The sequence below is a fragment of the Pseudomonas fluorescens group sp. genome (assembly GCF_020093335.1).
Classification (GTDB): Bacteria; Pseudomonadota; Gammaproteobacteria; order Pseudomonadales; family Pseudomonadaceae; genus Aquipseudomonas; species Aquipseudomonas petroselini.
Window position 1 is genome coordinate 1 of sequence record NZ_JAIOKW010000003.1, and the last position, 57,671, is coordinate 57,671.

Below are 57,671 nucleotides of genomic sequence, written 5' to 3' on the forward strand. Positions count from 1 at the left end.
CACTTGCGCTTCCGATCTCTCGTTAGCGGGAGGCGAATTCTACAGCGTTACACGCTGCTGTCAACACCTCTTTTTCTCCGCTTTCGACCGAGAGGATCGAAACGTTAATAGAGCCAAACAACACTGCTCTACCAACTCCTTCTGGGCTTCGATGAACTGAAGCAACTCGCTGTCGAACTCTGCGTAACTCTTTGTTTACCAAGGAGTTTTCCGTTTCGACTGCGCCGGAAGTGGGGCGAATTATAGACAGATATAATTCGCCGTCAACACTTAATTTCAGGTTTATTCGGATTTGAGCGTAATACGCGCAAATGCCTTCTTCCCCGCCTGGCATACGTGGGTGCTACCCAGCTCGCATATAAAGGTACGATCTACGACCTCACCATCTACACGCACACCACCCGAACCCAACAGGTCACGCGCAACCGCCGAGTTCTTCACCAAACCTGCTTTATTAAGGACGGCAGCGATTGGCATCGCTTCGGCAGCAGACAGCTCGATCTCCGGCAGATCATCCGGCAGCTCGCCGTCCTTCATGCGATTGCCCGCAGCACGATGAGCATTAGCCGCTGCTTCGTCACCATGGAAGCGCGCAACAATCTCTTCCGCCAGCTTGATCTTCACGTCACGCGGATTGGCGCCTGCCTCTACATCAGCACGCAGCGCATTGATCTCATCCATCGAGCGGAAACTCAGCAACTCGAAGTAACGCCACATCAACGCATCAGGAATCGAAACCAGCTTGCCGTACATGACGCCCGGGGCTTCCTGGATACCAACATAGTTACCCAGAGACTTGGACATCTTCTTGACGCCATCCAACCCCTCCAGCAACGGCATAGTCAGAATGCACTGGGCCTCCTGTCCATACGCACGCTGCAGCTCACGCCCCATCAGCAGGTTGAACTTCTGATCGGTGCCGCCGAGCTCAACATCCGCACGCAACGCCACCGAGTCGTAGCCCTGAACCAGCGGATAGAGGAACTCATGAATGGCGATCGGCTGATTGGTAGAGTAGCGCTTGTCGAAGTCATCACGCTCAAGCATGCGTGCGACGGTGTACTGGGAGGTCAGGCGAATAAAATCCGCCGGCCCCATCTGATCCATCCAAGTGGAGTTGAACGCCACCTCGGTCTTGGCCGGATCAAGGATCTTGAATACCTGCGTCTTGTAGGTCTCGGCGTTATCGAGAACCTGCTCGCGAGTCAGCGGAGGGCGCGTGGCACTCTTGCCGCTCGGATCGCCGATCATCCCGGTGAAATCACCTATAAGGAAGATGACCTGATGCCCCAGCTCCTGGAACTGGCGCAGCTTATTAATAAGCACGGTATGGCCCAGGTGCAAATCCGGCGCAGTCGGATCAAAGCCAGCCTTAATACGCAGGGGTTGGCCACGCTTGAGCTTTTCGATCAGCTCGGCCTCGACCAACAGTTCTTCCGCACCACGTTTTATCAGCGCTAGCTGCTCTTCAACCGACTTCATAACAGACCCGCAAGGCTCAGATTCAAAAGGGAACCAACCATACAAGATCAGGGACTAATTACAAGTTTTGCCCTGCGAACGGACACCGTTCAGCAAGCCCAGCGTTCGCGAGCTTGCGCCACAGATGATTTGGTTATATTTTATACAGTTATTTCATCTTCATCATGTCATTCATCTTTTCCATTTCATCTTCAAAGTCAAATTACCTATGACCACTGAACCGTCTAAAGCGCCGCCGCTTTACCCGAAGACCCACCTGCTCGCCGCAAGTGGTATCGCCGCCCTTCTCAGCCTGGCACTCCTGGTATTCCCTTCCAGTGAAGTAGAAGCCAAACGAACATCCCTGAGCCTTGACTTGGAAAGTCCGGTTGAACAACTGACACAAGATCAAGACGCTTCCGACGCACAACAAGCCACAAATGCTCAAGTGGACTCACCGTTCGCCCAGATAGAAAATAGCCCGGAAGACACACAGCAAGCCGCTCAGACTAAGGCCGCGCTGACTGTAGACACAGCCAAGAATCCCCAGCACCGCGAAGTCATCGTTGGCAAGGGCGATACGCTCTCGACGCTATTCGAGAAAGTCGGCCTCCCCGCAGCCACCGTCAACGAAGTACTCGCCAGCGACAAACAAGCCAAGCAGTTCACCCAGCTCAAACGCGGTCAAAAGCTGGAATTCGAACTGACACCCGACGGACAGCTCAACAACCTGCACAGCAATGTCAGCGACCTCGAAAGCATCACTCTGACTAAAGGCGCCAAAGGCTTTGCCTTCAACCGCGTCACCACCAAGCCGGTGATGCGCTCCGCCTATGTACACGGCGTAATCAACAGCTCGCTGTCGCAATCCGCGGCCCGCGCCGGCCTGTCCCACAGTATGACCATGGACATGGCCAGCGTGTTCGGCTACGACATCGACTTCGCCCAGGACATCCGCCAAGGCGACGAATTCGATGTGATCTATGAGCAGAAAGTCGCGAATGGCAAAGTGGTCGGCACCGGTAATATTCTCTCCGCACGCTTTACCAACCGTGGCAAGACCTACACCGCCGTGCGCTACACCAACAAACAAGGCAACAGCAGCTACTACACCGCCGACGGCAATAGCATGCGCAAAGCCTTCATCCGCACGCCGGTAGACTTCGCTCGCATTAGCTCGCGTTTCTCCATGGGTCGCAAGCATCCAATTCTGAACAAAATCCGCGCCCACAAAGGCGTCGACTACGCTGCCCCGCGCGGCACGCCAATCAAGGCGGCCGGCGACGGTAAAGTGCTATTGGCCGGACGCCGTGGTGGTTACGGTAATACCGTGATCATCCAGCACGGGAACACCTACCGCACCCTGTATGGCCACATGCAAGGCTTCGCCAAGGGCGTGCAAACCGGCGGCACCGTCAAGCAAGGCCAGGTGATCGGCTACATCGGCACTACCGGCCTGTCCACCGGCCCGCACTTGCACTACGAATTCCAGGTTAATGGGGTGCACGTCGACCCGCTGGGCCAAAAACTGCCAATGGCCGATCCGATCGCCAAGGCCGAGCGCGCTCGATTCATGCAACAGAGCCAGCCGTTGATGGCGCGCATGGACCAAGAGCGCTCCACCCTGCTGGCTTCGGCGAAGCGTTAAGGTATGTCGCTCTATATAGGCGTGATGTCCGGGACCAGTCTCGATGGCCTGGACATCGCTTTGATCGAACAGGCCCCGGCGATCAAACTGATCGCCACGCACTACCTCCCCATGCCGGATACCCTGCGCACCGAGCTGCTCGCCCTGTGCGCCAGCGGCCCGGATGAGATCGCCCGCTCAGCAATCGCCCAACAGAAATGGGTGAACCTGGCAGCACAGGGCATTCACGCATTACTCGTTCAGCAACACCTCAAGCCCCAGGACATCCGCGCGATCGGCAGCCATGGCCAGACCATCCGCCATGAACCCGCCCGGGGCTTTACCGTGCAGATCGGCAATCCGGCCTTGCTCACCGAGCTGACCAACATCACCGTGGTCAGCGACTTCCGCAGCCGCGATGTCGCCGCCGGCGGCCAGGGCGCCCCGCTGGTCCCGGCATTCCATGAAGCACTGTTTGGTGAACGCACCGGCAACCGTGCCGTATTGAATGTGGGCGGTTTCAGCAATCTCAGCCTGATCGAGACCGGTAAACCTGTAGCCGGATTCGATTGCGGCCCAGGCAATGTGCTGTTGGATGCCTGGATTCACCAACAACGCAGCGAGCACTTTGATCGCGATGGTCAGTGGGCTGCCAGCGGCAAGGTTGAGCCCCAACTGCTCAATGCCCTGCTCAGCGATCCATTCTTCGTGGCCAAGGGCCCCAAGAGCACTGGGCGCGAAGTGTTCAACCTGGAATGGCTGCATCAACACCTTGGCCGTCTCCCCGCATTCGAACCTCAAGATGTGCAGGCCACGCTGCTGGAGCTGACCGCGCTCACCATCGTCGAGTCGTTGCAGTCCGCCCAACCCCAGACAGAAACACTGCTGGTGTGTGGCGGTGGCGCTCACAACGCCACGCTGATGAATCGCCTGGCAGCCCTGCTACCGTCAACCCACGTCAGCAGCACCGCCACCTATGGCGTAGACCCCGACTGGGTCGAGGCAATGGCCTTCGCGTGGCTGGCCCATTGCTGCCTCGAAGGCATCGCGGCCAACCGCCCGAGCGTCACCGGCTCACGCGGGCTTCGGGTGCTGGGCGCGATATATCCCGCCTGACCGCCCCCATAATCCGTAGACAGCAAAACGCCGCTTGGCCTATCAAAGCCAAGCGGCGTTTCTGTACTGCTATAGATCAGATCGAGAACGAAGACCCACAACCACAGGTGGTCGTAGCATTAGGGTTCTTGATCACGAAACGTGAACCCTCCAGACCTTCCTGGTAATCCACCTCGGCACCTGCCAAGTACTGGAAACTCATTGGGTCCACGACCAGGCTTACGCCCTCGCGCTCAACGATGGTGTCATCATCGGCCACATCTTCATCGAAGGTAAAACCGTACTGAAACCCTGAACAACCGCCGCCCGTAACGAATACGCGCAGCTTCAAGCGATCATTACCCTCTTCATCGACCAGGCTCTTCACCTTGTGCGCAGCACCGTGGGTGAATTGCAAAGCCGTGGGGGTGAAGGATTCAACGCTCATGCTGATAATCTCCCGGCGTAGCGCCGCCATATGCGTAATGACGGGCATTATCCGCTTCTCCTAGAAAAGCGGTCAACTATTGTTACGGTATATCAATCTGCCTAGCCGCCATCAAAAACACAAAAGGCCCGATCATCGGGCCTTTTGCGCAACCACCTGAAAACCTTAAGGCAGCATGCCCGCGTGGGACAGGCCCAGCTTCTCGTCCAGGCCAAACAGGATGTTCATGTTCTGCACCGCCTGGCCCGACGCGCCCTTGACCAAGTTATCAATCACCGACAACACCACGACCAAGTCGCCATCCTGTGGACGGTGCACCGCAATCCGGCACACGTTGGCGCCGCGCACGCTGCGGGTTTCCGGATGGCTGCCGGCAGGCATTACGTCGACGAACGGTTCGTTGGCATAACGCTTTTCGAACAGCGCCTGCAGGTCTACCGAGCGATCAACCACTGTGGCGTACAACGTGGAATGAATGCCACGGATCATCGGCGTCAGGTGCGGCACGAACGTCAGGCCCACGTCCTGACCGGCGGCACGCCGCAGCCCCTGGCGGATTTCCGGCAAGTGGCGATGCCCTTTTACCGCATAGGCTTTCATGCTTTCCGACGTCTCGGAGTACAGCGAACCCACCGCTGCACCACGACCGGCGCCGCTCACACCGGACTTGCAGTCCGCGATCAAGCGCGAGACATCTGCCAACCCGGCTTCGAGCAACGGCAGGAAGCCCAGCTGTGTGGCCGTTGGATAGCAACCCGGCACCGCGATCAGGCGCGCCTGCTTGATCTGCTCACGATTGACCTCCGGCAGGCCATACACCGCTTCTTCCAACAGCTCTGGCGCACCGTGAGGCTGGCCATACCACTTGGCCCACTCATCAGCATCCTGCAAACGGAAATCCGCCGACAGGTCGATCACCTTGGTACCAGCAGCCAGCAGTTCACCTGCCAATGCATGAGCCACACCATGAGGCGTGGCAAAGAACACCACGTCGCATGCACCCAGGGTGCTGATGTCAGGGACACTGAACGCCAGGCCGTCGTAATGGCCTCGCAGGTTCGGGTACATGTCGGCCACGGCCAGGCCGGCCTCGGATCGGGAGGTGATGACCACCACCTCAGCTTGCGGATGCTGAGCCAACAGACGCAGGAATTCGACACCGGTGTAACCCGTGCCGCCGACGATACCGACCTTGACCATAAACCTGCCCTCAACGAACCCACTGGAAAGCCGTCGATAATAGGGGCCGCATCGTCCTGCGACAACCGTCAACGTGACGTACGGGCGCATGAGCCACTACTATCTTCAGTTACCGTGAACCTGGGAATAACTAAAAATGCTTTATCTATGGGTCAAAGCCTTCCACATCGTCAGCATCGTCTGCTGGTTTGCCGGGCTGTTCTACCTGCCGCGCCTGTTCGTTTACCACGCCCAGAGCGAGGACGCCGTCAGCAAGGAGCGTTTCAGTGTCATGGAGCGTAAGCTGTACCGCGGCATCATGGGCCCGGCGATGCTGGCTTCGCTGGTATTCGGTATCTGGCTGATCGCACTCAACCCCGGCATCTTTCAATCGGGCGCCTGGATCCACGCCAAGTTGACCCTGGTGGTGTTCCTGATCGGCTACCACCATATGTGCGGCGCACAGGTAAAACGTTTTGCCCGTGGCGAAAACACCCGCAGCCATGTCTTTTATCGCTGGTTCAATGAAGTGCCCGTTCTGATATTGCTGGCTATCGTAATTTTGGTCGTGGTCAAACCGTTCTAACTTCAATGACTCGGGGTACCTCCAATGTCGCTGCCCGCTCTGCTTGAACACCGTCTGCGCCTGCCCGTCGTGGCTGCGCCGATGTTCCTTATCTCCAACCCGCAATTGGTCCTGGCGTGCTGCCGCAACGGGGTGGTAGGGAGTTTCCCGGCGCTTAACCAACGCGAAAGCAGCGGGTTCAAGGCCTGGCTGGAAGAAATCGAAGCGGGCCTGGCACAACTGGATAATCCCGCGCCCTACGCCGTCAACCTGATCGTGCACAACAGCAACCCGCGCCTGGAGGCGGACCTGGCGATTTGCGTCGAACACAAAGTGCCGATCGTCATTACCAGTCTGGGCGCCGTGAAGGAGTTGGTGGACGCCGTGCACAGTTACGGTGGCCTGGTGTTCCACGACGTCACCACCCGCCGCCACGCCGAGAAGGCCGCCGAAGCCGGCGTGGATGGCCTGATCGCCGTTGCGGCCGGCGCCGGTGGCCACGCCGGCACCTGGAGCCCTTTCTCGCTGATTGCCGAGATCCGCCAATTCTTCGACAAAACCCTGCTGCTGGCCGGCTGCCTCAACCATGGGCACGAGATTCTCGCCGCCCAGTTGCTCGGCGCAGACTTGGCCTATTTCGGCACGCGGTTCATCGGCACCACCGAAAGCCACGCCCCGGATGCGTATAAAGAGATGCTGCTCACATCGCGCGCCGCCGACATCGTGCACACTCCTGCTGTCTCCGGCGTGCCCGCGAGCTTTATGCGCCAGAGCCTGGAAAACGCCGGTTTCGATCTCGCCGCCCTGCAAGGCAAGGGCGAGGTCAACTTTGGCTCCAAGCTCAAGCCGTTGAGCGACGAGGCCAAGGCGTGGAAGACTGTATGGTCTGCCGGCCAAGGTGTCGGTGAGATTGATGATTTACCCAGCGTCGATGAACTGGTTGCTCGCCTGGATGCCGAATACCGCAAGGCACGCGAACAAGCCGCTCAACTGCGCTGGCCACGCTGACCCAACCGCAAGGCCTGCCAATTACACAGGCCTGCCCTCCTCCCTGAATAAGTGACAAGGAAGCCCGCATGAGCGACAACCGTTTCAAGATTGTGTTTGATGGAGCCTTGCTCCCGGGTGTCGAAAGCACCACGGCCAAACTGAACCTGGCCGAGCTGTTCAAGAGCGAAGTCGAAGCCATCGAGAAGCTCTTCACCGGCCGCACGGTCGCGCTCAAACGCGACCTGTCCCGACCGGACGCCGAAACCTACCTCACTGCGCTGAAAAACGCTGGGGTCGATGCACGTATCGAAGCCGAACAGCCCGTGGCCTTCAGCCTCGCCGAAACCCATGAAACGGATTCCGGCGCTTCCGACTTCTCCCGCCCGGCCGCCTCCCCCTACGCACCGCCGCGTGCCGCGGTAGGTGAGCACCTGCCGGAATACGCCACCCTCAAGGTTTTCACTATCCACGGGCGTATTGGCCGTCTGCGCTACCTGGCCTGGACCCTGGTGTTGACCCTGGCGATGCTGGTTGCGGGTGGCATCATCAGTACCGTGAGCTTTGCCGTGGCCACCGCATCGCCGACGGCAGGCACTATCCTCGGGGTACTGCTGGGTCTCGCGCTGTTTGTGGCGCTTGTCTGGGTCAGCGTACAGATCGGTGTGCAGCGCCTGCACGACCTGGGTTGGTCCGGCTGGCTGTACTTCCTCAACCTCGTCCCACTGGTGAACAGCGTTTTCCCGATCCTGTTGCTGGTATTGCCGGGGAACGCGGGCGCCAACCAATATGGCGCACCACCACCCCGCAACTCCACGGCGGTAAAAGTCCTGGCCACGCTGTGGCTGGCGTTTATTCCGATCATGCTGGCCATCGTGGTCACCCTGGGCATGAACGGTTACCTGAACCAACTCGAAGCCAACATGGACAGCGGCTACGAAAGCAGTTCCATCACCTCCGATGAAGACGCTGACCAAAGCGCGACCGTAGAAGAAGACGAAGCGCAGAGTGCTGACGAAGCGGGCGAACCTGTAGACTCTCCAGAACAGTAAAGAAACACCACCGGCCTGCGATGCCTCTGTCGCAGGCTCGGCGGTGTTGCGATGGAGAAAGGCATGACCCGTTACGCTCTGATCACCGGTGCCTCCAGCGGCATCGGCCTGGCCTTGGCCGAAGCACTGGCCCGGCGCGGCCGCAGCTTGATTCTGGTGGCCCGCCAGCGTGATCAGTTGGAAAGCATTGCTATCGAATTGACCCAACGGTTTGGCGTCGAGGTGCTGTTCCGGGCCTGCGACCTGGGCGAGCCACTGCGCTTGTCCGGGTTCCTGCTGGAGCTTGAAGAAGGTGAGCGGCAGATCGACCTGCTGGTCAACTGTGCCGGCATTGGTACCAGCGGGCCGTTCCTGGCCCAGGACTGGATGACCGAACAAGACCTCATGGAGGTCAACATCCTCGCTCTGACCCGCATGTGCCACGCACTTGGCAACACCATGGCGCTGCACGGTGGCGGGCAGATTCTCAATGTGGCGTCCATCGCGGCGTTTCAGCCGGGCCCGTGGATGAGCACCTACTACGCCAGCAAGGCCTACGTACTGCACTTTTCCGAAGGCCTGCGCGAAGAGTTGAAAACCTGCGGCATCAAGGTCTCGGTCCTTTGCCCCGGCCCGACCCGCACCGCGTTCTTCGGCACCGCGCAAATGGACACCGCCAAGCTCGACCGCAGCCAACAACTGATGAGCCCCGAAGAAGTGGCGCTCTACACCGTGCGCGCCCTGGAAAAGAACAAAGCCATCATCATTCCCGGCCGACGCAACCGCTGGATAGCCTTCAGCCCGCGCTTCAGCCCTCGCTGGCTGACCCGCAAGATCGCCGGCGCCATCAACAAGGCCTATTGCCCGCGCTGACCGGCTGGGTACACTCACCCTGCATACTCATAATGGAGAAACAGCTGTGGATACTCTGTTCACCAAGATCATCAACAGAGAAATACCCGCGAAGATTATCTACGAAGACGACCAGGTTCTGGCCTTCCACGATATCGCGCCGCAGGCCCCCGTGCATTTCCTGGTCATTCCGAAGAAACCGATCCGGACCTTGAATGACCTGACGGAAGACGATAAAGCCCTTGCCGGCCATATCCTGTTCACCGCCCAGCGCCTGGCCGTTGAACAAGGCTGTGAAAAAGGGTTTCGTGTGGTGATGAACTGCAATGAAGACGGCGGGCAAACCGTTTATCACATCCATATGCATGTGCTGGGTCAGCGCCAGATGAACTGGCCGCCGGGCTGATTCCCCTCGGAACAAGGGTCACGGCCTCAGGCTGCGACCCCATGCCCCTGACTCAGCGCAAACGCTTCCCCCTCTCTTGCGGTAAACTGGCCGCCGAGATTCTTCCCGGAGGTCAGCATGACTACCCAACGTCACTACTCGCCGATTGACCGTCTGTTGCTGCAAGCCGACATGGCCATGCGCACGCTGCTGCCCTTCAGCGGCCAACCGTATCGCCCGTCGCCCGCCATCGTGCAGCCCGACGCACAGATGAGCGAGACCGAGACCCGCCACGTCGCCGGCCTGATGCGCATCAACCATACCGGCGAAGTCTGTGCCCAGGCGCTGTATCAAGGCCAGGCCCTGACCGCCAAGCTGCCGCAGGTTCGCGCAGCCATGGAGCATGCCGCCGAGGAAGAAATCGATCACCTAGCCTGGTGCGAGCAACGCATTCGCCAACTCGGCAGCCACCCGAGCGTGCTGAACCCGCTGTTTTATGGCCTGTCGTTTGGGATCGGTGCCGCTGCCGGCCTGATCAGTGACAAAGTCAGCCTCGGTTTTGTCGCAGCCACCGAACATCAAGTGTGCAAGCACTTGGATGAGCATCTGGAACAACTGCCCGCCGAAGACGAAAAGTCCCGGGCGATTCTTGAGCAGATGCGCATCGATGAAGAACATCACGCCGAAAGCGCGCTGGATGCAGGCGGTTTCCGCTTCCCCGCGCCGGTCAGGTTTGGCATGAGCTTATTGGCCAAGGTCATGACCAAGAGCACCTACCGCATCTAAACGCATCAAATCCGAGCCACAAAAAAAGGGCGCCTCCAAAGCGCCCTTTCTTTTTGCCCGCCGATTGAGCGATCAACCGACCTCGATGATTTCGTAATCATGGGTGATGGCCACACCGGCCGCGCCGAGCATGATGGACGCCGAGCAGTACTTCTCAGCGGACAACTCGATGGCACGCTTGACCTGGGCTTCTTTCAGCGCCCGGCCCTTCACCACGAAATGCATGTGGATCTTGGTAAACACCTTGGGATCTTCAGTGGCACGCTCGGCTTCCAGGAAGGCTTCGCAGCTTTCCACGGCCTGACGGGATTTTTTCAGGATGCTGACCACGTCGAAATTGCTGCAACCGCCCACGCCAAGCAGGAGCATTTCCATCGGGCGTACGCCCAGGTTACGGCCACCGGCTTCCGGCGGGCCATCCATGACCACCACATGGCCACTGCCCGACTCACCGAGGAACATGGCTTCGCCCGCCCATTGGATGCGTGCCTTCATCGCCCAGACTCCACTGCTAAAAAAGGGTCGCCAGCTTAGCACAGCGCTCGCTGGCGTCAGCGTTTGCGACAAAAGTGATCAATTGCAGGGGCTACGCGGAAAAATTGCCTAATCGAGACAGAATGTGTCTGTTAAGCTGGCGCCAAATCGATGGCGTATTGCCACCCTTTATACAGCGTGTATCAATGCCGATACCGATGAATACAACAACTCCAACTACCTCGCGCAGTCTTTTCGGGATACAACCATGGTTGCTCTTACTCCCATACCCAAGATCAAGAATCTCGACAAACTGCTGATGCATTGCCAGCGCCGTCGCCACCCGGCCAAGCATAACATCATCTGCGCCGGCGAACGTTCCGATACGCTGTACTTCATTATCAAAGGCTCGGTCACCATCCTGATTGAGGATGAAGACGGCCGTGAAATGATCATCGCCTACCTGAACACCGGGGACTTCTTTGGGGAACTGGGGCTGTTCGAACAAGCCGGCAAGGAACAGGAACGCAGCGCCTGGGTGCGGGCCAAGGTCGAGTGCGAAGTGGCCGAGATCAGCTATGCCAAATTCCGCGAGCTGGCCCAGCAGGATCCCGACATCCTCTACGCCCTCAGCGGCCAGATTGCCCAGCGGCTGCGCGACACCACGCGCAAGGTCGGCGACCTGGCATTCTTTGACGTCACCGGCCGCGTCGCCCGCTGCCTCTTGGACTTGTGCAAGCAACCTGACGCCATGACCCACCCCGATGGCATGCAGATCAAGGTCACACGCCAGGAAATCGGGCGCATTGTCGGCTGTTCACGGGAGATGGTCGGCCGCGTGCTCAAAGACTTGGAAGAACGCAACCTGGTGCACGTCAAAGGCAAGACGATGGTGGTGTTCGGTACCCGTTAAACCGGCAGGAAGCTGGCCAACATTTGACGGTACAAGGTATCCAGCCGGCTGATCGCATCCGGCGCCGGGAAGGCTTCGTGCAGGGCGATATGGCTGTCGGCACGCACCCGCTGGTCGAGACCGCAGGCCTCATTGAAGCGGTTGACCGCCGCAATCAGCGCTTCGCGATCGTTATCCAACAACAAAGCCCCGTGCACCAGCCCCACCGGGCGGCCACCACTTTGTCGCCAACGTTGAGCCGTACCGACCATTTTGCGGCCATCGAGGTTGACGTTGTAGCGACCGTCGCAAAACGCGCCATCGATCTCGCCGACGGAGGCATCGCCCCCCAGCTCAATCAAAAAATCGCAGATGGGCTGACACAGCCGCTGGTAACCGGTTTCGATGCGCCCCTGATCGCCTTCGCTGCGCGGCGGGGCGTAGACCAGGGCGATGTTGACCGTGGCACTCGATTGCGGCACTGGCTCACCGCCGGTTTCACGCAGCAATACCGGCCAGCCGGCGTCGGATGATACCTGGCTGGCGGTTTCGAACGCCGGCAGCCGACTCAGACGACGCGGCATCACCAACGCTTGATCACTGGGTTGCCAGAACAGCAGGCCGAATTCCTGCTCGCCGGCGCACACAGCCGCCAGCAGCGCCTGCTCGGCAGCCAGGCCCGCTTCAACCGTCATCGACACCGGCTTAACCATCAAACACTTACCTATCTGAATAAACACAAAACCCAATGTGAAGGGGGCTTGCCCCCGATAGCTTTAGATCAGTCAGTACAGGTATTGACTGACACCCCGCTATCGGGAGCAAGCCCCCTCTCACATGCTCGATTGCATTTCAAATCTTGACCGTGTTCAAGTCAGTCTAATGTCGAACCACTGACCGCCACGCCACGCTCCGGGAAGAACAAGCGCTGCAGCTCCGCCCCCGGGTTTTCAGCGCGCATGAAGGTCTCGCCCACCAGGAACGAATACACGCCGCTGATTTCCATCAGTTCCACATCGGCACGGTTGACGATGCCACTCTCGGTAATCACCAGACGGTCACGCGGAATACGCGGCAGCAGGTCGAGGGTGTTTTCCAGGCTGACTTCGAAGGTGTGCAGGTTACGGTTGTTGACCCCCACCAGCGGTGTGTCGAGGGTTTTCAGGGCGCGTTCCAGCTCATCGCCATCGTGCACCTCCACCAGTACGTCCAGGCCGACGCTTTTGGCGACGGCAGCCAGTTCGGCCATCTTCACGTCATCCAACGCGGAAACGATCAACAGCACGCAGTCGGCGCCCAGGGCACGGGCTTCGACGATCTGGTAGGGGTCAACCATGAAATCCTTGCGGATCACCGGCAACTTGCACGCAGCGCGGGCTTGCTGCAGGAACAGGTCGGAACCCTGGAAGTAGTCGATATCGGTCAGCACCGAGAGGCAGGTCGCCCCGCCCTTCTCATAGCTCTTGGCAATGTCTTCAGGAATGAAGATCTCGCGAATCACACCTTTGCTCGGAGAAGCTTTCTTGACCTCGGCAATGACCGCAGGCTGCTTGAGCTTGGCCTGGGCGATCAAGGCATTGGCAAAGCCACGCGGTGCATCAGCGACCTTCGCCTGGGCTTCAAGCTCGGCCAGGCTGACACGGGCGCGACGCTCGGCGACTTCTTCAGCTTTGCGGGCCAGGATTTTTTCCAGAACGGTCGGCACACTCATCCTTCATTCTCCATCTTGAATACTGCGGTGAATGCCCCGAGTTCTTCGAGCTTCTCGCGAGCCAGACCGGTGTGCAGTGCATCGTGGGCCAAGGCGACACCTTCCTTAAGACTATAGGCATGGTCCGCCGCATAAAGTGCCGCGCCAGCATTCAGAACAATCATCTCAGCAGCTTTTTGGCCGTTCTCGGTCTTGCGACGCCCCAACGCATCGCGAATCAACTCCAGGGACGCCGCCGGGCTTTCCACCGCCAAGCCATGCAGGCTCTGGCTCTTCATACCCAAATCTTCCGGCTCGACCCAGTATTCGGTGATTTGGTCGTTCTTCAGTTCCGCCACGAACGTCGGTGCCGCCAGGCTGAACTCGTCCAAGCCGTCTTTGGAATGCACCACCAGCACATGCTTGCTGCCCATGCGCTGCAGCACTTCGGCCAAAGGCCGGCACAGCGCCTGGCTGAACACGCCCACCACCTGGTGCTTCACACCGGCCGGATTCGTAAGCGGGCCGAGCATGTTGAACAGGGTGCGCAGGCCGAGGTCTTTGCGCGGGCCGGCAGCATGCTTCATTGCACCATGATGGGATTGGGCAAACATGAAGCCGATGCCGACGTTATCAATACAACGCGCCACTTGAACCGGGGTCAGGTTCAGGTAGATGCCCGCCGCTTCGAGCAAATCGGCACTGCCGCTCTTGCCAGACACCGCACGGTTACCGTGCTTGGCCACGGTGCAACCCGCCGCCGCAACAACAAAAGACGACGCCGTCGAGACGTTGAAGATGTTCGCACCGTCACCGCCGGTGCCGACCACGTCGACCACGCCGTCGAGGGTCTTGAGCTCAACCTTGTCCGCCAGCTCGCGCATGACCGATACCGCGCCGACGATCTCGTCGATGCTCTCGCTCTTCATGCGCATCGCCATCATGAACGCGCCGATCTGCGCATCGGTGCACTGACCGGTCATGATTTCGCGCATCACATCGCTCATTTCAGCGGTGCTCAGGTCCAGATGGCCGACGATACGGCTCAGGGCAGTCTTGATATCCATGGAAAGTCCTTAGCGCGTGCCGCCGCTCTGCTTGAGAAAGTTGGCGAACAGCTCGTAGCCCTGCTCGGTCAGGATCGACTCAGGGTGAAATTGCACCCCTTCGATATTCAGTGTCTTGTGGCGCAGGCCCATGATCTCATCGACCGAGCCGTCTTCCAGCTGTGTCCAAGCGGTAAGTTCCAGGCACTCCGGCAAGGTTTCGCGCTTGACCACCAGCGAGTGGTAGCGGGTCACCGTCACCGGCAAGTTGAGGCCATGAAACACGCCTAGATCATGATGGAACACCGGGCTGGTCTTGCCGTGCATCACCTGGCGCGCCCGCACCACGTCACCGCCAAAGGCCTGGCCGATGGACTGGTGGCCCAGGCATACGCCCAGGATCGGCAGCTTGCCGGCGAAATACTTGATCGCCTCCAGCGAGACACCCGCCTCGGTCGGCGTGCACGGGCCTGGCGAAACCACGATGCGCTCCGGGTTCAGGGCAGCGATCTCGGCCACGGTCAGTTCATCGTTGCGCACCACCTTGACCTCGGCACCCAACTCGCCCAGGTACTGCACAACGTTGTAAGTAAAGGAATCGTAGTTATCAATCATCAGCAACATGGGGGAAACCTCAAGAATTGGGGGTCTGTTCAGCCAGCGCAACGGCGCGGAACATCGCGCGGCGCTTGTTCAGGGTTTCTTCCCATTCGAGGGCCGGCACCGAGTCGGCGACAATCCCGCCACCGGCCTGCACATGCAGCTCCCCGTCCTTGATCACGGCCGTGCGGATCGCAATGGCCGTGTCCATGTTGCCGTTCCAGGCGAAATAGCCCACGGCACCGCCGTAGACACCGCGCTTGACCGGCTCCAGCTCGTCGATGATTTCCATCGCACGGATCTTCGGCGCACCCGACAAGGTGCCCGCCGGCAGAATCGCGCGCAGCGCGTCCATCGCCGTCAAGCCGGCTTTCAGCTCGCCGGTGACGTTGGACACAATGTGCATCACGTTGGAATACCGCTCGATCACCATCTTTTCGGTGAGTTTCACCGAACCGATTTCCGAGACACGCCCGGTATCGTTACGACCCAGGTCGATGAGCATCAGGTGCTCGGCGATTTCCTTGTCGTCGCTCAACAGGTCCTTTTCCAGCGCCAGGTCGGCCTCTTCGGTCGCACCCCGTGGGCGAGTACCGGCGATCGGGCGCACGGTGATCAGGTTGTCTTCGACGCGCACCAGCACTTCCGGCGAACTGCCCACCACGTGGAAGTCACCAAAGTTGAAGAAGTACATGTACGGCGTCGGGTTGAAGCAGCGCAATGCGCGATACAGATCGATCGGCGCGGCCTTGAAGTCGATGGACATGCGTTGCGACGGCACCACCTGCATGCAGTCACCGGCGAGGATGTATTCCTTGATGGTGTCGACCGCACGCTCGTAGTCATCCTGGGTAAAGCTGGAGCGGAACACCGGGTCGGCCGCCGGCGGACGGCTGAGGTCCAGGCCGCGACGCGGGGTGATCGGCTGGCGCAGTTTTTCCATGAGGGCTTCGAGGCTGGCCAGGCCTTGCTCGAACGCGTCGACCTGGGACGGGTCAGCGAGCACAATCGCGTGCATCTTCCCGGCGAGGTTGTCGAACACCACCACCGCATCGGAGACCATCAACAGAATGTCCGGCACCCCCAGCGGATCCGGGTTCGGGCATTTGCCCAGGCGTTTTTCCACGTAGCGCACGCAGTCGTAGCCGAAGTAACCCACCAGGCCGCCGTTGAAGCGTGGCAGCCCAGCAATGGTCGGCACGTTGTAGCGCGCCTTGAACGCCTCGACGAACGCCAACGGGTCTTCGACATCGTGGCTTTCGATCTCGACGCCATCATGGCTAATGCTCACATGATGGTCATGTACCCGCAGCACCGTGCGGCACGGCAGGCCGATGATCGAGTAACGGCCCCACTTCTCGCCGCCCTGGACCGACTCGAGCAGGTAGGAGTTGGGCTCGTCGGCCAGTTTCAGGTAGATCGACAACGGGGTGTCGAAGTCGGCCAGGGTTTCACAGGCCAGGGGGATACGGTTATAGCCGGCAGCGGCCAAACGCAGGAATTCTTCGCGGGTCATGATATGCCTCGTGGCTTGAGGATCTAACAGTCAGGTATGCAAACGTGCCGCAGAGCGCGGCCAGGATCAGTCAGGCGCGCCAACGCCAGCGGGCCAAGGCCTTGATAACTTTCATCCAGAGTTTGCGAGTGACCACCACGATGGAATTTCCAGAAGGGGACGGATCGGTGTCGGGCAACGTTATCTCAGCGCCAGCTCCCAAGCAACCGGGGATTAGCAGGCGCAGGTCATCAATGACCATTGCCGGCGACTCTTCGGCAATCGGCCGGCCATGGTTATAGCCGTAACTGAGGGCTACACACTGCACACCCGCGGCCTTTGCCGCCTGCACATCACTGCGCGAATCGCCGACAAACAACGACTGCGAGGCCGGAATATTGGCCATTTTCATCACGAAAAAAAGCGCCGCCGGGTCCGGCTTTTTCTGCGGCAGGGTATCGCCACCGATGATCCAGCGGAAATAACGGCCGATTTTCATCTGATCCAACAGCGGTGCGACGAAGCGTTCCGGCTTGTTGGTGATCAGGGCCATTTCCACTCCTTGCTTGCTCAGCCACTTGAGGGTGTCGCGCACGCCCGGGTAGACCACGGTCAGTTCGTGGCCGTCTTCGTAGGCGGCGTTGAACAGTTCCAGGGCGTGCTCAGCCTCCACCTCATCCACGCCTTCGGCATCGATGTGGTCGGCCAAGGCCCGGCGCACCAGCATCTGCACGCCGTTGCCAACCCATTCGCGCACCGAGTCGACCCCGGCCGGCTTGCGCCCCAGCTTGAGCAGCATCTCGTCCACCGCCGCCGCCAGGTCGGGCACCGAGTCGATCAAGGTACCGTCAAGATCGAACATCACCAGCCGTGGCAATTTGCCGGGGAACAGCTGCTCAAAGCCGCTCATGGACGCGCCAGCGCCAGTTCGGCGCGCATCTTATCGATGACCTCCTGGTAGTCCGGCGCGTTGAAGATCGCCGAGCCGGCCACGAAGGTGTCGGCGCCCGCCGCAGCGATTTCGCGGATGTTTTTAACGTTGACCCCGCCGTCGATTTCCAGGCGGATGTCACGACCCGAGGCGTCGATCAGCGCGCGGGCTTCGCGCAGCTTGTTCAGCGTACCGGGGATGAACTTCTGCCCGCCGAAGCCCGGGTTGACGCTCATCAGCAGGATCATGTCGACCTTGTCCATCACGTACTCAAGCACGCTCAGTGGAGTGGCCGGGTTGAACACCAGGCCCGCCTTGCAGCCGCCTTCGCGGATCAGTTGCAGGGTGCGGTCGACGTGCAGCGAGGCTTCCGGGTGGAAGGTGATGTAGGTCGCGCCGGCGTCAACGAAGTCGCCGATGATGCGATCCACCGGGCTGACCATCAGGTGCGCATCGATCGGCGCAGTGATGCCGTACTTGCGCAACGCGGCGCAAACCATCGGGCCGATGGTCAGGTTGGGTACGTAGTGGTTGTCCATGACATCGAAGTGCACGAAGTCGGCACCGGCGGCCAACACCTTGTCCACTTCCTCACCCAGGCGGGCGAAGTCGGCGGAGAGAATCGATGGAGCAATGACGAAGGGCTGCATGACGCACCTTTTTTGAGCTAAATCACGATGGCGCGCATTGTATACCTCATGCTTTGCCGCGCGCACCGTGACCTGGCTCAATGGCTAGTACGCAGCCCGATAGATTTTCTCGATATCCGCCGCGCTGAGCTTGCGCGGATTGTTGCGCATCAACCGTTCAATGCCCGCCGCCTCCACGGCCATGGCGGGGATCGCGTCCTCGGGCACCCCGAAACTGCGCAGGCCCGCCGGGATATCTACTGCGGCACACAGTCGCGTCATGGCCTCGACAGCTTGGTCGGCGGCATCATTGACGCTCAAGCCGGCGACATTCACGCCCATGGCCTGCGCAACGTCCTGCATACGCTCCACACAGGCCAGCTTGTTCCAGTGCATCACATAGGGCAGCAACAGCGCGTTGCTCACACCATGGGCAATATTGAAACGCCCACCCAGCGGGTACGCCAACGCATGCACCGCGCCCACCCCGGCATTCCCGAACGCCATACCGGCCATCAGGCTGGCGGTGGCCATATCGTCTCGCGCCTGCAGGTTCGCGGGGTTCGCGTAGGCCTTGGGCAACGCCTTGGCGATCAGCTTGATGGCGCCGATGGCCAGCGCGTCGGTGATCGGCGAAGCATTCAGCGACAGGTAGGATTCGATGGCATGCACCAGCGCATCCACGCCGCTGGCGGCGGTGACGCTGCGCGGGCAGGTCAGGGTCATTTGCGGGCTGATCAGCGCGACGTCCGGCAGCAGGTAGTCGCTGACAATGCCTTTTTTCAGCTGCGCGGCCTTGTCGGAGAGGATCGCCACATTGGTCACTTCCGAGCCGGTGCCCGCCGTGGTCGGGATGGCAATCAGCGGCGGGCCCTTGCGCGGCACTTGGTCGACGCCAAACAAGTCCGCCAGCGCGCCGTGGTATCCGGCATAGGCGGCAACGCTTTTGGCGATATCGATGGCGCTGCCGCCGCCCAGGCCGATCAAGCCGTCATGACCACCCTCGCGGTAGACACGCATGCAGTCCTCGACGATGGCGATTTCCGGGTCGGGCAGGACGCGGTCGAAAATCTCGTAGCTGCGTTCGCCCAGGTGCTCGAGTGCCAGCGCCACGGTGCCGGACTTGACCAGCGCGGCGTCGGTGACGATCAGCGGGTTGTCCACATCCAGGCGGGTGAGCTCAAAGGCCAGTTGTTCGATGGCGCCAGCGCCGGTGAGCAGTTTGTGGGCGATCTTGAATGAGGAGGTACTCATGTGCGCGGCCTCTTATCAGGGATGGGCTGGCACAAGAGTAGCTCGGAAAATGGGGTTGCCCAGCATTCAGGGCCTGAATGGTTATTTCCAAGACAACACGAAACCAATGTGGGAGGGGGCTTGCTCCCGATGGCTGAGTGTCAAGCTACACCAATGCTGGCTGACCCACCGCTATCGGGGGCAAGCCCCCTCCCACACTTGAATATCCAGCAGGCCGTTAGACCGCCGCGGTTCGCAGCTTCTCACTGCGGCCACGCAACCATTCCAGGGTCAGCAACAGCAACACCGAGAAGGCAATCAACAGCGTTGCCGCCGCCGCAATCGTCGGGCTGAGGTTTTCGCGGATGCCGCTGAACATCTGGCGCGGCAGGGTCGCTTGCTCCGGGCCGGCGAGGAACAGCGTCACCACCACTTCATCGAACGACGTGGCGAAGGCAAACAACGCCCCGGAAATCACGCCTGGCGCAATCAACGGCAAGGTCACCCGGCGAAACGCAGTCAACGGCGATGCGCCAAGACTGGCCGCCGCCCGCACCAGATTGTGGTTGAAGCCCTGCAAGGTCGCCGACACGGTGATGATCACAAACGGCACGCCCAGCACCGCATGCACCACGATCAAGGAGAAAAAGCTGTTGCCCAGGCCCAGCGGTGCAAAGAACAGGTAACTGGCCACGCCAATGATCACCACCGGCACCACCATCGGCGAAATCACCAGCGCCATGACCAACGCCTTACCGGGGAAATTACCGCGCGTCAGGCCGATCGCCGCCAGGGTGCCGAACACCATGGCCAGCACCGTGGCCGCCGGGGCGACGATGATGCTGTTCTTCAGCGCACGCATCCATTCGGCGGAGGCGAAGAAGTCCTGGTACCAGTGCAGCGAAAAACCTTGCAGCGGGTACACCAGGAAACTGCCGCTGTTGAACGACAGCGGAATGATCACCAGCACGGGCAATATCAGGAACAACAGGATCAAGCCGCAGAGGATCCGCAAGCTGTAGAACCACACCCGCTCAACGGGCGACATATAAGGGCTCAGCATCGCAGGGTCTCCTTAGCTCAGGCGCAGGCGGCTGGCGCCCACCAGACGGTTGTAGATCAGGTACAGCACCACGGTCGCCAGCAGCAGCAAGCCGCCCAACGCCGTCGCCATGCCCCAGTTGATACTGGTGTTGGTGTAGAACGCCACGAAGTAGCTGACCATCTGGTCGTTCGGGCTGCCCAGCAGGGCCGGGGTGATGTAGTAACCAATTGCCAGGATGAACACCAGCAGGCAACCGGCGCCCACTCCGGCGTAGGTCTGCGGAAAATACACGCGCCAGAAGCTGGCGAACGGGTGACAACCCAGGGAAATCGCGGCGCGCATGTAGGTCGGCGAGATGCCTTTCATCACGCTGTAGATCGGCAGAATCATGAACGGCAGCAGGATGTGCACCATGGAGATGTAGACACCGGTACGGTTGAACACCAGTTCCACCGGTTTGTCGATCAGTCCCAAGCTCATCATTGCGCTGTTGATCAGGCCGCCGGACTGCAGCAACACAATCCATGCGGCTACCCGCACCAGGATCGAGGTCCAGAACGGCAGCAACACTAGAATCATCAACAGATTGCTTTTGCGCGCCGGCAGGTTGGCCAGCAGGTACGCCAGGGGATAGGCCAGCAGCAGGCAGATAGCCGTGATCACCAAGCCCATCCAGAAAGTGCGGGCAAAAATGTCCAGGTAGATCGCCTGGTCTGGCGTGGCCGGCGCTACTTCGCCGAGGTCGTCGATGCGGTGATCGACAGCCGCCAGCAGGTAGAACGGTGTCAGGCTGCTGGTATTGCGCCGGATCGCCTGCCAGTAGGCCGGGTCGCCCCAGCGTTCGTCGAGGTTTTCCAACGCTTCCTTATAAGAGGCAGGCGCTTCACTGAACGGCAGCGCCCGCGCGGTTTTGGTCAGCAGGCTGCGGTAGCCGGCCAGTTCCATGTTCAGGCGCTTGGACAGATCGCCCAGGGTCTGGTTTTTGCGCGCTTCGCCCAGGTCTTCACTGAGGGCCTGGTACACCGGCTCGCCCGGCAAGCCACGACCGTCCCAGGCCGTCACCGCCACCACGGTGCGCGGCAGACCGCCCACCACTTCCGGGTTGCCCACGCTTTTGTAGAGCAGCGCAACGATCGGCACCAGGAACACCAGCAGCAAAAACAGCACCAGCGGCGCAATCAAGGCCTGGGCCTTCCAGCGATTAAGCCGCTCGGCGCGCGCCAGGCGCTGCTTGAGGGTGGGGCTGTTGACCTCGTTCGAGGGAACGGCGATGGCCATGGCTGACTCCGGATCTTGAAAATGACGACACATCTATGGCTGGGCTCTAACCCGTAGTGAGCGGGCTTGCCCCGCGCTGGGTGGCGAAGCCGCCCTGAAACCAGGCACCTGGATTCTGTCTGGAAGAATGCGGCGCCTAGCTTGGGGCGGCTTCGCCACCCAGCGCGGGGCAAGCCCGCTCACTACAAAGTCCGATCCAGAAGGGTTACTTGGCAGCCCAGGAATTGAAGCGCTGCTCCAGCTGCTCACCGTTGTCCGCCCAGAAGCTCACATCGATCTGCACCTGGTTGGCGATGTTTTCCGGGGTGGTCGGCATGTCCTTGAGGATGTCCTTGGCCAGCAACGGGACGGCTTGGGTATTGGCTGGGCCGTAGGCGATGTTTTCCGAGTAGGTCTTCTGCTGCTGCGGCTGCACTGAGAAGGCGATGAATTTCTTCGCCGCTTCCGCACGATCCTTGGCCAGGCCTTTAGGAATGGCCCACGCGTCGAAGTCGTAGATACCGCCGTTCCATACCACTTTCAGGTTGCTTTCTTTCTGCACGGCGGCAATGCGGCCGTTGTAGGCCGAGCTCATCACCACGTCACCCGAGGCCAGGTACTGCGGCGGTTGTGCGCCGGCTTCCCACCACTGGATCGACGGCTTGAGTTCATCGAGTTTCTTGAATGCGCGGTCCTGGCCATCTTTGCCGGCCAGCACTTTGTATACGTCCTTCGGCGCTACGCCGTCGGCCATCAAGGCGAATTCCAGGGTGTACTTGGCGCCTTTGCGCAAACCGCGCTTGCCCGGGAATTTCTTGGTGTCCCAGAAATCCGCCCAGCTGGTCGGCGCGGACGCCAACTTATCGGCGTTGTAGGCCAGCACCGTCGACCATACGAAGAAGCCCACGCCGCACGGCTGGATCGCCCCCTTCACGTAATCGGCAGCGTTGCCGAACAGTTTCGGGTCCAGCGGCTCGAACATGTCTTCGTCGCAGCCACGGGACAGTTCCGGCGACTCCACCTCCACCAGGTCCCAGGACACGCTCTTGGTGTCGACCATGGCTTTCACCTTGGCCATTTCGCCGTTGTACTCGCCGGCGACGATCTTGCCGTTGCCCGCACTTTCCCACGGTGCGTAGAAGGCTTTGACCTGAGCCGCCTTGTTCGCGCCACCAAAGGACACGACGGTCAGGTCCGGGCCGGCCATGGCCTGTGTCGCGCCCATCAAACTCAATGCCAGGACGGAATACTTCAAGGAACTCAACATTGTTGTTCTCTCCACGTGCAGGGTTGGTGAAGCCATGGGGCGATCAATTCGCCTCTAGAAGTGGGTCGAGTGCGCGAACGTGCTCGACTTGCCAGCCAATCGGTACCACGTCGCCGACCGCCAGGGCTGGGTCCAGCTCGGCAATCGGTTGTTTCACAAAAAAATCGGCCTTGCCGCAGACTTCCAGGCGCACGCGCACGTGGTCGCCCAGGTAGATGAATTCCGCCACCCGCCCAGAGAAGCGGTTGACGCAGCTTTCGCTGGAGCCATTGAGGCTCACACGTTCCGGACGCACCGAAAGCGTTACCGGGCCACCGACCTGGCCGACGTTCACGGCCAGCGCCTCGACTTTCTCGCCGCGCGCCAGCTCGACGACACAGCGGTCGCCAGTGTGGCTGTGCAGGCGGCCATTGAGACGGTTGTTTTCACCGATGAAGTTGGCGACGAAGGTGTTCTTGGGTTCTTCGTACAACGTGCGCGGTGCGGCGATCTGTTGGATCTCGCCCTGGTGGAACACTGCCACCCGGTCGGACATGGTCAACGCTTCGCCCTGGTCGTGGGTCACGTACACCACGGTCACGCCGAGGCGCTGATGCAGGTGCTTGATCTCCATCTGCATGTGTTCGCGCAGTTGCTTGTCGAGGGCGCCGAGGGGTTCGTCCATCAGCACCAGTTGCGGTTCGAACACCAACGCTCGGGCCAGCGCCACACGCTGTTGCTGGCCGCCGGACAGTTGCGCCGGGTAGCGTTGGGCGAACGCGTCGAGCTGGACCATGCTCAGCACGCGTTTGACCCGCTCGCTGATATCGGTCTTGCTCAGGCCACGCACAGAGAGGGGAAACCCCAGGTTTTCGGCCACGGTCATGTGCGGGAACAGCGCGTAGTTCTGGAACACCATGCCGATGTCGCGCTTGTGCGGCGGTACGTTGTTGATGGAGCGCCCGGCCAGCTGGATTTCACCGGCGGTCGGCGTTTCAAAGCCGGCGAGCATCATCAGGCTGGTGGTCTTGCCCGAACCGGAAGGGCCGAGCAGGGTAAGGAACTCGCCCTTGCGAATCTCCAGGTTGAGGTCTTTGACGATCAGGTTCTCGCCGTCGTAGCTCTTCTGCACGCCACGAAAGCTGACCAGCACATCATTTGTATCCACCTCGCTCATACCCGCACCTTTGTATTTTGGACTGCTGTGGAACAAGCGTAGTCCAGGCACGAGCCCCCGGAAATCGGGGGCCAGGAGAGAATGGCATCAGCCGGATGGAAGGTTCGGGGTAGGGATCGCCCTACACGCATGGCGGGGATAGAACAGTGCCGCAGCGCCCTGCGCCAGCCATCAGCTCAGCGCCGCTCAAAGGGCGTCGTAAACAGGCATGTGGTTAAAGCAGCTTGTGCTCCATCGCGTACTTCACCAGTTCAGCCAGGGAGGTGATATTGAGCTTTTGCATCAACCGCGCCTTGTGCGTGCTGATGGTCTTGCTGCTCAGCGCCAGTTGCTGGGCGATATCGTTGACGTTGGCGCCCTGGGCCAGACGCTCGAACACCGAGAACTCGCGCTCCGAGAGCAATGAATGCAGCGGCCGGGTATCGGTAAGGCCGACTTCGAAGACCATGCGGTCGGCCAGGTCCGGGTCGATGTAACGCCCGCCGGCCGCGACCTTGCGGATCGCCGTGAGCAACAGCGCCGGGTCGCTGTCCTTGGTCGCATAACCCGCCGCCCCCACTTTCAAGGCTCGGGCGGCCATTTGCGCTTCATCGTGCATCGACAGCACCAGGATCGCCGGCGGATTGTTCAACGCACGAATGCGCGCAATCGCTTCCAGGCCATTGACGCCGGGCATCGAGATGTCCAGCAACACCACCTCGCACGGCACATGGCGCAAGGTCTCGAGCAGTTGCTCGCCATTGCTCGCTTCCCCAACCACCAGCAGGTCTTTGGCCAGGCCGATCAATTGCTTGATACCTTCACGAACAATGGTGTGGTCTTCGGCTACCAGTACGCGGATCACAAGGACTTCCTCTTGGTGTTATGCATCCAACGGCACCGTCACACTCAGGGTGGTGCCCTCCCCCCGTTCGCTGTCCAGGCGCAGTTGCCCGCCCATGATCAGCACCCGCTCACGCATGCCCACCAGGCCGAATGATACCGGTCGGCCCTGGGCCTGGATGAAACCGACGCCATCGTCGCTGATGGTCAGCCGTAAATCCGTCCCTTCCACCGCCAGGGTCAGCTCGACAGTATGCGCCTGGGCGTGGCGCATCACATTGGTCAGCGCTTCCTGCAGGATGCGAAACAGGCCGATCGCCTTGGCATCGCTCAGCGCCGGCAGGTTATCCGGCACCTGCACCAGGCAAGGAATGTGTGTGCGCGCTTCAAAGCGTCGCGCCTGCCATTCGATGGCCGAGGCAATGCCGGCATCCAGAATCGGCGGGCGCAGTGCCGTCGCCACATCCCGCACCAGCTGGAACAGCTGGGCGATCAGGCGTTTCATGCTGTTCAAACGCTCGTGCAAACCGGGGTCGAGTTGCGCATAGGCCAGCTCGCACATGGAAGTTTCGAGCTTGAGCACGGTGAGCATTTGCCCGAGTTCGTCGTGCACCTCACGGGCGATACGGGCTTTTTCTTCTTCGCGCACGGTTTCCAGGTGGGCGGACAGCTCGCGCAGTTGCGCTTCACTTTGCAGCAAGGCCGCCAGCGTTCGGCGCAACTCGGTGACGTCGTTGAGGTAGACCACCAAGTATTCGGCCTCGGCAAAGCGCAGAAAGCTCAAGGACACGTTGGTCGGCAGGATGCTGCCATCTGCACGCCGGCAATCGGTGGCAAAGTTCTGTGGGCCCTCTTCGCTGGCCCGCGCGCGCTTCCACAGGTTGAGCCAGCGGTCCATATCCAAGGTGGGGTCGAGGTCAATCAGCGGCCGCTCGATCAACGCACCGGGGCCGTAGCCAAGCATGTTTTCGGCCGCACGGTTGGCGTAGCGCACATGGCTGTCCCAGTTGACCCAAAGGATACCGACCGTGCTTTGATCGATGGAGAATTGCGTCAGCCGTAGTGCTTCGGCGCCGGCTGCACGGGCCTCGCTCTCTTCGCGGGCAGCCAGTAAGCCGTGCTCCAACACGCGCTGCTGGCGACGCTGCCAGAACACCACCGCCAGGCTGGCAAGCAGGAGCAGGCCCAGCAACAGGCTGACGTTTTGCCACAGGCCCGGTGATTCCGTCAGCCGTGGGTACTTGGGCTGCAGCCAGCGGCTGTGCAGTTGGTCCAGGTCGCGGGCGGGGATGGCGCGCAAGGCGCTTTCCATGATGCCGGCCAGCTCCGGCCATTCCCGACGTGTAGCCACCCGCAGCAATTGCGGCAGGCCGATATCGCCCACGACCGCCAGCCCGGCGAACTCCGCCTCGCCGGACAAACGGCTAAGTTGCGCCTCATCCACCACGGCGTAGCGCGCTTGCTGGCTGACCAGCAATTGCAGGGCCTGGCGCTCCATGGGCACGCCTTGCAGGTTCAGGCTCGGATAGGTACTGCGCAGGTAATCGGCCACGGCGCTGGGCATGCGCACGGCGACGCGGGATTGGTCATCGAGTTTTTCCAACTCCACCGCGCCGCCGCCCTCCCGGATGCCGACGATGTGCTGCGGCACGCGCATGTAGGGATCGGAGAACAACCACAGGCGCAAACCGGCCGGGGTTTGCTGCAGGCCAGGGGCGATGTCCACTTCGCCCTCGCGTACGGCCGCTTCCAGTTGCTCCTGGCTGGGGAAGTTGCGCCAGGTCAGCTCGATGCCCAGCGCCTTGGCCAGCCACTGCATCAACTCGACATTCGCCCCGGACAACCGCTGCAAACGCCGATCGTATTGCGCGTAAGGCGCCTGCAACACCAGGCCCACCCGCAGCTCCGGGTGCTGGGCCAGCCATTCGCGTTGTTGCACAGTGAGCTGCGCCTGGGGTGCGGCGGGCGCAGGGGCGGCATTTGCCATCAAGGCAAGGCACAAACAGCCGATAACCAGCAGACAGCGAAAACCCATGATCCACGTCTCACATCACTGACAAATACTGACCAACCCATTAGGCTGCTGGAATCACTTCTGGCCGGGAATTAACGATGCCCTTTCTCCACCGTTCGGCACTGCCAGCATTGTGCCTGTCGCTGCTTATTACCAGTGCCTTTTCTGTACAGGCCGCTGACGCGCCTGAGCCTGCCGCCGAAAAACCCGTCGAACGCCAGCCCTTGCCCGAGCGCAGCAAGGAAGAGGCCAGCGCCCTGGAACGTAAAATCCCGCAACAGGAACAGCAACAATTGCAGGCCGGCAGCGATACCTTTCTCGCGCTGTGGAAACCGGCCAACAGCGCCGAGCCCGAAGGCGTGGTGATTATCGTACCCGGCGCCGGCGAAAATGCTGACTGGCCGCAAGCAATCAGCCCGTTGCGGCATAAATTGCCGGATGCCAATTGGGGCAGTCTCAGCCTGTCATTGCCGGACGTGAGCGTAGATACCCTGCCGCCGCGCGTCATGGAAGCGCCCAAGGCCACCGTCGACACCAGCAGTAAAGAAGCGAGCACCGCCGACAAACCCATCGAGCAGGCCGCCAGCGCCGAAGCCGAAGGCACCGACCCTGCGGTGGTGCCCGGCGCAGACGAGCAAGACAAGACTGACGCCTCGCGCATCTTCGACCGCATCGATGCCGCCGTGGCCTTCGCCCAGACCCAGAGCGCACGCAGCGTCGTGCTGCTCGGCCACGGCACCGGCGCGTGGTGGGCCGCACGTTATGTGAGCGAGAAGCAACCGTCCCAGGTGCAGAGGCTCGTCATGGTCGCGGCGCAGACGCCCACCGGGCGCCATCCGGATGTGCAGCAACTGGCGCCCGGCCTGAAACTGCCGACCGCCGATGTCTTCTATCAAGACGACGCCCAATCACGCAAAAACGCCCTGGCACGTGCCCAGGCGGCCAAGCGCTTGAAGAATGAGGGTTATAAACAGGTGTCGCTGAAGACCCTGCCGGGCAACAGTGCTGCAGAGCAGGAACAGTTGTATCGCAGGGTTCGTGGCTGGTTGAGCCCGCAGGCGACTTCAGACTGATCACCGGTTTCAACAACACCCTAGATCCAATGTGGGAGGGGGCTTGCTCCCACATGTGGATTGGATTGCCACTTCCCGATCGTTAACGGAAATCACGGCGCTCGCGGATCAACGTGTAGGCATTGTGCAATTCCCGAGTGCGCTCCGTGGCCTCACGCACTTGCGCAGGACTCGCGCCAGTACCGGCAATCTTGTCCGGATGATGGCGGCTGAGCAGTCGGCGATAGGCACGCTTGATCGCCGACGGTTCGGTGGTCGCCGTCACACCCAGCAAGCGCAACGCATCTTGATAGGTGCCGCCCCGACTCACCAACGGTTTGCGCTCCGGCGTGTAGTCACCCGCCAATGCCTGGAGTTGTTGCGGCGTCCAGCCCAGCCACTTGCCCCATTGATCAATCAGGTCACGCTCGGCGTCACTGGCCTTGCCGTCCGCCCAGGCCATGCGCCAGCACGCACGCAATACCCCTTCTGCCGCATGGGGTTGAGCCTTGAGCACACGCAGATAGCTGCGCACCCGGTCGGCGCCGGACTTGCCGCGATTAAACGCCGCAATCGCACGGCGTTGCGCTGAGTCGCTCATGTCCAGCCCACGCATTTCCTGGCGCGCCTGCTGGATATGTCCATCCACCACTCGCCCATTGCTCTTGGCCAGACGCCCCAGCAACACAAACAACAACTCGTCATTGCGCAACACCGGGCGCCCGCCCAGGCGCTCGCGCAACTGCGCCCAGCTGTGCAGTTGCAGACGGCGGTCCAGCGCCTGCCCCAACAGCGCACCCAACAAAGCCCCCGGAATACTGGCAATCGCAAAGCCAGCCCCGGCGCCGATCAGCGTCCCTGGCCACAGCATGTTACTGCCCCGCTGCCAGCAGGGTTTCGACTTGCGCCAGGCGCTCCAGCGTGCCGACATCAATCCAGCGTCCTGCCATGTGTTCCCCCGTTACCAGACCTTTGGCCATGGCTGCCCGCAAAAGCGGCGCCAGCTTGAAGGCACCCGCGCTGCAACCCGCGAACAGCTTGGGGTCGAGTACGGAAATGCCACTGAAGGTCAGGTTATCGGCACCGGGCGCGGCATCATGAAGTAAACCCTGATCAAGGTAGAAATCACCGCCCGAGGGGTGATGCGCCGGGTTATCGACCATCACCAGGTGAGCCAGGCCCTTGAGCGGTTGCTTGAGCCGGGCGAAGTTGTAATCGGTCCAGATATCGCCATTGACCACCAGGAACGGCTCATCCCCCAGTAACGGCAGTGCCTGGAAAATCCCGCCGCCGGTTTCCAGCGGCTCACCCTCAGGCGAATAACGGATGCGCAAGCCAAACTGCGCGCCGTCCCCCAGATAGCTTTCGATCTGCTGGCCGAGCCAGGCATGGTTGATCACGATCTCGGTGAAGCCGGCCTTGGCCAGCGCCTCCAAGTGATACTCGATCAAGCGCTTGCCGCCGGCCTGCACCAGCGGCTTGGGCGTGTGCAAGGTCAGCGGACGCATCCGCTCGCCTTTGCCGGCGGCCAGGATCATGGCCTTCATACGCTCGCCTCGGCGGGTTGACGCAGGCTGGCCAGCAGTTCACCCAGTTCGCTCAGTTCCGGACGGTCCGCCAGTACCGCTTCTATATAAGCAAAGAAGCGCGGTACGTCGGCCAGGTAGCGTGGCTTACCGTCGCGATGACAGATGCGCGCAAAAATGCCGATGACCTTGAGGTGACGCTGCACGCCCATCAAGTCGCTGGCACGCAGGAATTCTTCGACATCCGCCTGCACCGGAATGCCCAATTGCCCGGCACGCTGCCAGTAACCGCGCTGCCAATCCCGCACGCGGGCCTTGGGCCAACTGAGGAAGGCATCTTTGAACAGGCAAGTGATGTCATAGGTGACAGGCCCGTAGACCGCATCCTGGAAGTCCAGCACGCCAGGGTTCGGTTCGCTGATCATCAGGTTGCGCGGCATGTAGTCGCGGTGTACCAGCACCTTTGGCTGGGCCAGGGCGCTGTCGATCAGGTGATCGCTGACACGCTGCCAAAGCGCTTGCTGCTGCGTATCGAGTTCGATACCCAGATGCCGGCGCACGTACCACTCGGGAAACAATTCGAGCTCGCGGCGCAGCAAGGCTACGTCATAGCTGGGCAGTGGCGCGTCCATCGGTAATTGCTGAAAAGCCAGCAAGGCGTCGATGGCATCGGCAAACAATTGATCGGCATTCTGCTCGTCAATCACGTCCAAATAGGTTTTTGTGCCCAGGTCATTGAGCAAAAGAAAGCCTCGCGGCAAATCTTCTGCATAAATTTTTGGCACATTTATTCCCGACTTCGCTAACAAATGCGCGATATCGACGAAAGGTTTGCAGTTTTCCTGGGGGGGTGGGGCGTCCATCACCACGAATGTCCGGCCACCGCCTTCCCAACGGAAATAGCGCCTGAAACTCGCGTCGCTGCTGGCCGCGGTCAATGTGGCCGGGGGTACGGCACCCCAGCCTTGAGCGTTGAAAAGGATCGGCAACTGCTCATCCAGCCAGACTTCCAGCTGTTGTAAACGTAGATCGTGCTCGGGCATTACAAGGGTCTCCGACGGCGCTAGCCGTCAAGCGGGGCATGCTTTATTATCACGCATCTTTTTCAGACCATCGAGAGGCGTGCGGCCCAAACCGCGGGCAGATGGCACGCAGGAAGCCCGGACTAATAAGATGGCATTGAAATCCCCCGCGTTTCGTAGAAAATTTCCGTTGCTGGTAACCGGCAGTCTGCTGGCCCTGCAACCCTTCGCCACCTCATTCGTGGTCGCCGCGGAACAGTATGACTGCTCAGTCTCTGCTTCGGGTGCCTGGGATTGCGCGCCGAAAACCGCCGCAGCCCCGTTGCCACCACGCCCGGTGCATGATGGCGCAGCCATCAGCTCTGCCAACAGCACGGCGCAAGCCGATGCCGGCGGCAAAGCCGAGGCCGTGCCGCAGACCGCACTGGTCACCGAATCCAAGGGCCGTGGCCTGCGCTCGCGCAGCGCCGACTACAGCCACCTGGACTGGGTACCGCGCGACAAGCTGACCGCAGCGCAACTGGCCGAAACCGGCCCTTACTGCGGCGGTGCGTACATCGAGCCGACTCGTCCTGGCATGAACGACAAGACGAACAAGAGCGATGCGCCCACCTTCATCGGCGCCAAGGCCTCGCGTTACGAGCAGGAACAACAGGTCGCGACCCTGGCCGGTGACGTCGTCATGCGCCAGGGCAGCATGCAGCTGGAATCGGAAGAAGCCAGCCTGTACCAGGCCGAGAACCGTGGCGAGCTGAACGGCAAAGTCCGTCTGCGCGACAACGGCGCACTGATCGTGGGCGACCACGCCGAAGTGCAACTCGATACCGGCGCGGCCCAGATCGACAACGCCGAATACGTGCTGCACAAGTCGCGTATCCGCGGTAACGCGCTGTACGCCAAGCGTGCCGAGAACGCGATCATCCGTCTCAAGGACGGTACGTACACAACGTGCGAGCCAGACAGCAACGCCTGGCAGCTCAAGGGCAACAACATCACGTTGAACCCGGCCACCGGTTTCGGTACGGCCACCAACGCGACGTTGCGGATCAAGAACATCCCGATCCTCTATACCCCTTACATCTACTTCCCGATCGACGACCGTCGTCAATCCGGCTTCCTGCCGCCAAGCTTCAGCACCGGCAGCGAAACCGGCTTCACCCTGGTTACGCCGTACTACTTCAACCTGGCGCCAAACTACGACGCCACGTTGTACCCGCAATACATGACCAAGCGCGGTTTGTTGATGGAAGGCGAATTCCGCTACCTCACCAAGTCCAGCGAAGGCCAGTTCGGCGGCGCGTACCTGAACGACGACAACGACGAGCGCAGCAAGCAGACTGATTACGAAAAAACCCGCTACATGCTCAACTGGCAACACAAGGGTGGGCTGGATTCGCGTGTACTGACCCAGGTCGACTACACCCGGATCAGCGATCCTTACTACTTCCAGGATCTGAAGTCGTTCCAGGAAGGCGTTGAAAGCCGGGATGCCCTTAATCAACAGGGTTCCGTGACCTACCGGGGCGACTCTTACCAGGCGCGCCTGAACGTCCAGGCTTACCAGTTGGCGACGATCTCCCAGATCACGCCGTATGACCGGTTGCCGCAAATCACCTTCAATGGTGCGCTCCCGTATCATCCGGGCGGGCTGGACTTTACCTACGAGACTGAAGCTGTTCGCTTTGAGCGCAGTCTGGAGAACGGTACCTTTACCGATCAGGACGGCCTCGTGTCGCCTCGCCTGGACACCTACGTCAGAGGCCTGACCCGTGCAAACGGTACTCGACTCAACGTAGCCCCAGCTGTTGAATATCCGATGAACTGGACCTATGGCTTTGTGACGCCAAAGCTCAAGTACGTCTACACCAAGTACGACCTGGACCTGGACAGCACCGGCAAGAACCAGATTATTGCTGACCAAGCTGCAGCAACCGCCGCCAACCCTTACGCGGGTGGCACGTTCAAGAGCTCCCAGGACCGTGCGGTTCCGGTGGCGAGTGTCGACAGCGGCCTGTACTTTGATCGCAACACCAACTGGTTCGGCAAAGATTATCGCCAGACCCTTGAGCCGCGTGCGTTCTACCTCTACGTACCGAACAAGGACCAGGCTGATATCCCGGTCTTCGACACCAGCGAATACTCGTTCAGCTACGCCTCGCTGTTCCGCGACAACCGCTTCAGCGGCGCTGACCGGATCGGTGACGAGAACAAGCTGTCCCTGGGCTTGACCAGCCGCTGGATCGAAGACAACGGCTTCGAGCGTCAGCGCGTCTCCGTGGGCCAGGCGCTGTACTTCAAGGATCGTGAAGTCCAACTGCCGGGCATCCTGGCTTCCGACCGTGCCGATGCAAACTCGGATGTATCACCAGTCGCCCTGGACTACGAGTTCCGCTTCAACCGCGACTGGCGCGCCACCGCTGATTACAACTGGGACACCGAGGAACACAGTCCTCGTTCCGGCAGCGCGATGCTTCACTACCAGCCGGAAGACAACCCGAACAAGATCATCAACGTCGGTTACCGTTATCGTAACGACCAGGTGGTCTACAACCAGCTGACCGGCAAATGGCAGTTCGGTGGTGACTACGGGCAGCCAGGCGATCCGAACTTCGTGAAGGATTACTACAAAATCCAACAACACGACTTCTCGATGATGTGGCCGATCATTCCTCAGTGGAACCTGATCACCCGCTGGCAGTATGACTACGCCCGCAACCGCACCCTGGAAGCCTTCGGTGGTTTCGAGTACGACAACTGCTGCTGGAAACTGCGCGTCATCAACCGTTACTGGGTTTCCAACGACGAATACAGCCAGATCGCCCCGCTTAACGAAAAGGGTGACCACGGGCTCTTCTTCCAGATCGTCCTCAAAGGACTCGGCGGCCTGACCGGCGCCAAGGTAGAGAGCTTCCTCGACAAAGGCATTGAAGGTTATCGTGAACGTGAAGACCAAGCTTTCTGATTGTCTGCGCCCGCTAGTGCTGGGCGCACTGCTCCTGGGGACCGCATCGGCTCACGCTGCGGTTCAACAACTGGACAAGGTCGTGGCCATCGTCGATAACGACGTGATCATGCAGAGCCAACTGGACCAACGCGTCAAGGAAGTCCAGCAAACCATCGCCAAGCGTGGCGGTGGCGTGCCACCTACCAGCGTCCTGGACCAACAGGTACTGGAACGCCTGATCGTCGAAAACCTGCAACTGCAGATCGGTGATCGTTCCGGCATCCGTATTTCGGACGAAGAACTGAACCAGGCCGTGGGCACTATTGCCCAGCGCAACAACATGAGCATTGACCAGTTCCGTGCAGCCCTGGCCCACGACGGTTTGTCCTATGAGGACGCCCGTGACCAGATCCGCCGTGAAATGATCATCAGCCGTGTGCGTCAGCGCCGTGTCGCCGAGCGGGTTCAGGTGTCCGAGCAGGAAGTGAAGAACTTCCTGGCGTCCGACTTGGGCAAGATGCAGCTTTCCGAAGAACTGCACTTGGCCAATATCCTGATCCCAACCCCGGACAGCGCCAACTCCGAGCAGCTCAATGCAGCCGCCGCCAAGACCCAGGCTATCTATGATCGCCTCAAGGCCGGTGCTGATTTTGCCCAGATGGCCATTGCCCAGTCCGGCAGCGACAACGCCCTCGAAGGCGGTGACATGGGCTGGCGTAAAGCCGCTCAACTGCCACCTCCGTTCGACCGTGAACTGAGCGCCATGGAAGTGGGTGGTATCACCCAGCCTGCGCGTACGCCGGGTGGCTTCATCATCCTCAAGCTCCTGGAAAAACGCGGCGGTGAAACCTCGCTCAAGGATGAGGTACATGTTCGCCACATCCTGGTCAAACCGAGTGAAATCCGTACCGAAGCCCAAACCAAGGAACTGGCCCAGAAGATCTATGACCGCATCGAAAGCGGTGAAGACTTCGCCACCTTGGCCAAAAGCTTCTCGGAAGACCCAGGTTCCGCCCTCAACGGCGGCGATTTGAACTGGATCGACCCGAAGGCCCTGGTGCCTGAGTTCCAGCAGGTGATGGCCGATACTCCGCAAGGCGTACTGTCCAAGCCGTTCAAGACCCAATATGGCTGGCATGTGCTGGAAGTCCTTGGCCGTCGCGCCACCGACAACACCAACCAAGCCCGCGAGCAACAAGCGTTGAACGTACTGCGTAACCGCAAGTATGACGAAGAGCTGCAAACCTGGCTGCGTCAGATCCGTGACGAAGCCTACGTGGAAAACAAGCTGCCAGGCGCCCCGCAAACAGGCACCGACCAGGCCGCTCAGTGAAACCCCAGCGTTTCGCGGTGACACCCGGCGAGCCGGCCGGCATTGGTCCTGACCTGTGCCTGCTGCTCGCCTCGCAACCTCAGCCACACCCCCTGATTGCTATTACCAGCCGCGACCTGCTCCTTGAGCGGGCCGCGCAGCTGGGTGTGGCTGTCACTTTGCTGGACGTGACGCCAGGCAACTGGCCCGACTTGCCCGCCCCCGCCGGTAGCTTGTATGTGTGGGACACCCCGCTACAGGCCAAGGTGGTTGCCGGGCAGCTGGACAAGGCCAACGCGGCGTTCGTGCTGGAAACCCTGACGCGCGCAGGGCAAGGCTGCATCGACGGCGATTTCGCCGGCATGATCACGGCCCCGGTGCACAAGGGCGTGATCAACGAATCCGGCATCGCCTTTTCCGGTCACACCGAATTCCTTGCCGAACTGACCCACACCGCTCAAGTCGTGATGATGCTGGCCACACGCGGCCTGCGGGTCGCCCTGGTGACCACGCACCTGCCGCTGCGTGAGATTGCCGATGCCATTACCGTCGAGCGACTGGAGCGCGTGACACGCATCCTGCACGCCGACCTGCAACAGAAATTCGGCATCGCCCAACCGCGCATCCTGGTCTGTGGGCTTAACCCCCACGCGGGTGAAGGCGGCCACCTGGGCCATGAAGAAATCGACATCATCGAACCCACCCTGGAGCGTCTGCGCCAAGAAGGCATGGACCTGCGCGGCCCACTGCCAGCGGACACTCTGTTTACCCCCAAATATCTGGAGCACTGCGACGCAGTGCTGGCGATGTACCACGACCAGGGGCTGCCGGTGCTTAAATACAAAGGCTTCGGCGCCGCCGTCAACGTGACACTGGGCCTGCCGATCATCCGTACCTCCGTCGACCATGGCACTGCCCTGGACCTGGCGGGCAGCGGCAAGATCGATACCGGCAGCCTGCACGTGGCCCTGGAAACCGCCTATCAGATGGCCGAGACCCGTATATGACTGAGCATTACCAACACCGGGCGCGTAAGCGCTTCGGGCAAAACTTCCTGCACGACGCCGGCGTGATCGACCGCATCCTGCGCTCGATCCATGCCAAGCCCGAAGACCGTCTGCTGGAAATCGGCCCGGGCCAGGGCGCATTGACCCAGGGCCTGCTGGCCAGCGGCGGCCAACTGGACGTGGTGGAACTGGACAAGGACCTGATCCCGATCCTCAACCAGCAGTTCGCCGGCATGCCCAACTTCAACCTGCATCAGGGGGATGCACTGAAGTTCGACTTCAATACCCTCAACGCAGCGCCCAACAGCCTGCGGGTGGTAGGTAACCTGCCGTACAACATCTCCACGCCGCTGATTTTCCACCTGCTGAACAACGCCGGGATCATCCGCGACATGCACTTCATGCTGCAAAAGGAAGTGGTGGAACGCCTGGCTGCCGGGCCGGGGGGTGGTGATTGGGGTCGGCTGTCGATCATGGTCCAGTACCACTGCCGCGTCGAACACCTGTTCAACGTCGGCCCCGGTGCGTTCAACCCGCCGCCGAAGGTCGACTCGGCCATCGTGCGCCTGGTGCCACACGCCGTGCTGCCGCATCCGGCCAAGGATCACAAATTGCTTGAGCGCGTGGTGCGTGAAGCCTTCAACCAGCGCCGCAAAACCCTGCGCAACACGCTCAAGGCGCTGTTGAGCCAGGCCGAAATCGAAGCCGCCGGCGTCGATGGCAGCCTGCGGCCCGAGCAGTTGGACCTGGCCGCATTCGTGCGCTTGGCCGACCAGCTTGCCATCCAGCCTGCGCCCACTGCGGACTGAAGCCTGTAGTGCCTGGGCCGGACAGCATGTCTGGCCTAGTGCCCGCTTCTTGGCCTAGACTGACCCGCATCTGCTGTCCTCCGCTTTTGCTTTTAAGGCCTCTTGCATGTCCGATCCTCGCTACCAGATCGACGTCAGCGTCGTCACCCGCTTCCTCGCGGACCAATCGCAACCTGAACAGAACCGCTTCGCCTTTGCCTACACCATCACGGTGAAAAACAACGGGCTGGTGCCGGCCAAGTTGCTGTCACGCCACTGGGTCATCACCGACGGTGACGGCCAGGTAGAAGAAGTGCGCGGCGCGGGCGTGGTAGGCCAGCAGCCGCTGATCGACATAGGCGCCAGCCACACCTACAGCAGCGGCACGGTGATGACCTCCAAGGTCGGCACCATGCAGGGTTCGTATCAGATGAAAGCCACTGACGGTAAATTGTTCGACGCCATCATTGCGCCCTTCCGCCTCGCGGTGCCGGGAGCCCTGCACTGATGGCGACCTATGCGGTCGGCGACCTGCAAGGTTGTCTGGAGCCCCTCAAGTGCCTGCTTGATCGCGTAGCCTTCGACCCGGCAAAGGATCGACTGTGGCTGGTGGGTGATGTGGTCAACCGGGGGCCCGAGTCCCTGGAGACCCTGCGCTACTTATATAGCCTGCGTGACTCCCTGGTGTGCGTGCTGGGCAACCACGACCTGCACCTGCTGGCGGCCAGCAACACGATCGAGCGCCTGAAAAAGGGCGACACCCTGCGGGAAATCCTCGAAGCGCCGGATCGCGCCGAGTTGCTCGACTGGCTGCGCCGGCAAAAAATCATGCATTACGACCAAGGCCGCAACATGGCCCTGGTCCATGCTGGCATCCCGCCCCAGTGGACACTGAAGAAAGCCCTCAAGTGTGCCGCTGAAGTCGAAAGTGCACTGGCCGATGACACCCTGTACACCGCCTATCTCGACGGCATGTACGGCAACGATCCTGTCAAGTGGGACAACGACCTGACCGGCGTCGCCCGCCTACGAGTGATCACCAACTATTTCACCCGCATGCGCTTCTGCACCGCTGAAGGCAAACTGGACCTCAAGAGCAAAGAAGGCGCCGACACCGCGCTGCCGGGTTACAAACCGTGGTTTGCTCACAAAGAGCGCAAGACCCGTGACACCAAGATCGTTTTTGGTCATTGGGCAGCGCTTGAAGGCAAGTGCGATGAGCCCGGCGTCTTCGCCCTCGACACCGGTTGCGTGTGGGGCGGCGCCATGACCCTGATGAATATCGACACCGGCGAGCGTTATAGCTGCCAGTGCGAATCTCCCCTTCCCGTTACACTGCCGGCTACGGCCAAGCCATAGGAGCCCGCCATGAGCGAATTCAAACGTATCCCTCCCGAACACGCCCAAGCACTGCGCGAGCAAGGTGCCGTGGTGGTCGACATCCGTGACCAGCCGACGTATGCGGCCGGCCACATCACCGGTGCCCAGCACGTGGACAACGTCAACATCGCCGACTTCATCCGCGCCGCCGACCTTGACGCACCCGTGATCGTGGCGTGCTACCACGGCAATTCCAGTCAGAGCGCGGCGGCCTACCTGGTCAGCCAGGGTTTCTCCGATGTCTATAGCCTGGACGGTGGCTTTGAGCTTTGGCGTACGACTTATCCTGCGGAAATTTCTTCAGGCAATTCGCAATAATTTTTTTCACACCCCGCTACCCCGCGTGACGCTTGGGCTAGCGCCGTTTCTGACGAACGGCGCAGCCAAACTAATTACGTATCGCGCCTTGACCTCTCCGATTCCGAACTATCCTTAAGCGCAGGCCATCCGAATCAGGGGAGAGCCGGTACACCGGCGTGCGGGTCATCGGTAGCGTTTCAGGGTGTTTGGGGGGAAAACGGCCATTGGTGTTCGCCAATGTCTGCCAGCATCGACTGATTGATCCGGCGTCGGCTCCACGTATCGAGCGAGGTGACGACGTCATGAGTATCTTTAGCCACTTCCAACAACGCTTCGCGTCCACACAGCAGGAAGAACTCACGCTGCAAGAGTATCTCGAGCTGTGCAAACAAGACCGTAGCACCTACGCATCTGCCGCCGAACGCCTGCTCTTGGCGATTGGCGAGCCGGAGCTGGTGGAAACCGCCAACAATTCGCGGCTGTCGCGAATATTCTCCAACAAGGTGATCCGCCGCTACCCGGCCTTTGAAGACTTCCACGGAATGGAAGAATGCATTGACCAGATCGTCTCCTACTTCCGCCATGCCGCCCAAGGCCTGGAAGAGAAGAAACAGATCCTCTACCTGCTCGGCCCCGTCGGCGGCGGTAAATCGTCCCTGGCCGAAAAACTCAAACAACTGATCGAGAAGGTGCCCTTCTACGCCATCAAGGGCTCACCGGTCTTCGAGTCGCCCCTGGGCTTGTTCAACGCCACGGAAGATGGCGCGATCCTCGAAGAAGACTTCGGCATCCCACGGCGCTACCTCAACACCATCATGTCACCCTGGGCCACCAAGCGCCTGGCCGAGTTCGGCGGTGACATCAGCCAGTTCCGCGTGGTGAAACTCTACCCGTCGATCCTCAACCAGATCGGCGTGGCCAAGACCGAGCCGGGCGACGAGAACAACCAGGACATATCGGCGCTGGTGGGTAAGGTCGATATCCGCAAACTCGAGGAATTCCCGCAGAACGACGCCGATGCTTACAGCTACTCGGGCGCACTGTGCCGGGCCAACCAGGGCCTGATGGAGTTCGTGGAGATGTTCAAGGCACCGATCAAGGTGCTGCACCCCCTGCTCACCGCGACTCAGGAAGGCAACTACAACAGTACCGAAGGCCTGGGCGCAATTCCGTTCACCGGGATCCTGCTGGCCCACTCCAACGAATCGGAATGGCACACCTTCCGTAACAACAAGAACAACGAAGCCTTCATCGACCGGATCTATATCGTCAAGGTGCCGTACTGCCTGCGGGTCAGCGATGAGATCAAGATTTACGACAAACTGCTGTTCAACAGCTCGCTGGCCAAGGCCCACTGCGCACCCGACACCCTGAAGATGCTCGCCCAGTTCACCGTGCTGTCACGCCTCAAGGAGCCGGAAAACTCGAACATCTACTCGAAGATGCGTGTGTACGACGGCGAAAACCTCAAGGACACCGACCCCAAGGCCAAGTCGATCCAGGAATACCGCGACACGGCGGGTGTGGATGAGGGCATGAACGGCCTGTCGACGCGCTTTGCGTTCAAGATCCTGTCCAAAGTCTTCAACTTCGACCCCCACGAGATCGCTGCCAACCCGGTACATCTGCTCTACGTGCTGGAACAGCAGATCGAACAGGAGCAATTCCAGGCAGAAACCCGCGAGCGCTACCTGCGCTTCCTCAAGGAATACCTGGCGCCGCGCTACATCGAGTTCATCGGCAAGGAAATCCAGACCGCGTACCTGGAGTCCTACAGCGAATACGGCCAGAACATTTTCGACCGCTACGTGCTGTACGCCGACTTCTGGATCCAGGACCAGGAATACCGGGATCCGGAAACCGGTGAGATCCTCAATCGCGTAGCCCTCAACGAAGAACTGGAGAAAATCGAAAAACCAGCCGGCATCAGCAATCCGAAAGATTTCCGCAACGAAATTGTCAACTTCGTGCTGCGCGCACGGGCCAACAACAACGGCAAGAACCCGACCTGGCTCAGCTACGAGAAGCTGCGGGTGGTCATCGAGAAGAAAATGTTCTCCAACACCGAGGACCTGCTGCCGGTCATCAGCTTCAACGCCAAGGCCAGCAAGGAGGATCAGCAAAAGCACAACGACTTCGTCACACGAATGGTCGAGCGCGGCTACACAGACAAACAGGTACGGCTGCTCTCCGAGTGGTACCTGCGGGTTCGCAAATCGCAGTAAGGCAGCGACAGGCGTGCGCTGCCGGGCTTCTGGCCTGGCAGCCGACCGCTTGTCTCTAAGCTTCCAGCTCGCTGCTTGAAGCTTGTAACGTGAAGCTGCCCGGAGGGCTCCCCATGAGCTATGTGATCGACCGACGCCTCAATGGCAAGAACAAGAGCACGGTAAACCGCCAGCGTTTCCTGCGGCGTTACCGTGACCACATCAAAAAGGCCGTTGAAGAGGCCGTCAGCCGCCGCTCTATCACCGATATGGAGCATGGCGAACAAATCAGCATTCCTGGACGGGACATCGACGAACCGGTGCTGCACCACGGCCGGGGCGGTAAACAGACCGTCGTGCACCCCGGCAACAAGGAATTCACCACCGGCGAACATATCCAGCGCCCCCAAGGCGGTGGCGGCGGCAAGGGCCCCGGCAAGGCGGGCAATTCCGGCGAAGGCATGGATGAGTTCGTGTTCCAGATCACCCAGGAAGAATTCCTCGAGTTCATGTTCGAGGACCTGGAGTTGCCCAACCTGGTCAAGCGCAACCTGACCGGCACCGACACCTTCAAGACCGTCCGCGCCGGGATCAGTAACGAGGGCAACCCGTCACGCATCAACATCATCCGCACCCTGCGCTCGGCCCATGCCCGGCGTATCGCCCTGTCGGGCAGCAGCCGCGCCAAACTGAGGGATGCCAAGGAAGAGTTGGCGCGTTTGAAACGTGAAGAGCCGGACAACTTCGGCGATATTCAGGAAATAGAGGCGGAAATAGAGAAACTCAGCGCACGCATTCATCGTGTGCCATTTCTCGACACCTTTGACTTGAAATACAACCTGCTGGTCAAACAACCCAATCCCAGTTCCAAGGCGGTGATGTTCTGCCTGATGGACGTTTCCGGCTCCATGACCCAGGCCACCAAGGACATCGCCAAGCGCTTCTTTATCCTGCTGTACCTGTTTCTCAAGCGGAACTACGACAAGATCGATGTGGTGTTCATTCGCCACCACACCAGCGCCCGGGAAGTAGACGAAGAAGAGTTTTTCTACTCGCGAGAAACCGGCGGCACCATCGTCTCCAGCGCGTTGAAGTTGATGCAGGAGATCATGGCCGAGCGCTACCCAGCCAACGAGTGGAATATCTACGCCGCCCAAGCCTCGGACGGCGACAACTGGAACGACGACTCGCCTATCTGCCGCGACATCCTGATCAACCAGATCATGCCGTTCGTGCAGTACTACACTTACGTTGAAATCACCCCCCGTGAGCACCAGGCCCTGTGGTTCGAATATGAACGCATCGGCGAAGCCTTTGCCGACACCTTCGCCCAGCAGCAACTGGTCTCGGCCGGCGATATCTACCCGGTCTTCCGTGAACTCTTCCAGCGCAGGTTAGTGACATGACCGCCAAAAAAGAGCAAAAGCGCCAACCCATTTCCACGGGGTCTGAGTGGACCTTTGAACTGATCCAGGCCTATGACCGGGAAATCAGCCGCATTGCGGCGGGTTATGCCCTGGACACCTACCCCAACCAGATCGAAGTGATCACCGCCGAACAGATGATGGATGCCTATGCCTCCGTCGGCATGCCCCTGGGTTATCACCATTGGTCCTACGGCAAACACTTCCTCAGCACCGAAAAGTCCTACAGTCGTGGCCAGATGGGTTTGGCCTACGAGATCGTGATCAACTCCGACCCCTGCATCGCCTACCTGATGGAAGAGAACACCATCTGCATGCAAGCGCTGGTGGTGGCTCACGCATGCTACGGGCACAACAGCTTCTTCAAGGGTAATTACCTGTTCCGCACATGGACCGATGCCAGTTCGATCATCGATTACCTGGTGTTTGCCAAGCAGTACATCATGCAATGCGAGGAGCGCCACGGCATCGATGCGGTGGAAGACCTGCTCGACTCCTGCCATGCCCTGATGAACTACGGAGTCGACCGTTACAAACGCCCCTACCCGATTTCCGCCGAGGAAGAACGTCTGCGCCAGAAAGAGCGCGAAGAGCACCTGCAGAAACAGATCAACGACTTGTGGCGCACCATTCCCAAACGCGCCGGCAAGAACAGCGACAAGGACAATGCGCGCTTCCCCTCCGAACCTCAGGAAAACATCCTCTATTTCCTGGAAAAGCACGCACCGTTGCTGGAACCGTGGCAGCGCGAAATCGTGCGCATTGTGCGCAAGATCGCCCAGTACTTTTATCCACAGCGTCAGACCCAGGTGATGAACGAAGGATGGGCGACGTTCTGGCACTACACCTTGATGAACGACCTGTACGACGAAGGACTGGTCACTGACGGTTTCATGATGGAGTTTCTCACCTCCCATACCAGCGTGGTGTTCCAGCCAGGCTTCGACAGCCCTTACTACAACGGCATCAACCCTTACGCGCTGGGCTTCGCCATGTACCGCGATATCCGACGCATGTGCGAACACCCAACCGAGGAGGACCGCCGCTGGTTCCCCGAAATCGCCGGCAGTGACTGGCTGTCTACCATCAAGTTCGCCATGAGCAGCTTCAAGGATGAGAGTTTTATCCTGCAGTACCTGTCACCCCAAGTGATTCGTGACCTGAAGCTGTTCAGCATCCTCGATGACGACCTCAAGGATGACCTGCTGGTACCGGCCATCCATGATGAACCCGGCTACCGCACCATCCGCGAAACCTTGGCGGCGCAGTACAACCTGGGCAATCGCGAGCCTAATGTGCAGATCTACAGCATCGATGTGCGTGGCGACCGTTCGTTGACCCTGCGCCATCAGCAACACGACCGCAAACCTCTCGGCGAATCCACCGAGGAAGTGCTCAAGCACCTGCATCGGCTGTGGGGGTTCGACATCCACCTGGAAACCCTGCAAGGCGATCAGGTGATGAAAACCCATCACGTGCCACCGCGCAGCGATCATAACGACAACGACTACGGGCGCCTGGACCTCGCCGTCGTTCATCTCTGAAACAGCAAAGCCTCCATTGGCCAGGCACAGGCGGTATCCTGTGACGCTAATGGAGGCTTTTTCATGAAAATCTACAAAGTCGGCGGTGCCGTACGCGACCGCTTGCTGGGCATCAAGGTCACCGACATCGACCGCGTCGTCGTGGGTGCAACCACAGAAGAGATGCTGGCCAAAGGCTTCAAACCTGTGGGTGCAGACTTCCCGGTATTCCTGGACCCAAAAAATGGCGATGAATACGCGCTGGCCCGCACCGAACGCAAGAGCGGCCGGGGTTACGGCGGCTTTGTGTTTCATGCCAGCCCAGAGGTTACGCTGGAAGAAGACCTGATCCGTCGCGACCTGACCATCAACGCGATGGCGGAAGACGATGACGGTAACTTGACTGACCCCTATCACGGCCTGCGCGACCTTGAAGCGCGCATTTTGCGCCATGTTTCCCCGGCATTCGCCGAAGATCCTCTACGTGTATTGCGAGTCGCGCGCTTTGCTGCGCGTTACGCGCACCTGGGTTTTACCGTCGCGCCCGAAACACTGGAACTGATGCGTCAACTCAGCGAGTCCGGTGAACTGGAAGCCCTGACACCGGAGCGCAGTTGGAAAGAAATCTCTCGGGCATTGATGGAAGACCAGCCACAGGTATTTATCCAGGTACTGCGCGACTGCGCTGCGTTGAAAACCTTGATGCCTGAGGTCGATGCACTGTTCGGCGTACCGCAGCCCGAAGCCCATCACCCGGAAATCGACACCGGCGTGCACACCTTGAGCGTGTTGGAACAGGCAGCCTTGCACAAACAGCCACTGACTGTGCGCTGGGCTTGCCTGCTCCACGACCTGGGCAAGGGCACGACGCCTGTGGATAAGTTGCCGCAGCATATTGCCCATGAACATCGGGGTTTGAAGCTGATCAAGGCCGTCAATGAACGCTTCAAAGTGCCAAGGGATTGTCAGGAACTGGCGTTGCTGGTGGGCCAATACCACACTCACGGCCATCGGGCGCTTGAGCTGAAAGCCTCGACATTGCTGGAGTTGCTGCAGAGTTTTGACGTGTACCGTCGGCCGCAGCGCTTTGAAGAGTTTGCGATCGCCTGCGAGATGGACGCCCGGGGCCGCAAGGGCTTGGAGCAACGCATTTATCCACAGGCGGATTATTTGCGTGGGGCTGCGAAGGCAGCCCGCGAAGTGGCCGTCGCGCCCTTGCTGGAGAAGGGCTACAAAGGCCCGGAACTGGGTGAGGCGCTGAAGCGCGAAAGGCTTAAGGCGTTGAAGGCCTACAAAGAACAGCCCATTCTCTAGACGCTGCCCACCTGTGGCGAGGGAGCTTGCTCCCTCGCCACAGGAAGCTCGGCGCCTACAAAAGCGTGCCTGGCGTGAGTTGCTGGCCCCGCCATTCAAACCCGACAGGGGCCAACACCTGGTCAATCTGCGCATCGCGCCACAGTTCGGCCAGGGTCTTGCCCACCTCAGGGTGCACGCGATCGGGCGTCATCAACGACAGTGGCCACAGCACAAAGGCGTTCTTCAGGATCTCTGCACGGGGCAGGACCAGGCCCTCGAAATTACCCACCAGCTCGCCATACAGCAGCACGTCGATATCCAGCGGCAAGCCCTTACGGTCCGGCGCATAGCGACCATTATCGGCCTCGATGAATTTCAACCGGCGATCCAGCTCCATCAACGGCAGGTCGGTATAGGCCGACACCACCAAGTTGAAGAAAGGCCCGCTCTTGATGCCCACCGGCTGGCTTTCGAACACCGCCGAGCAGCGCATATCGGTCAAAAAAACCGCCAACGCATCAAGGCCGGCGCGTAGATGGGACTCGCGCTCGATATTACTGCCTAGGCCAAGGTAAACCTGAGTTAGCGACATCCGCGCTCGATCTCCACACCCACGCCCTTGGCAGCCGGCACGGCCCCCGGCTTGGTCAACTTGAGGTGCAACCAGGGAATCTGGAATTCACTCATGAGCACCTCGGCCAGGCGTTCAGCGAAGGTCTCCACCAATTGGTACTGGGACTGCTCGGCAAACGCCTGGATACGCGCGGATACACTGGCGTAATCCAGCGCCAGGGTCAGGTCGTCACCGGCAGCGGCCGGGCGGTTATCCCAGGCGAAGCTCAGGTCCAGGCGCAGGCATTGGCGGATTCCGCGCTCCCAGTCGTAGGCCCCGATGACGGTGTCGACTTCCAGGCCTTCGATAAACACTCTGTCCAAGCACTCTTCTCCGCTGCACGACAAGGGCGCGATGCCCCGTTAGAATCAGGGCGTCCTCGCCCGGAATAGTTAGCATGTTTTGGTTACTGGCGATTCTCGCCTACCTGCTCGGCTCGCTGTCCTTCGCCATTTTGCTCAGCCGCCTGACGGGAAATCCCGACCCGCGAATGAGTGGCTCAGGCAATGCCGGCGCCACCAATATGTTGCGCCTGGCCGGTAAGAAGCTCGCCGTACTGACCCTGCTGGGCGACATGTGCAAGGGCTTGTTGCCCGTGCTGATCGCCAGCCTTGCCGGCCTTACCCTGCAACAACAGGCCTGGATCGGTGTATGTGCCGTCCTGGGCCATCTGTTTCCACTGTACTTCCGCTTTCGCGGTGGCAAAGGCGTCGCCACGGCAGCCGGCATGTTACTGGGGATCTACCCACCAGCGGCGTTGCTGGCCGTGCTCGCCTGGCTGCTGGCGTTCTACCTGACCCGCACCAGCTCACTTGCCGCGCTGATCGCCACCCCGCTCACCCTGCCGCTATTGGCCTGGCAGGAACCGGCGGCACTGGTACCGATGAGCGTGCTGACACTGCTGATCGTCTGGCGCCACCGAGGCAATTTACGCGACCTGTTTGCCGGGCGCGAACGGCATTTTTAAATACGTTCGCTGAGCCCGGCTCACGTTATGGCGTTACAACGGCGACAACTGCTCCATCGGCCAGCGCGCCTGCACGCTGATCGCCAGGCTTTCATGCTGCCCGGCCTGCAGGCGCTGGCAACCGGCATAGGCGATCATCGCGCCATTGTCGGTGCAGAACTCCGGTCGTGCGTAGAACACATCGCCTTTCATGTCGCCGAGCATTTTTTCCAGCGAGGTGCGCAAGGCCTTGTTGGCGCTGACGCCGCCTGCGATCACCAGGCGCTTCATGCCCGCCTGTTTCAAGGCACGCTTGCACTTGATGGTCAAAGTCTCCACCACGGCCTGCTGGAACGCCAGGGCGATGTCGCAACGGGCTTGCTCGCTGTCGTCCCCAGCGCTGACGCTTTGCTGCCAGGTGTTCAGCGCGGAGGTTTTCAGACCGCTGAAGCTGAACATCAGGCCTGGTCGATCACACATCGGACGCGGGAAGGTGTAGCGGCCGGCAACACCTTTTTCGGCGAGGCGGGCGATTTCCGGACCACCGGGATAATTGAGGCCCATCATCTTCGCGGTCTTGTCGAAAGCTTCGCCGGCGGCGTCATCCAGCGACTCACCCAAAAGGGTGTATTGGCCGATGCCATCCACCTGAACCAACTGCGTATGGCCGCCCGAAACCAACAAAGCGACGAACGGGAACTGCGGCGGTGTTTTTTCCAGCATGGGCGCCAATAAATGGCCTTCCATATGGTGCACGCCGAGTGCCGGAATGCCCCAGGCGAACGCCAGCGCCTGGGCGCAAGAGGCCCCAACCAGCAGGGCTCCGACCAATCCGGGCCCCGCGGTGTAGGCAATGGCGTCGATCTCGGTCGGCACGCAGCCGGCTTCATCCAGCACCTGACGAATCAGGGGCAGCATGCGTTTGACGTGATCACGGCTGGCCAGCTCCGGCACCACGCCGCCATAGGCGCGGTGCAGGTCGATCTGACTGAACAGCGCATCGGCCAAGAGCCCGCGTTCACTGTCGTAAAGTGCGACACCGGTTTCGTCGCAGGAGGTTTCAAGTCCCAGTACTAGCATGGGTTTGCGCCTTGTAGAGGCTGAATTCGAAGGCGCGCATAATAGTCGCCACTCCCCCTCCCGACTAGCGGTTTTCGATCAGAGGCTTTGCATTCCGGGCAATGAGGGGTTAACATCCGCAACCCTTAAAAACCGACGACCTCAGCCGCGAATTTTTTGCGACGAGAACGTTGATCCCGGTAATGAAAGAAGGTAGCTCTGGATGCCAGCCGTCAAAGTTAAAGAGAACGAACCCTTCGACGTAGCTCTGCGTCGTTTCAAGCGCTCCTGCGAAAAAGCCGGTGTACTGGCTGAAGTTCGTAGCCGCGAATTTTACGAGAAGCCTACTTCTGAGCGTAAGCGTAAAGCAGCAGCCGCTGTTAAGCGTCACGCCAAGAAAGTTCAGCGCGAACAGCGCCGCGCCGTTCGTCTGTACTAATACACAGACGTTCGTAGCAAGCTTCTGCCAAGCCCGGCCCTCAGCCGGGCTATTGGCATTTGCGGATATCGCTTGATGCTTCACTGTCGACGCCGCACATGCGACCGAGACAACCGCTTCACACGTCAGGACTGGCTCTTTTGCCAGCGGTGCACGTCTCTTCTGACGAGCCTAACAAGGCTACTGACGAGCACACTCATTCTGTAAACAGGCGATCAAATCGGTCGACTGCACCCATCGAGCTCCGAGGCCCGCCGTTGGCCAATACCGGATGCCCGGGTAACATTTCCATGCCAAAGACTGAATAGAAATTAACGTCAGTGAATGTTCGGCAGATACACTTCCATGCAGCCCAAGCAGACGATAATGGTCGAGCCACTCAACCTGTGCGCTTGAGCTCTTCACGGGCCCTCATTTACACGCAGTGACGACGAGAACGCCATGGCCGGGCTGATTCCCCAGAGCTTTATTGACGACCTCCTGAACCGCACCGACATCGTCGATGTTGTCAGCTCGCGCGTGCAACTGAAAAAAGCCGGCAAGAACTACACCGCCTGCTGCCCGTTCCACAAAGAAAAGACCCCGTCGTTCAGCGTCAGCCCCGACAAACAGTTCTACTACTGCTTCGGTTGCGGCGCGGGCGGTAATGCCCTCGGCTTTCTCATGGACCACGACAACCTGGACTTCCCCCAGGCTATCGAGGACTTGGCCAAAGCCGCCGGCATGGAGATCCCCCGCGAAGAAAGTGGTCGCCCACACAAACCGCGACAACCCACCGATTCGCCGCTGTACCCGCTGCTGACCGCCGCTGCCGACTTTTACCGTCAGGCGCTTAAAAGCCATCCGCAGCGCAAGGCCGCCGTCGACTATCTCAAGGGGCGCGGCCTCACCGGTGAAATCGCTCGCGACTTCGGCCTCGGTTTCGCCCCTCCCGGGTGGGACAACCTGTACAAACACCTGAGCAGCGACACCCTCCAGCAAAAGGCCATGATCGACGCGGGCCTGCTGGTGGAAAACGCCGAGACGGGCAAACGCTATGACCGCTTCCGCGATCGCGTGATGTTCCCGATCCGCGACAGCCGAGGCCGCATCATCGCCTTTGGTGGCCGGGTACTGGGGGACGACAAGCCCAAGTACCTGAACTCCCCGGAAACCCCGGTGTTCCACAAAGGCCAGGAACTCTACGGCCTGTTCGAAGCACGCAAGAACAACCGCAACCTCGATGAGATCATTGTGGTTGAAGGCTATATGGACGTGATCGCGCTCGCCCAACAAGGCCTGCGCAATGCCGTGGCCACCCTCGGCACGGCCACCAGCGAAGAACATTTGAAGCGTCTGTTTCGCGTAGTGCCCAGCGTGCTGTTCTGTTTCGACGGCGACCAGGCGGGCCGCAACGCCGCCTGGCGTGCACTTGAAGCAACGCTGTCGAGCTTGCAGGACGGGCGTCGCGCACGCTTTCTGTTCCTGCCCGAAGGCGAAGACCCGGATACCCTGGTGCGCTCCGAAGGCACCGATGCGTTCCGCGCGCGCATCAATCAACACGCACAGCCGCTGGCGGACTATTTCTTCCAGCAACTGACCGAAGAAGCCGACCCGCGCTCCCTCGAAGGCAAGGCCCACATGGCCACGCTCGCCGCACCGCTGATCGACAAAGTACCGGGTGCCAACCTGCGTACGCTGATGCGCCAGCGCTTGCTGGAAATCACCGGGTTGAGTGGCGAGGCCGTCAGCCAGCTGGCGCACAGTGCGCCGCAGGACGCCCCGCCCGCCTACGACCCAGGCATGGATTATGACGCCATGCCGGACTATTCCGACTTCCACCAACCGCAGGAGGCCTACACGCCCCAGCAAGCGTGGGCACCGAAAAAGCCCGGCGCCGGCGGCAAGAAATGGGACAAGAAACCCTGGAGCAAGAACGGCAAGCGCGGTGACAACGATGAAGCCTATGCCCCACGCACCCCGGTTGCCGTAGAAGCGCCGACGCTGATTGCCCTGCGCACGCTCATCCATCACCCGCAATTGGCGGAAAAGGTTGAAAGCGCCGATCACTTTGCCAACGCGAGCAATACGTACGCCCAGGTCCTGATCGCCTTGATCGAGGCAGTCCAGAAAAATCCTAAGCTAAACTCAATTCAGTTGATGGCTCGCTGGCATGGCACCGAACAAGGCCGATTGTTGAAAGCACTCGCAGAAAAGGAGTGGCTAATTGACGGCGATAACCTTGAACAACAGTTTTTAGACACCATTACTAGGTTATCCGCGGGTCAGCACACGCAGACCCTCGATGAGCTCATAAAGCGAGCCAGGCAGCCGGATTTATCGGCTGAAGAGAAAATTCAGATAGCAAAACAGATGCGTGACCTCTTAAAACAGAATGTTTCCGCATCAAACCCGACCTCAGCTGGCGTGTGAGGTCATAGCTCGGGTATAATCCTCGGCTTGTTTTTTGCCCGCCAAGACCTTCAGTGGATAGGGTGTTATGTCCGGAAAAGCGCAACAGCAGTCTCGTATCAAAGAGTTGATCGTTCTCGGTCGTGAGCAGGGTTACCTGACTTACGCGGAGGTCAACGACCACCTGCCTGAGGATATTTCAGATCCAGAGCAGGTGGAAGACATCATCCGCATGATTAACGACATGGGGATCAACGTATTCGAAGCTGCGCCAGATAAGGATTCCCTTATGCTGGCGGACGCCGATACCGACGAGGCTGCCGCTGAAGAAGCTGCTGCCGCGCTGGCTGCTGTGGAGACCGATATCGGTCGTACCACCGACCCTGTGCGCATGTATATGCGTGAAATGGGTACCGTCGAGCTGCTGACACGCGAAGGCGAAATTGAAATCGCCAAGCGTATCGAAGAGGGTATCCGTGAAGTGATGGGCGCAATTGCGCACTTCCCCGGCACGGTTGACCACATTCTCTCCGAGTACACCCGCGTCACCACCGAAGGTGGCCGCCTGTCCGACGTGCTGAGTGGCTACATCGACCCGGACGACGGCATTGCGCCGCCTGCCGCCGAAGTGCCGCCGCCTGTGGATGCCAAGGCTGCGAAAGCCGACGACGACACCGAAGACGACGACGCTGAAGCCAGCGGCGACGATGAAGATGAAGTCGAAAGCGGTCCAGACCCGGTCATCGCTGCACAGCGTTTCGGTGCGGTTTCCGATCAAATGGAAATCACCCGCAAGGCCCTGAAAAAGCACGGTCGCTCCAATAAGCAGGCAATTGCCGAGCTGCTGGCGCTGGCTGAGCTGTTCATGCCAATCAAGCTGGTACCGAAGCAATTCGAAGGCCTGGTTGAGCGTGTTCGCAGTGCCCTGGAGCGTTTGCGTGCACAAGAGCGTGCGATCATGCAGCTCTGTGTCCGTGATGCGCGCATGCCGCGTACCGACTTCCTGCGCCAATTCCCTGGCAACGAAGTAGACGAAAGCTGGACCGACGCACTGGCCAAGGGCAAGGCGAAATACGCCGAAGCCATTGGTCGCCTGCAGCCGGACATCATTCGCTGCCAGCAGAAGCTGACCGCGCTCGAGACCGAAACCGGTCTGACGATTGCCGAGATCAAGGACATCAACCGTCGCATGTCGATCGGTGAGGCCAAGGCCCGCCGCGCGAAGAAAGAGATGGTCGAAGCGAACTTGCGTCTGGTGATCTCCATCGCCAAGAAGTACACCAACCGTGGCCTGCAATTCCTCGATCTGATCCAGGAAGGCAACATCGGCTTGATGAAGGCTGTGGACAAGTTCGAATACCGTCGCGGGTACAAGTTCTCGACATATGCCACCTGGTGGATTCGTCAGGCGATCACTCGCTCGATCGCCGACCAGGCCCGCACCATCCGTATTCCGGTGCACATGATCGAGACGATCAACAAGCTCAACCGTATTTCCCGGCAGATGTTGCAGGAAATGGGTCGCGAACCGACCCCGGAAGAGCTGGGCGAACGCATGGAAATGCCAGAGGATAAGATCCGTAAGGTATTGAAGATCGCTAAAGAGCCGATCTCCATGGAAACCCCGATTGGTGATGACGAAGACTCCCACCTGGGTGACTTCATCGAAGACTCGACCATGCAGTCGCCAATCGATGTCGCCACCGTTGAGAGCCTTAAAGAAGCGACTCGCGACGTACTGTCCGGCCTCACTGCCCGTGAAGCCAAGGTACTGCGCATGCGTTTCGGCATCGACATGAATACCGACCACACCCTTGAGGAAGTCGGTAAGCAGTTTGACGTGACCCGTGAGCGGATCCGTCAGATCGAAGCCAAGGCGTTGCGCAAGTTGCGCCACCCGACGCGAAGCGAGCATCTGCGCTCCTTCCTCGACGAGTGATACCAGAACCCCCGGCCCAGGCCGGGGGTTTTGCTTTCTACAGATAAAATCCCAAGCGACACCCCTCCCCCGCAATGCCCGTCTACACTCGAAACATTCCCCGTGCCATAACGAGACCGTTATGCCCAGACTGTCGACTGTGCTACTGCTGTCGCTGCTGACCTGGACCGCAACGGCTGGCGCGTTGACTCTTACCGATGATGAGCGTGGCTGGCTGGCGGACCATCAGGAGCTGAGCCTCGGGGTGGACGCGTCATGGCCACCTTTTGAATACCGTGACGAAGACGGCCGCTACCAAGGCTTGGCGGCCGATTACGTGCGCCTGATCCAGGATCGTTTGGGCGTCAGGATCAAGGTGATCGAAACGCCGAACTGGAGTGCCGTCCTGGAACTGGCCCGAGCCAATCAGCTCGACCTTGTCCCCAGCGTTATGTCGACGCCCGAACGGCAGAATTATTTGGCGTTCACACGCCCCTATATCGACTTCCCGATGGTCATCCTTGCCCACGAAGGCGGCGTACGACCGCGCAATCTCAAGGACCTGTACGGGCTGAAGATCGCAGTGGTGGAAAACTACGCACCCCACGAATTACTGCGCACTCACCACCCCGACCTTAATCTGGTGGCCATGCCCAACGTCAGCTCAACCCTGCAGGCCCTGGCTACCGGCGAAGTGGACGCCGTGGTCAGCGACCTGGCGTCCAGTGTCTGGAGCCTGCGCGAACTCAAGCTGGACGGGTTGTATGTCAGCGGCGAAACCCCCTACCGCTATCAATTGGCGATGGGTGTACCGCGCGACGACAAGATGCTGGTCGGCATCCTCGACAAAGTCCTCGCCGACCTCAGCCCGGAAGAAACCAACACCATCCAGCAACACTGGGTGGGCAAGTTCACCGATAACCGTACGTTCTGGACCGATTTGCTGCTGTATGGCCTACCCGCGGTTCTGCTCTTGATTACCGTATTAGCCATTGTGATTCGGATCAATCGCCGACTCAGTTCGGAAATTTCCCGCCGCGTGGCCCTCGAACAGGAACTGCGCAGCAGCGAATACCACTACCGCGGCCTGGTGGAGAGCCTGTCCGCCATTGCCTGGGAAGCCAGCGTCACCGATTTCACCTACAGCTACGTGTCGCCGCACGCCGAGGAACTGCTCGGCTATCCGCGCGCCCACTGGCTGATCCCAGGGTTCTGGCGCAACATCATCCACCCCGCCGACCTGCTCCGCGCCGAAGCCTACTGCTACCGCGAAACCCGTGCTAACCGCGACCACAGCATTGATTACCGGGTGATCACCGCCGACGGCCGTTGCTTGTGGGTGCGTGACATAGTCAGCCTGATCGAGCACGGCCATGAGCCTGTGCTGCGCGGCTTGATGATCGACATCAGCGAAGCCAAACGCACCGAAGAGGCGCTGCAGCTTTCCGAACAGAAGTTTGCCTCGGTGTTCCAACAGTGCCCGGACATTCTGGTGATCGCGCGACTGTCCGATGGCTGCCTGCTGGAGGTCAACAAAGCGTTCGAGGATCAAGTGGGCCTGAAGGCCGAAGACGTGATCGGCAAAACGGCCACCGCGCTGAACATTTGGGGGATTCCAGGCATCGGCCCGGACCTGTTGAAACGGGTGCAGACCACCAGCATCCGCAACTTGGAAATGCCCTTTCTGCGCAACAACGGCCAGGCCTTTACCGGCCTTATCTCCGCCGAGCCGTTTCAACTCGACACCACTGAGGCCATCGTAGTGGTGGTGCGCGACATCACCCAGCTCAAGGAAACCCAGCAACAACTGCAAACCTCCGAAGAGAAATTCGCCAAGGCCTTCCATGCCTCTCCCGACGGCTTGCTGTTGAGCCGACAGCGCGATGGCCTGTTGCTTGAAGTAAACGACGGTTTCAGTCGCATCACCGGTTTCAACAGCGCGGCCTCCTTGGACCAATCAACCTTGGACCTGGGCATCTGGGTCGACCTCAACGAACGCAAACACATGCTGGAACTGATGGCGCGCGATGGCTTTGTGCGGGACTTCATCTGCCATATACGCCGCAACGATGGGCAGATTCGCCTGTGCGAGCTGTCCAGCCGCCCACTGCCCATCGGCGATGACGACTGCATGCTGACGATTGCGAGGGACATCACCGAACGCCAGCTGATGCAGGAAAAACTGCAACAGGCCGCGACTGTGTTCGAGAGCACGGCCGAAGGCGTATTGATCACCGACACCCGACAGAACATCAGCGCCGTCAACCGTGCCTTCAGCGAGATCACCGGCTACAGCGAGGCCGAAGCCCTCGGCCAGACCCCGCGCCTGCTCGCCTCTGGCCTGCATGACAGTGCCTTCTACGCCGCCATGTGGCACCAGTTGACCGCACAGGGTCACTGGCAGGGCGAGATTTCCAACCGACGCAAAAACGGCGAGCTGTACCCCAGCTGGCTGACGATCAGTGCGGTACGCAACCGCGAACAGTTGATCACGCACTTCGTTGCGGTATTTGCCGACATCTCCAGCCTCAAGCTGGCCCAGGCCCGCCTCGACTACCAGGCGCACCACGATCCATTGACCGGCCTGCCCAACCGTACGCTGTTCGAAAGCCGACTGCAGGCCGCCCTCAACGGGCATCAGGAAACCGGCAAACAGGGCGCCGTCCTGTTTCTCGACCTGGACCGCTTCAAACACATCAACGACAGCCTCGGCCACCCGATAGGCGACCTGCTGCTCAAAGACATTGCCGTGCGCCTCAAGGAACAATTGCGCGACATCGATACCGTCGCTCGCCTGGGCGGGGATGAATTCATCATCCTGCTCCCCGGCCTCCAGCACGCCAGCGACGCCCAGCACCTGGCCAATAAACTGCTGGCCTGCTTCACTCCCCCCTTCCAGGCGGGTGAGCACGAGTTCTTTATCAGCGCCAGTATCGGCACCAGCCTATACCCCGAGGACGGCACCGACGTCGCCACCCTGGTCAAAAATGCCGACGCCGCGATGTACCGTTCCAAGGCCAAGGGCCGCAACCGGGTCGAAAGCTACACCCGCGACCTCACGGCCCAAGCCAACGAGCGCGTGGCCCTGGAACATGAACTGCGCCGCGCCATAGAGCGCGACGAATTGAGCCTGTACTACCAGCCAAAACTGAGCCTGGCCACCCAGCAATTGATCGGCGCCGAAGCCCTGATCCGCTGGCACCATCCCACCTTCGGCGATGTCCCCCCCGAGCACTTCATCGCCTTGGCCGAAGAAAACGGCACAATCCTGCAGATTGGCGATTGGGTACTGGAACAGGCCTGCCGACAACTGCACGCCTGGCAAGGCACATTCGATGATTTCGGCCCACTGTCGGTCAACCTCGCCGGCGCGCAACTGCGCCACCCCGGCTTGCTGGGCCGCATCGAACAGCTGCTGCGCGACTACGGCCTTGACCCAGGCCGCCTGCAGCTGGAGATCACCGAAAACTTCATCATGAGCCAGGCCGAAGAAGCGCTGGAGGTCCTGCACCAACTCAAACACTTGGGCGTACAACTGGCGATTGATGATTTCGGCACCGGCTACTCATCCCTCAGCTACCTCAAGCGCCTGCCGCTGGACTTCCTCAAGATCGACCAATCTTTCGTCCGCGGCTTACCCGACGATCCCCACGACGCCGCCATCGTGCGCGCCATCATCGCCCTGGGCCACAGCATGCAATTCACCATCATCGCCGAAGGCGTGGAGAACCCCGCACAGCAAGCCTTCCTGGCCGCCGAAGGCTGCGAACAGATGCAGGGCTACATCGTCAGCCTGCCGTTACCACCGGCGCTTTTTGCCACGACGTTTCTTCGTATGAGCATTGGGGATTTTTCGGATGGCACAGCGGGTAAACCATCGTTATAATCCGCGGCCTACTGAGGGCCTATAGCTCAGTTGGTTAGAGCAGGGGACTCATAATCCCTTGGTCGTAGGTTCGAGTCCTACTGGGCCCACCATCTTGAAAGCCGCGCATTGCGCGGCTTTTGTGTGTCTGGAAGCCTGTAATATGCTTCCCGTCACCGCCTACACTCTGGAGCCCACCTTGCCCGCCCTAGATGAAATCGATCGCCAACTCATAGCCGCCCTGCAGCTCAACGCCCGCGAAAGCGTGGCCATGCTCGCCCGGCAGTTGGGCATCGCGCGCACTACCGTGACGTCGCGCCTGGCTCGCCTGGAGAAAACCCAGGTGATCACCGGTTATGGCGTGCGCCTCGGGCAACGTGTGGTCGACGGTGGCTTGCAGGCTTACGTCGGCATCACCGTGCAGGCGCGCTCGGGCAAGGACGTGCTGCGCAGGCTGAGTGCTATGGCCCAGGTGCAACAGTTATGCGCGGTGAGTGGCGAGTTCGATTACGTCGCGTGGCTGCGCACTGATTCGCCTGAACAGCTGGACCAATTGCTGGACCAGATCGGCAGCGTCGACGGGGTGGAGAAAACCACCACCTCAATCATCCTCAGTAACAAATTGGATCGCGGACAACCAATCTGATCACCACGCTCGTCATTCTGACTAAAAACAGATCAATTCGACGACACTTTGCGTCTTATTAACGAACGCTACACGCCCTAAACTGGCTGCCATCTTTTCCTATACTCAGCGGGTCACATCCGCCGATGTCGCCAGTAAGGTCAGCCATGAGCATTCCGTCCAGCACCCTCAGCAAGACCAATCGCCACCCCGCCGACGGCAAGAAACCCATCACCATCTTTGGTCCGGACTTTCCGTTTGCCTTCGATGACTGGATTGAACACCCTGCAGGCCTGGGCAGCATCCCCGTCGCCAATCATGGCGCCGAAGTGGCAATCGTCGGCGCCGGGATTGCAGGCCTGGTAGCTGCTTATGAGTTGATGAAACTGGGCCTCAAGCCGGTGGTGTACGAAGCCTCGAAAATGGGCGGTCGTTTGCGCTCCCAGGCTTTTGAGGGCGCCGAAGGCATCATCGCCGAGTTGGGTGGCATGCGCTTCCCGGTGTCGTCCACCGCCTTCTACCACTATGTGGACAAGCTCGGCCTGGAGACCAAACCCTTCCCCAACCCGCTGACCCCGGCGTCCGGCAGCACCGTGATCGACCTCGAAGGCCAGACTCACTACGCACAGAAACTCTCCGATTTGCCGGTCCTGTTCCAGGAAGTGGCTGACGCCTGGGCGGACGCCCTGGAAGCCGGCTCGCAGTTCGGCGATATCCAGCAAGCCATCCGCGACCGTGACGTACCGCGCCTCAAAGAACTGTGGAACACGTTGGTGCCGTTGTGGGACGACCGCACCTTCTACGACTTCGTCGCCACCTCCGAGGCATTTGCCAAATTGTCCTTCCATCACCGTGAAGTGTTTGGCCAGGTCGGGTTCGGCACGGGCGGCTGGGACTCGGATTTCCCCAACTCAATGCTGGAAATCTTCCGCGTGGTCATGACCAACTGCGACGACCACCAGCACTTGGTGGTCGGCGGCGTTGCCCAAGTGCCGATGGGCATCTGGCGCCATGTACCGGAGCAGTGCGCCCACTGGCCGGCCGGCACCAGCCTCAGTTCGCTGCACCGT

At 60.3% G+C, this 57,671-nt stretch carries 52 protein-coding genes and 1 tRNA gene (1 of these 53 running past the window's edge); 29 read left to right on the forward strand and 24 right to left on the reverse strand.

The genetic code is table 11. The features are described 5' to 3' along the window. Positions 1-282: 282 nt before the first annotated feature. Positions 283-1,482 (reverse strand): tyrosine--tRNA ligase, encoded by a 1,200-nt coding sequence (tyrS, locus tag K7431_RS04610; protein ID WP_015886143.1) that lies wholly within the window; start codon positions 1,480-1,482, stop codon positions 283-285. A gap of 208 nt (positions 1,483-1,690) precedes the next feature. Here tyrS and K7431_RS04615 point away from each other — a divergent pair, with 208 nt between their 5' ends. Together K7431_RS04615 and K7431_RS04620 are read left to right on the forward strand one after the other, a co-directional pair. After that, positions 1,691-3,109, forward strand: a complete 1,419-nt coding sequence (locus K7431_RS04615; RefSeq protein WP_015886144.1) for a peptidoglycan DD-metalloendopeptidase family protein — start codon at positions 1,691-1,693, stop codon at positions 3,107-3,109. 3 nt (positions 3,110-3,112) lie between these two features. Then, entirely contained in the window at positions 3,113-4,204 is a 1,092-nt protein-coding gene (locus K7431_RS04620; protein ID WP_015886145.1) for an anhydro-N-acetylmuramic acid kinase, read from the forward strand. 76 nt (positions 4,205-4,280) lie between these two features. On the opposite strand, the gene erpA is transcribed toward K7431_RS04620, so the two are convergent. Together erpA and argC are read right to left on the reverse strand one after the other, a co-directional pair. After that, the gene (gene erpA / locus K7431_RS04625) at positions 4,281-4,631 is read right to left on the reverse strand and encodes an iron-sulfur cluster insertion protein ErpA (RefSeq protein ID WP_003176443.1); all 351 of its coding nucleotides are present in this window, start codon (positions 4,629-4,631) and stop codon (positions 4,281-4,283) included. Between the two features lie 165 nt (positions 4,632-4,796). After that, positions 4,797-5,831 carry an N-acetyl-gamma-glutamyl-phosphate reductase gene (argC, locus tag K7431_RS04630; RefSeq protein ID WP_015886146.1) on the reverse strand — a complete coding sequence of 345 codons (1,035 nt, stop codon included), beginning with the start codon at positions 5,829-5,831 and terminating at the stop codon, positions 4,797-4,799. Between the two features lie 136 nt (positions 5,832-5,967). Between argC and hemJ the strand changes: the two genes are divergently transcribed. From hemJ to coq7, 6 genes are all read left to right on the forward strand, one after another. Beyond that, positions 5,968-6,396, forward strand: coding sequence for a protoporphyrinogen oxidase HemJ (gene hemJ / locus K7431_RS04635; protein ID WP_015886147.1), 429 nt, complete (start codon positions 5,968-5,970; stop codon positions 6,394-6,396). A 24-nt stretch (positions 6,397-6,420) separates the two neighbouring features. Beyond that, entirely contained in the window at positions 6,421-7,383 is a 963-nt protein-coding gene (locus K7431_RS04640) for an NAD(P)H-dependent flavin oxidoreductase (RefSeq protein ID WP_015886148.1), read from the forward strand. A 68-nt stretch (positions 7,384-7,451) separates the two neighbouring features. After that, positions 7,452-8,414 (forward strand): DUF805 domain-containing protein, encoded by a 963-nt coding sequence (locus K7431_RS04645; RefSeq protein ID WP_015886149.1) that lies wholly within the window; start codon positions 7,452-7,454, stop codon positions 8,412-8,414. Positions 8,415-8,477: 63 nt separating this feature from the next. Beyond that, positions 8,478-9,266 (forward strand): SDR family NAD(P)-dependent oxidoreductase, encoded by a 789-nt coding sequence (locus K7431_RS04650; protein WP_015886150.1) that lies wholly within the window; start codon positions 8,478-8,480, stop codon positions 9,264-9,266. A gap of 46 nt (positions 9,267-9,312) precedes the next feature. Next, positions 9,313-9,651: a histidine triad nucleotide-binding protein gene (locus K7431_RS04655; protein WP_003194682.1), complete on the forward strand. Its 339-nt coding sequence runs from the start codon at positions 9,313-9,315 to the stop codon at positions 9,649-9,651. A gap of 117 nt (positions 9,652-9,768) precedes the next feature. Beyond that, complete coding sequence (gene coq7, locus K7431_RS04660; protein WP_015886151.1) at positions 9,769-10,416, forward strand: 2-polyprenyl-3-methyl-6-methoxy-1,4-benzoquinone monooxygenase; 648 nt, start codon at positions 9,769-9,771, stop codon at positions 10,414-10,416. A 72-nt stretch (positions 10,417-10,488) separates the two neighbouring features. Here the strand turns inward: coq7 and K7431_RS04665 are convergent, their stop codons facing one another. After that, complete coding sequence (locus K7431_RS04665) at positions 10,489-10,911, reverse strand: OsmC family protein (RefSeq protein ID WP_015886152.1); 423 nt, start codon at positions 10,909-10,911, stop codon at positions 10,489-10,491. A 247-nt stretch (positions 10,912-11,158) separates the two neighbouring features. Here K7431_RS04665 and crp point away from each other — a divergent pair, with 247 nt between their 5' ends. Next, positions 11,159-11,803, forward strand: coding sequence for a cAMP-activated global transcriptional regulator CRP (gene crp, locus K7431_RS04670; RefSeq protein ID WP_015886153.1), 645 nt, complete (start codon positions 11,159-11,161; stop codon positions 11,801-11,803). Here the strand turns inward: crp and K7431_RS04675 are convergent. The 14 genes from K7431_RS04675 to K7431_RS04740 all read right to left on the reverse strand — a co-directional run bounded on the left by K7431_RS04675 (position 11,800) and on the right by K7431_RS04740 (position 26,988). Then, positions 11,800-12,495, reverse strand: coding sequence for a lipoate--protein ligase family protein (locus tag K7431_RS04675; RefSeq protein WP_015886154.1), 696 nt, complete (start codon positions 12,493-12,495; stop codon positions 11,800-11,802). The two genes, crp and K7431_RS04675, sit on opposite strands and share 4 nt — an antisense overlap. 161 nt (positions 12,496-12,656) lie before the next feature. After that, the gene (gene trpC, locus K7431_RS04680; protein ID WP_015886155.1) at positions 12,657-13,493 is read right to left on the reverse strand and encodes an indole-3-glycerol phosphate synthase TrpC; all 837 of its coding nucleotides are present in this window, start codon (positions 13,491-13,493) and stop codon (positions 12,657-12,659) included. Next, positions 13,490-14,539, reverse strand: a complete 1,050-nt coding sequence (gene trpD, locus K7431_RS04685; protein ID WP_015886156.1) for an anthranilate phosphoribosyltransferase — start codon at positions 14,537-14,539, stop codon at positions 13,490-13,492. The genes trpC and trpD overlap by 4 nt, the downstream gene beginning before the upstream one ends. A 9-nt stretch (positions 14,540-14,548) precedes the next feature. After that, positions 14,549-15,142 (reverse strand): aminodeoxychorismate/anthranilate synthase component II, encoded by a 594-nt coding sequence (locus tag K7431_RS04690; RefSeq protein WP_015886157.1) that lies wholly within the window; start codon positions 15,140-15,142, stop codon positions 14,549-14,551. A gap of 10 nt (positions 15,143-15,152) precedes the next feature. Beyond that, the gene (gene trpE, locus K7431_RS04695; RefSeq protein WP_015886158.1) at positions 15,153-16,634 is read right to left on the reverse strand and encodes an anthranilate synthase component I; all 1,482 of its coding nucleotides are present in this window, start codon (positions 16,632-16,634) and stop codon (positions 15,153-15,155) included. 70 nt (positions 16,635-16,704) lie between these two features. Continuing rightward, complete coding sequence (locus tag K7431_RS04700; protein WP_015886159.1) at positions 16,705-17,523, reverse strand: phosphoglycolate phosphatase; 819 nt, start codon at positions 17,521-17,523, stop codon at positions 16,705-16,707. After that, positions 17,520-18,194: a ribulose-phosphate 3-epimerase gene (gene rpe / locus K7431_RS04705; protein WP_015886160.1), complete on the reverse strand. Its 675-nt coding sequence runs from the start codon at positions 18,192-18,194 to the stop codon at positions 17,520-17,522. Before rpe ends, K7431_RS04700 begins: the two co-directional genes overlap by 4 nt. An 84-nt stretch (positions 18,195-18,278) precedes the next feature. Next, positions 18,279-19,427 (reverse strand): iron-containing alcohol dehydrogenase, encoded by a 1,149-nt coding sequence (locus K7431_RS04710; protein WP_015886161.1) that lies wholly within the window; start codon positions 19,425-19,427, stop codon positions 18,279-18,281. Between the two features lie 217 nt (positions 19,428-19,644). After that, positions 19,645-20,469 carry an ABC transporter permease gene (locus tag K7431_RS04715; protein WP_015886162.1) on the reverse strand — a complete coding sequence of 275 codons (825 nt, stop codon included), beginning with the start codon at positions 20,467-20,469 and terminating at the stop codon, positions 19,645-19,647. A gap of 12 nt (positions 20,470-20,481) precedes the next feature. Next, positions 20,482-21,729 (reverse strand): ABC transporter permease, encoded by a 1,248-nt coding sequence (locus tag K7431_RS04720; protein ID WP_015886163.1) that lies wholly within the window; start codon positions 21,727-21,729, stop codon positions 20,482-20,484. 205 nt (positions 21,730-21,934) lie between these two features. Then, positions 21,935-22,975: an ABC transporter substrate-binding protein gene (locus K7431_RS04725; protein WP_015886164.1), complete on the reverse strand. Its 1,041-nt coding sequence runs from the start codon at positions 22,973-22,975 to the stop codon at positions 21,935-21,937. Between the two features lie 43 nt (positions 22,976-23,018). Then, complete coding sequence (locus K7431_RS04730) at positions 23,019-24,131, reverse strand: ABC transporter ATP-binding protein (protein ID WP_015886165.1); 1,113 nt, start codon at positions 24,129-24,131, stop codon at positions 23,019-23,021. A 214-nt stretch (positions 24,132-24,345) separates the two neighbouring features. After that, a complete protein-coding gene (locus tag K7431_RS04735; protein ID WP_015886166.1) occupies positions 24,346-24,975 on the reverse strand; it encodes a response regulator in 630 nt (209 codons plus the stop codon). Between the two features lie 18 nt (positions 24,976-24,993). Beyond that, on the reverse strand, positions 24,994-26,988 hold the full coding sequence (locus tag K7431_RS04740; protein ID WP_015886167.1) for a PAS domain-containing sensor histidine kinase: 1,995 nt from the start codon (positions 26,986-26,988) through the stop codon (positions 24,994-24,996). A gap of 77 nt (positions 26,989-27,065) precedes the next feature. On the opposite strand from K7431_RS04740, the gene K7431_RS04745 reads away from it, so the two are divergent. Then, on the forward strand, positions 27,066-28,040 hold the full coding sequence (locus tag K7431_RS04745) for an alpha/beta hydrolase family protein (protein ID WP_015886168.1): 975 nt from the start codon (positions 27,066-27,068) through the stop codon (positions 28,038-28,040). Positions 28,041-28,122: 82 nt separating this feature from the next. Here K7431_RS04745 and K7431_RS04750 read toward each other — a convergent pair whose 3' ends face one another. Genes K7431_RS04750 through K7431_RS04760 form a run of 3 tightly spaced genes read right to left on the reverse strand, consistent with a single transcriptional unit; the run spans position 28,123 to position 30,588 of the window. Continuing rightward, positions 28,123-28,890: a TerB family tellurite resistance protein gene (locus K7431_RS04750; protein WP_015886169.1), complete on the reverse strand. Its 768-nt coding sequence runs from the start codon at positions 28,888-28,890 to the stop codon at positions 28,123-28,125. 1 nt (position 28,891) lies between these two features. Further along, the gene (gene murU / locus K7431_RS04755; RefSeq protein ID WP_015886170.1) at positions 28,892-29,566 is read right to left on the reverse strand and encodes an N-acetylmuramate alpha-1-phosphate uridylyltransferase MurU; all 675 of its coding nucleotides are present in this window, start codon (positions 29,564-29,566) and stop codon (positions 28,892-28,894) included. Beyond that, positions 29,563-30,588, reverse strand: coding sequence for an aminoglycoside phosphotransferase family protein (locus K7431_RS04760; protein ID WP_015886171.1), 1,026 nt, complete (start codon positions 30,586-30,588; stop codon positions 29,563-29,565). The genes murU and K7431_RS04760 overlap by 4 nt, the downstream gene beginning before the upstream one ends. A 130-nt stretch (positions 30,589-30,718) precedes the next feature. On the opposite strand from K7431_RS04760, the gene K7431_RS04765 reads away from it, so the two are divergent. The 11 genes from K7431_RS04765 (at position 30,719) to K7431_RS04815 (ending at position 44,763) form a co-directional block, all read left to right on the forward strand. Then, positions 30,719-33,529, forward strand: coding sequence for an LPS-assembly protein LptD (locus K7431_RS04765; RefSeq protein ID WP_015886172.1), 2,811 nt, complete (start codon positions 30,719-30,721; stop codon positions 33,527-33,529). Then, positions 33,504-34,844 (forward strand): peptidylprolyl isomerase, encoded by a 1,341-nt coding sequence (locus K7431_RS04770; protein WP_043205983.1) that lies wholly within the window; start codon positions 33,504-33,506, stop codon positions 34,842-34,844. Before K7431_RS04765 ends, K7431_RS04770 begins: the two co-directional genes overlap by 26 nt. Then, the gene (pdxA, locus tag K7431_RS04775; protein ID WP_015886174.1) at positions 34,841-35,830 is read left to right on the forward strand and encodes a 4-hydroxythreonine-4-phosphate dehydrogenase PdxA; all 990 of its coding nucleotides are present in this window, start codon (positions 34,841-34,843) and stop codon (positions 35,828-35,830) included. The genes K7431_RS04770 and pdxA overlap by 4 nt, the downstream gene beginning before the upstream one ends. Then, positions 35,827-36,639: a 16S rRNA (adenine(1518)-N(6)/adenine(1519)-N(6))-dimethyltransferase RsmA gene (gene rsmA / locus K7431_RS04780; protein WP_015886175.1), complete on the forward strand. Its 813-nt coding sequence runs from the start codon at positions 35,827-35,829 to the stop codon at positions 36,637-36,639. Before pdxA ends, rsmA begins: the two co-directional genes overlap by 4 nt. Before the next feature lie 106 nt (positions 36,640-36,745). After that, positions 36,746-37,126: a Co2+/Mg2+ efflux protein ApaG gene (gene apaG / locus K7431_RS04785; RefSeq protein WP_015886176.1), complete on the forward strand. Its 381-nt coding sequence runs from the start codon at positions 36,746-36,748 to the stop codon at positions 37,124-37,126. Beyond that, entirely contained in the window at positions 37,126-37,977 is an 852-nt protein-coding gene (locus K7431_RS04790; RefSeq protein ID WP_015886177.1) for a symmetrical bis(5'-nucleosyl)-tetraphosphatase, read from the forward strand. Before apaG ends, K7431_RS04790 begins: the two co-directional genes overlap by 1 nt. Positions 37,978-37,986: 9 nt before the next feature. Further along, positions 37,987-38,316 (forward strand): thiosulfate sulfurtransferase GlpE, encoded by a 330-nt coding sequence (glpE, locus tag K7431_RS04795; protein ID WP_015886178.1) that lies wholly within the window; start codon positions 37,987-37,989, stop codon positions 38,314-38,316. A gap of 284 nt (positions 38,317-38,600) precedes the next feature. Beyond that, a complete protein-coding gene (locus tag K7431_RS04800) occupies positions 38,601-40,523 on the forward strand; it encodes a PrkA family serine protein kinase (RefSeq protein WP_003194732.1) in 1,923 nt (640 codons plus the stop codon). A 113-nt stretch (positions 40,524-40,636) separates the two neighbouring features. Beyond that, positions 40,637-41,908 (forward strand): YeaH/YhbH family protein, encoded by a 1,272-nt coding sequence (locus K7431_RS04805; protein ID WP_015886179.1) that lies wholly within the window; start codon positions 40,637-40,639, stop codon positions 41,906-41,908. Further along, the gene (locus K7431_RS04810; protein WP_015886180.1) at positions 41,905-43,470 is read left to right on the forward strand and encodes a SpoVR family protein; all 1,566 of its coding nucleotides are present in this window, start codon (positions 41,905-41,907) and stop codon (positions 43,468-43,470) included. The genes K7431_RS04805 and K7431_RS04810 overlap by 4 nt, the downstream gene beginning before the upstream one ends. A gap of 63 nt (positions 43,471-43,533) precedes the next feature. Beyond that, positions 43,534-44,763, forward strand: coding sequence for a multifunctional CCA addition/repair protein (locus K7431_RS04815; protein ID WP_015886181.1), 1,230 nt, complete (start codon positions 43,534-43,536; stop codon positions 44,761-44,763). Between the two features lie 55 nt (positions 44,764-44,818). On the opposite strand, the gene folK is transcribed toward K7431_RS04815, so the two are convergent. Further along, entirely contained in the window at positions 44,819-45,337 is a 519-nt protein-coding gene (folK, locus tag K7431_RS04820; RefSeq protein ID WP_015886182.1) for a 2-amino-4-hydroxy-6-hydroxymethyldihydropteridine diphosphokinase, read from the reverse strand. Continuing rightward, positions 45,328-45,681, reverse strand: a complete 354-nt coding sequence (gene folB / locus K7431_RS04825; RefSeq protein ID WP_015886183.1) for a dihydroneopterin aldolase — start codon at positions 45,679-45,681, stop codon at positions 45,328-45,330. Before folB ends, folK begins: the two co-directional genes overlap by 10 nt. Positions 45,682-45,755: 74 nt before the next feature. Between folB and plsY the strand changes: the two genes are divergently transcribed. Continuing rightward, positions 45,756-46,325 (forward strand): glycerol-3-phosphate 1-O-acyltransferase PlsY, encoded by a 570-nt coding sequence (plsY, locus tag K7431_RS04830; protein WP_015886184.1) that lies wholly within the window; start codon positions 45,756-45,758, stop codon positions 46,323-46,325. Between the two features lie 33 nt (positions 46,326-46,358). On the opposite strand, the gene tsaD is transcribed toward plsY, so the two are convergent. Then, positions 46,359-47,384, reverse strand: coding sequence for a tRNA (adenosine(37)-N6)-threonylcarbamoyltransferase complex transferase subunit TsaD (gene tsaD, locus K7431_RS04835; protein ID WP_015886185.1), 1,026 nt, complete (start codon positions 47,382-47,384; stop codon positions 46,359-46,361). 202 nt (positions 47,385-47,586) lie between these two features. On the opposite strand from tsaD, the gene rpsU reads away from it, so the two are divergent. From rpsU to K7431_RS04870, 7 genes are all read left to right on the forward strand, one after another. Then, positions 47,587-47,802, forward strand: coding sequence for a 30S ribosomal protein S21 (gene rpsU / locus K7431_RS04840; protein WP_002551877.1), 216 nt, complete (start codon positions 47,587-47,589; stop codon positions 47,800-47,802). A gap of 441 nt (positions 47,803-48,243) precedes the next feature. Next, positions 48,244-50,214 (forward strand): DNA primase, encoded by a 1,971-nt coding sequence (dnaG, locus tag K7431_RS04845; RefSeq protein ID WP_015886187.1) that lies wholly within the window; start codon positions 48,244-48,246, stop codon positions 50,212-50,214. Between the two features lie 67 nt (positions 50,215-50,281). Beyond that, positions 50,282-52,132: an RNA polymerase sigma factor RpoD gene (gene rpoD / locus K7431_RS04850; RefSeq protein WP_015886188.1), complete on the forward strand. Its 1,851-nt coding sequence runs from the start codon at positions 50,282-50,284 to the stop codon at positions 52,130-52,132. Between the two features lie 121 nt (positions 52,133-52,253). Continuing rightward, positions 52,254-55,997 carry an EAL domain-containing protein gene (locus tag K7431_RS04855; RefSeq protein WP_015886189.1) on the forward strand — a complete coding sequence of 1,248 codons (3,744 nt, stop codon included), beginning with the start codon at positions 52,254-52,256 and terminating at the stop codon, positions 55,995-55,997. 15 nt (positions 55,998-56,012) lie between these two features. Then, positions 56,013-56,089 (forward strand) — tRNA-Ile (locus K7431_RS04860). A 50-nt stretch (positions 56,090-56,139) separates the two neighbouring features. Beyond that, positions 56,140-56,622 (forward strand): Lrp/AsnC family transcriptional regulator, encoded by a 483-nt coding sequence (locus tag K7431_RS04865; protein ID WP_015886190.1) that lies wholly within the window; start codon positions 56,140-56,142, stop codon positions 56,620-56,622. Positions 56,623-56,768: 146 nt separating this feature from the next. Next, positions 56,769-57,671, forward strand: the 5' portion of a protein-coding gene (locus K7431_RS04870) for a flavin monoamine oxidase family protein (RefSeq protein ID WP_015886191.1). The gene runs 801 nt beyond the window's last position; 903 of the gene's 1,704 nt are visible here — the first part of the coding sequence; it begins with the start codon at positions 56,769-56,771; the stop codon falls past the right edge of the window.

Excerpts from the sequence above, each read along its gene's own strand:
- tyrS (WP_015886143.1), bottom strand. The coding sequence starts at position 1,482 with ATGAAGTCGGTTGAAGAGCAGCTAGCGCTGATAAAACGTGGTGCGGAA.
- K7431_RS04615 (WP_015886144.1), top strand. The coding sequence starts at position 1,691 with ATGACCACTGAACCGTCTAAAGCGCCGCCGCTTTACCCGAAGACCCAC.
- K7431_RS04620 (WP_015886145.1), top strand. The coding sequence starts at position 3,113 with ATGTCGCTCTATATAGGCGTGATGTCCGGGACCAGTCTCGATGGCCTG.
- erpA (WP_003176443.1), bottom strand. The coding sequence starts at position 4,631 with ATGAGCGTTGAATCCTTCACCCCCACGGCTTTGCAATTCACCCACGGT.
- argC (WP_015886146.1), bottom strand. The coding sequence starts at position 5,831 with ATGGTCAAGGTCGGTATCGTCGGCGGCACGGGTTACACCGGTGTCGAA.
- hemJ (WP_015886147.1), top strand. The coding sequence starts at position 5,968 with ATGCTTTATCTATGGGTCAAAGCCTTCCACATCGTCAGCATCGTCTGC.
- K7431_RS04640 (WP_015886148.1), top strand. The coding sequence starts at position 6,421 with ATGTCGCTGCCCGCTCTGCTTGAACACCGTCTGCGCCTGCCCGTCGTG.
- K7431_RS04645 (WP_015886149.1), top strand. The coding sequence starts at position 7,452 with ATGAGCGACAACCGTTTCAAGATTGTGTTTGATGGAGCCTTGCTCCCG.
- K7431_RS04650 (WP_015886150.1), top strand. The coding sequence starts at position 8,478 with ATGACCCGTTACGCTCTGATCACCGGTGCCTCCAGCGGCATCGGCCTG.
- coq7 (WP_015886151.1), top strand. The coding sequence starts at position 9,769 with ATGACTACCCAACGTCACTACTCGCCGATTGACCGTCTGTTGCTGCAA.
- K7431_RS04665 (WP_015886152.1), bottom strand. The coding sequence starts at position 10,911 with ATGAAGGCACGCATCCAATGGGCGGGCGAAGCCATGTTCCTCGGTGAG.
- crp (WP_015886153.1), top strand. The coding sequence starts at position 11,159 with ATGGTTGCTCTTACTCCCATACCCAAGATCAAGAATCTCGACAAACTG.
- K7431_RS04675 (WP_015886154.1), bottom strand. The coding sequence starts at position 12,495 with ATGGTTAAGCCGGTGTCGATGACGGTTGAAGCGGGCCTGGCTGCCGAG.
- trpC (WP_015886155.1), bottom strand. The coding sequence starts at position 13,493 with ATGAGTGTGCCGACCGTTCTGGAAAAAATCCTGGCCCGCAAAGCTGAA.
- trpD (WP_015886156.1), bottom strand. The coding sequence starts at position 14,539 with ATGGATATCAAGACTGCCCTGAGCCGTATCGTCGGCCATCTGGACCTG.
- K7431_RS04690 (WP_015886157.1), bottom strand. The coding sequence starts at position 15,142 with ATGTTGCTGATGATTGATAACTACGATTCCTTTACTTACAACGTTGTG.
- trpE (WP_015886158.1), bottom strand. The coding sequence starts at position 16,634 with ATGACCCGCGAAGAATTCCTGCGTTTGGCCGCTGCCGGCTATAACCGT.
- K7431_RS04700 (WP_015886159.1), bottom strand. The coding sequence starts at position 17,523 with ATGAGCGGCTTTGAGCAGCTGTTCCCCGGCAAATTGCCACGGCTGGTG.
- rpe (WP_015886160.1), bottom strand. The coding sequence starts at position 18,194 with ATGCAGCCCTTCGTCATTGCTCCATCGATTCTCTCCGCCGACTTCGCC.
- K7431_RS04710 (WP_015886161.1), bottom strand. The coding sequence starts at position 19,427 with ATGAGTACCTCCTCATTCAAGATCGCCCACAAACTGCTCACCGGCGCT.
- K7431_RS04715 (WP_015886162.1), bottom strand. The coding sequence starts at position 20,469 with ATGCTGAGCCCTTATATGTCGCCCGTTGAGCGGGTGTGGTTCTACAGC.
- K7431_RS04720 (WP_015886163.1), bottom strand. The coding sequence starts at position 21,729 with ATGGCCATCGCCGTTCCCTCGAACGAGGTCAACAGCCCCACCCTCAAG.
- K7431_RS04725 (WP_015886164.1), bottom strand. The coding sequence starts at position 22,975 with ATGTTGAGTTCCTTGAAGTATTCCGTCCTGGCATTGAGTTTGATGGGC.
- K7431_RS04730 (WP_015886165.1), bottom strand. The coding sequence starts at position 24,131 with ATGAGCGAGGTGGATACAAATGATGTGCTGGTCAGCTTTCGTGGCGTG.
- K7431_RS04740 (WP_015886167.1), bottom strand. The coding sequence starts at position 26,988 with ATGGGTTTTCGCTGTCTGCTGGTTATCGGCTGTTTGTGCCTTGCCTTG.
- K7431_RS04745 (WP_015886168.1), top strand. The coding sequence starts at position 27,066 with ATGCCCTTTCTCCACCGTTCGGCACTGCCAGCATTGTGCCTGTCGCTG.
- K7431_RS04750 (WP_015886169.1), bottom strand. The coding sequence starts at position 28,890 with ATGCTGTGGCCAGGGACGCTGATCGGCGCCGGGGCTGGCTTTGCGATT.
- murU (WP_015886170.1), bottom strand. The coding sequence starts at position 29,566 with ATGAAGGCCATGATCCTGGCCGCCGGCAAAGGCGAGCGGATGCGTCCG.
- K7431_RS04760 (WP_015886171.1), bottom strand. The coding sequence starts at position 30,588 with ATGCCCGAGCACGATCTACGTTTACAACAGCTGGAAGTCTGGCTGGAT.
- K7431_RS04765 (WP_015886172.1), top strand. The coding sequence starts at position 30,719 with ATGGCATTGAAATCCCCCGCGTTTCGTAGAAAATTTCCGTTGCTGGTA.
- rsmA (WP_015886175.1), top strand. The coding sequence starts at position 35,827 with ATGACTGAGCATTACCAACACCGGGCGCGTAAGCGCTTCGGGCAAAAC.
- apaG (WP_015886176.1), top strand. The coding sequence starts at position 36,746 with ATGTCCGATCCTCGCTACCAGATCGACGTCAGCGTCGTCACCCGCTTC.
- K7431_RS04790 (WP_015886177.1), top strand. The coding sequence starts at position 37,126 with ATGGCGACCTATGCGGTCGGCGACCTGCAAGGTTGTCTGGAGCCCCTC.
- glpE (WP_015886178.1), top strand. The coding sequence starts at position 37,987 with ATGAGCGAATTCAAACGTATCCCTCCCGAACACGCCCAAGCACTGCGC.
- K7431_RS04800 (WP_003194732.1), top strand. The coding sequence starts at position 38,601 with ATGAGTATCTTTAGCCACTTCCAACAACGCTTCGCGTCCACACAGCAG.
- K7431_RS04805 (WP_015886179.1), top strand. The coding sequence starts at position 40,637 with ATGAGCTATGTGATCGACCGACGCCTCAATGGCAAGAACAAGAGCACG.
- K7431_RS04810 (WP_015886180.1), top strand. The coding sequence starts at position 41,905 with ATGACCGCCAAAAAAGAGCAAAAGCGCCAACCCATTTCCACGGGGTCT.
- K7431_RS04815 (WP_015886181.1), top strand. The coding sequence starts at position 43,534 with ATGAAAATCTACAAAGTCGGCGGTGCCGTACGCGACCGCTTGCTGGGC.
- folK (WP_015886182.1), bottom strand. The coding sequence starts at position 45,337 with ATGTCGCTAACTCAGGTTTACCTTGGCCTAGGCAGTAATATCGAGCGC.
- plsY (WP_015886184.1), top strand. The coding sequence starts at position 45,756 with ATGTTTTGGTTACTGGCGATTCTCGCCTACCTGCTCGGCTCGCTGTCC.
- tsaD (WP_015886185.1), bottom strand. The coding sequence starts at position 47,384 with ATGCTAGTACTGGGACTTGAAACCTCCTGCGACGAAACCGGTGTCGCA.
- rpsU (WP_002551877.1), top strand. The coding sequence starts at position 47,587 with ATGCCAGCCGTCAAAGTTAAAGAGAACGAACCCTTCGACGTAGCTCTG.
- dnaG (WP_015886187.1), top strand. The coding sequence starts at position 48,244 with ATGGCCGGGCTGATTCCCCAGAGCTTTATTGACGACCTCCTGAACCGC.
- rpoD (WP_015886188.1), top strand. The coding sequence starts at position 50,282 with ATGTCCGGAAAAGCGCAACAGCAGTCTCGTATCAAAGAGTTGATCGTT.
- K7431_RS04855 (WP_015886189.1), top strand. The coding sequence starts at position 52,254 with ATGCCCAGACTGTCGACTGTGCTACTGCTGTCGCTGCTGACCTGGACC.
- K7431_RS04865 (WP_015886190.1), top strand. The coding sequence starts at position 56,140 with ATGCTTCCCGTCACCGCCTACACTCTGGAGCCCACCTTGCCCGCCCTA.